49 protein-coding genes and 1 pseudogene (2 of these 50 only partly in view) are annotated in these 57,671 nt (G+C 74.0%); 38 read left to right on the top strand and 12 right to left on the bottom strand.

The window, feature by feature from the left end:
- Positions 1 to 629 carry the 5' portion of a serine hydrolase gene (locus HKK73_RS13000; protein WP_171468160.1) on the bottom strand. Its footprint begins 250 nt before the window's first position, so 629 of the gene's 879 nt are visible here — the first part of the coding sequence; it begins with the start codon at positions 627 to 629; its stop codon lies off the left edge, out of view.
- Positions 630 to 824: 195 nt separating this feature from the next.
- On the opposite strand from HKK73_RS13000, the gene uraD reads away from it, so the two are divergent.
- Genes uraD through pucL form a run of 3 tightly spaced genes read left to right on the top strand, consistent with a single transcriptional unit; the run spans position 825 to position 2,627 of the window.
- Complete coding sequence (gene uraD, locus HKK73_RS12995; protein WP_085387603.1) at positions 825 to 1,322, top strand: 2-oxo-4-hydroxy-4-carboxy-5-ureidoimidazoline decarboxylase; 498 nt, start codon at positions 825 to 827, stop codon at positions 1,320 to 1,322.
- Positions 1,319 to 1,687, top strand: a complete 369-nt coding sequence (gene uraH / locus HKK73_RS12990; RefSeq protein ID WP_021480424.1) for a hydroxyisourate hydrolase — start codon at positions 1,319 to 1,321, stop codon at positions 1,685 to 1,687. Before uraD ends, uraH begins: the two co-directional genes overlap by 4 nt.
- Before the next feature lies 1 nt (position 1,688).
- Entirely contained in the window at positions 1,689 to 2,627 is a 939-nt protein-coding gene (pucL, locus tag HKK73_RS12985; RefSeq protein WP_051028101.1) for a factor-independent urate hydroxylase, read from the top strand.
- Between the two features lie 69 nt (positions 2,628 to 2,696).
- Here the strand turns inward: pucL and HKK73_RS12980 are convergent, their stop codons facing one another.
- Entirely contained in the window at positions 2,697 to 3,509 is an 813-nt protein-coding gene (locus HKK73_RS12980; RefSeq protein WP_051028102.1) for an IclR family transcriptional regulator, read from the bottom strand.
- A 129-nt stretch (positions 3,510 to 3,638) separates the two neighbouring features.
- On the opposite strand from HKK73_RS12980, the gene HKK73_RS12975 reads away from it, so the two are divergent.
- The 8 genes from HKK73_RS12975 (at position 3,639) to allB (ending at position 14,278) form a co-directional block, all read left to right on the top strand.
- On the top strand, positions 3,639 to 5,135 hold the full coding sequence (locus HKK73_RS12975; protein WP_171468159.1) for an NAD-dependent malic enzyme: 1,497 nt from the start codon (positions 3,639 to 3,641) through the stop codon (positions 5,133 to 5,135).
- A 44-nt stretch (positions 5,136 to 5,179) separates the two neighbouring features.
- The gene (gene aceB / locus HKK73_RS12970; RefSeq protein WP_171468158.1) at positions 5,180 to 6,826 is read left to right on the top strand and encodes a malate synthase A; all 1,647 of its coding nucleotides are present in this window, start codon (positions 5,180 to 5,182) and stop codon (positions 6,824 to 6,826) included.
- Positions 6,826 to 8,175, top strand: coding sequence for an aldolase/citrate lyase family protein (locus tag HKK73_RS12965; RefSeq protein ID WP_171468157.1), 1,350 nt, complete (start codon positions 6,826 to 6,828; stop codon positions 8,173 to 8,175). The genes aceB and HKK73_RS12965 overlap by 1 nt, the downstream gene beginning before the upstream one ends.
- A gap of 78 nt (positions 8,176 to 8,253) precedes the next feature.
- Entirely contained in the window at positions 8,254 to 9,084 is an 831-nt protein-coding gene (locus tag HKK73_RS12960; RefSeq protein WP_171468156.1) for a bifunctional allantoicase/(S)-ureidoglycine aminohydrolase, read from the top strand.
- Between the two features lie 211 nt (positions 9,085 to 9,295).
- On the top strand, positions 9,296 to 10,102 hold the full coding sequence (locus tag HKK73_RS12955; RefSeq protein WP_034652231.1) for a hydroxypyruvate isomerase family protein: 807 nt from the start codon (positions 9,296 to 9,298) through the stop codon (positions 10,100 to 10,102).
- A gap of 64 nt (positions 10,103 to 10,166) precedes the next feature.
- Positions 10,167 to 11,051, top strand: a complete 885-nt coding sequence (locus HKK73_RS12950) for a 2-hydroxy-3-oxopropionate reductase (protein WP_085387608.1) — start codon at positions 10,167 to 10,169, stop codon at positions 11,049 to 11,051.
- Between the two features lie 44 nt (positions 11,052 to 11,095).
- Positions 11,096 to 12,871, top strand: a complete 1,776-nt coding sequence (gene gcl, locus HKK73_RS12945; protein ID WP_021481125.1) for a glyoxylate carboligase — start codon at positions 11,096 to 11,098, stop codon at positions 12,869 to 12,871.
- A 27-nt stretch (positions 12,872 to 12,898) separates the two neighbouring features.
- The gene (allB, locus tag HKK73_RS12940; RefSeq protein ID WP_253705640.1) at positions 12,899 to 14,278 is read left to right on the top strand and encodes an allantoinase AllB; all 1,380 of its coding nucleotides are present in this window, start codon (positions 12,899 to 12,901) and stop codon (positions 14,276 to 14,278) included.
- 291 nt (positions 14,279 to 14,569) lie between these two features.
- On the opposite strand, the gene HKK73_RS12935 is transcribed toward allB, so the two are convergent.
- The 3 genes from HKK73_RS12935 to HKK73_RS12925 form a co-directional block, all read right to left on the bottom strand.
- Entirely contained in the window at positions 14,570 to 15,058 is a 489-nt protein-coding gene (locus HKK73_RS12935) for an SRPBCC family protein (RefSeq protein WP_034652234.1), read from the bottom strand.
- On the bottom strand, positions 15,055 to 15,423 hold the full coding sequence (locus HKK73_RS12930) for a helix-turn-helix transcriptional regulator (RefSeq protein ID WP_043654229.1): 369 nt from the start codon (positions 15,421 to 15,423) through the stop codon (positions 15,055 to 15,057). Before HKK73_RS12930 ends, HKK73_RS12935 begins: the two co-directional genes overlap by 4 nt.
- Positions 15,424 to 15,535: 112 nt before the next feature.
- Entirely contained in the window at positions 15,536 to 16,915 is a 1,380-nt protein-coding gene (locus tag HKK73_RS12925) for a deoxyribodipyrimidine photo-lyase (protein WP_034652238.1), read from the bottom strand.
- Positions 16,916 to 16,966: 51 nt separating this feature from the next.
- Between HKK73_RS12925 and HKK73_RS12920 the strand changes: the two genes are divergently transcribed.
- Entirely contained in the window at positions 16,967 to 18,598 is a 1,632-nt protein-coding gene (locus tag HKK73_RS12920) for a peptide MFS transporter (protein ID WP_081600138.1), read from the top strand.
- A gap of 86 nt (positions 18,599 to 18,684) precedes the next feature.
- Here the strand turns inward: HKK73_RS12920 and HKK73_RS12915 are convergent, their stop codons facing one another.
- Entirely contained in the window at positions 18,685 to 19,269 is a 585-nt protein-coding gene (locus HKK73_RS12915; RefSeq protein WP_171468155.1) for a DoxX family protein, read from the bottom strand.
- 318 nt (positions 19,270 to 19,587) lie between these two features.
- On the opposite strand from HKK73_RS12915, the gene ilvD (HKK73_RS12910) reads away from it, so the two are divergent.
- Positions 19,588 to 21,450: a dihydroxy-acid dehydratase gene (gene ilvD, locus HKK73_RS12910; RefSeq protein ID WP_021482360.1), complete on the top strand. Its 1,863-nt coding sequence runs from the start codon at positions 19,588 to 19,590 to the stop codon at positions 21,448 to 21,450.
- A gap of 78 nt (positions 21,451 to 21,528) precedes the next feature.
- Here ilvD (HKK73_RS12910) and HKK73_RS12905 read toward each other — a convergent pair whose 3' ends face one another.
- Positions 21,529 to 22,089: a hypothetical protein gene (locus HKK73_RS12905; protein WP_171468154.1), complete on the bottom strand. Its 561-nt coding sequence runs from the start codon at positions 22,087 to 22,089 to the stop codon at positions 21,529 to 21,531.
- Positions 22,090 to 22,223: 134 nt separating this feature from the next.
- Between HKK73_RS12905 and ilvD (HKK73_RS12900) the strand changes: the two genes are divergently transcribed.
- Entirely contained in the window at positions 22,224 to 23,942 is a 1,719-nt protein-coding gene (gene ilvD / locus HKK73_RS12900) for a dihydroxy-acid dehydratase (RefSeq protein ID WP_021482630.1), read from the top strand.
- Between the two features lie 80 nt (positions 23,943 to 24,022).
- The gene (locus HKK73_RS12895; protein ID WP_043656695.1) at positions 24,023 to 24,697 is read left to right on the top strand and encodes a 4a-hydroxytetrahydrobiopterin dehydratase; all 675 of its coding nucleotides are present in this window, start codon (positions 24,023 to 24,025) and stop codon (positions 24,695 to 24,697) included.
- 49 nt (positions 24,698 to 24,746) lie between these two features.
- Here the strand turns inward: HKK73_RS12895 and HKK73_RS12890 are convergent, their stop codons facing one another.
- Positions 24,747 to 26,111, bottom strand: coding sequence for a cytochrome P450 (locus tag HKK73_RS12890; RefSeq protein ID WP_253705639.1), 1,365 nt, complete (start codon positions 26,109 to 26,111; stop codon positions 24,747 to 24,749).
- 128 nt (positions 26,112 to 26,239) lie between these two features.
- Here HKK73_RS12890 and HKK73_RS12885 point away from each other — a divergent pair, with 128 nt between their 5' ends.
- The 13 genes and pseudogenes from HKK73_RS12885 to HKK73_RS12830 all read left to right on the top strand — a co-directional run bounded on the left by HKK73_RS12885 (position 26,240) and on the right by HKK73_RS12830 (position 40,441).
- On the top strand, positions 26,240 to 27,334 hold the full coding sequence (locus tag HKK73_RS12885) for a 3-oxoacyl-ACP synthase III family protein (protein WP_253705638.1): 1,095 nt from the start codon (positions 26,240 to 26,242) through the stop codon (positions 27,332 to 27,334).
- Positions 27,331 to 27,843, top strand: a complete 513-nt coding sequence (locus HKK73_RS12880; RefSeq protein ID WP_034652246.1) for a diadenosine tetraphosphate hydrolase — start codon at positions 27,331 to 27,333, stop codon at positions 27,841 to 27,843. Before HKK73_RS12885 ends, HKK73_RS12880 begins: the two co-directional genes overlap by 4 nt.
- Positions 27,840 to 28,631: a glycosyltransferase family 2 protein gene (locus HKK73_RS12875; protein ID WP_253705637.1), complete on the top strand. Its 792-nt coding sequence runs from the start codon at positions 27,840 to 27,842 to the stop codon at positions 28,629 to 28,631. The genes HKK73_RS12880 and HKK73_RS12875 overlap by 4 nt, the downstream gene beginning before the upstream one ends.
- Positions 28,628 to 29,917 carry a cytochrome P450 gene (locus tag HKK73_RS12870; RefSeq protein ID WP_216607989.1) on the top strand — a complete coding sequence of 430 codons (1,290 nt, stop codon included), beginning with the start codon at positions 28,628 to 28,630 and terminating at the stop codon, positions 29,915 to 29,917. The genes HKK73_RS12875 and HKK73_RS12870 overlap by 4 nt, the downstream gene beginning before the upstream one ends.
- On the top strand, positions 29,914 to 31,743 hold the full coding sequence (locus HKK73_RS12865) for a class I adenylate-forming enzyme family protein (RefSeq protein ID WP_216607988.1): 1,830 nt from the start codon (positions 29,914 to 29,916) through the stop codon (positions 31,741 to 31,743). Before HKK73_RS12870 ends, HKK73_RS12865 begins: the two co-directional genes overlap by 4 nt.
- Positions 31,740 to 32,720, top strand: coding sequence for an NAD(P)-dependent oxidoreductase (locus tag HKK73_RS12860; RefSeq protein ID WP_171468153.1), 981 nt, complete (start codon positions 31,740 to 31,742; stop codon positions 32,718 to 32,720). The genes HKK73_RS12865 and HKK73_RS12860 overlap by 4 nt, the downstream gene beginning before the upstream one ends.
- A 47-nt stretch (positions 32,721 to 32,767) precedes the next feature.
- Positions 32,768 to 33,124 carry a hypothetical protein gene (locus HKK73_RS19150; RefSeq protein ID WP_253705636.1) on the top strand — a complete coding sequence of 119 codons (357 nt, stop codon included), beginning with the start codon at positions 32,768 to 32,770 and terminating at the stop codon, positions 33,122 to 33,124.
- Between the two features lie 30 nt (positions 33,125 to 33,154).
- A pseudogene (locus tag HKK73_RS19145) lies at positions 33,155 to 33,814 on the top strand (DUF4037 domain-containing protein); the annotation flags it as partial.
- A gap of 19 nt (positions 33,815 to 33,833) precedes the next feature.
- Positions 33,834 to 35,702: an alpha-glucosidase gene (locus HKK73_RS12850; protein WP_171468152.1), complete on the top strand. Its 1,869-nt coding sequence runs from the start codon at positions 33,834 to 33,836 to the stop codon at positions 35,700 to 35,702.
- Between the two features lie 376 nt (positions 35,703 to 36,078).
- Positions 36,079 to 37,992 carry an acetolactate synthase large subunit gene (locus tag HKK73_RS12845; protein WP_034654410.1) on the top strand — a complete coding sequence of 638 codons (1,914 nt, stop codon included), beginning with the start codon at positions 36,079 to 36,081 and terminating at the stop codon, positions 37,990 to 37,992.
- A 98-nt stretch (positions 37,993 to 38,090) separates the two neighbouring features.
- Positions 38,091 to 38,615, top strand: a complete 525-nt coding sequence (gene ilvN / locus HKK73_RS12840; RefSeq protein ID WP_171468151.1) for an acetolactate synthase small subunit — start codon at positions 38,091 to 38,093, stop codon at positions 38,613 to 38,615.
- A gap of 114 nt (positions 38,616 to 38,729) precedes the next feature.
- Positions 38,730 to 39,755 (top strand): ketol-acid reductoisomerase, encoded by a 1,026-nt coding sequence (gene ilvC / locus HKK73_RS12835; protein WP_021481959.1) that lies wholly within the window; start codon positions 38,730 to 38,732, stop codon positions 39,753 to 39,755.
- Positions 39,756 to 39,901: 146 nt separating this feature from the next.
- Entirely contained in the window at positions 39,902 to 40,441 is a 540-nt protein-coding gene (locus HKK73_RS12830) for an ASCH domain-containing protein (RefSeq protein WP_043654067.1), read from the top strand.
- 73 nt (positions 40,442 to 40,514) lie between these two features.
- Here the strand turns inward: HKK73_RS12830 and HKK73_RS12825 are convergent, their stop codons facing one another.
- Positions 40,515 to 41,735, bottom strand: a complete 1,221-nt coding sequence (locus HKK73_RS12825; RefSeq protein ID WP_051028086.1) for an ROK family transcriptional regulator — start codon at positions 41,733 to 41,735, stop codon at positions 40,515 to 40,517.
- A 132-nt stretch (positions 41,736 to 41,867) separates the two neighbouring features.
- Here HKK73_RS12825 and HKK73_RS12820 point away from each other — a divergent pair, with 132 nt between their 5' ends.
- Entirely contained in the window at positions 41,868 to 42,911 is a 1,044-nt protein-coding gene (locus HKK73_RS12820; RefSeq protein WP_034654425.1) for a 3-isopropylmalate dehydrogenase, read from the top strand.
- A gap of 207 nt (positions 42,912 to 43,118) precedes the next feature.
- Entirely contained in the window at positions 43,119 to 44,252 is a 1,134-nt protein-coding gene (locus HKK73_RS12815) for a branched-chain amino acid aminotransferase (RefSeq protein WP_034654423.1), read from the top strand.
- Between the two features lie 110 nt (positions 44,253 to 44,362).
- Here HKK73_RS12815 and HKK73_RS12810 read toward each other — a convergent pair whose 3' ends face one another.
- Complete coding sequence (locus HKK73_RS12810) at positions 44,363 to 44,956, bottom strand: hypothetical protein (RefSeq protein WP_051028087.1); 594 nt, start codon at positions 44,954 to 44,956, stop codon at positions 44,363 to 44,365.
- A 336-nt stretch (positions 44,957 to 45,292) separates the two neighbouring features.
- Between HKK73_RS12810 and cimA the strand changes: the two genes are divergently transcribed.
- The 8 genes from cimA (at position 45,293) to HKK73_RS12770 (ending at position 55,633) form a co-directional block, all read left to right on the top strand.
- Positions 45,293 to 46,951: a citramalate synthase gene (cimA, locus tag HKK73_RS12805; protein ID WP_171468150.1), complete on the top strand. Its 1,659-nt coding sequence runs from the start codon at positions 45,293 to 45,295 to the stop codon at positions 46,949 to 46,951.
- Between the two features lie 35 nt (positions 46,952 to 46,986).
- The gene (locus HKK73_RS12800) at positions 46,987 to 48,036 is read left to right on the top strand and encodes a biotin/lipoate A/B protein ligase family protein (protein ID WP_144722639.1); all 1,050 of its coding nucleotides are present in this window, start codon (positions 46,987 to 46,989) and stop codon (positions 48,034 to 48,036) included.
- Positions 48,037 to 48,333: 297 nt separating this feature from the next.
- Entirely contained in the window at positions 48,334 to 49,641 is a 1,308-nt protein-coding gene (locus HKK73_RS12795) for a sugar ABC transporter substrate-binding protein (protein ID WP_034654404.1), read from the top strand.
- Positions 49,642 to 49,751: 110 nt separating this feature from the next.
- Positions 49,752 to 50,756 (top strand): carbohydrate ABC transporter permease, encoded by a 1,005-nt coding sequence (locus tag HKK73_RS12790; protein WP_085387622.1) that lies wholly within the window; start codon positions 49,752 to 49,754, stop codon positions 50,754 to 50,756.
- A 56-nt stretch (positions 50,757 to 50,812) separates the two neighbouring features.
- Positions 50,813 to 51,649 (top strand): carbohydrate ABC transporter permease, encoded by an 837-nt coding sequence (locus tag HKK73_RS12785; protein WP_371810625.1) that lies wholly within the window; start codon positions 50,813 to 50,815, stop codon positions 51,647 to 51,649.
- Positions 51,646 to 53,346, top strand: coding sequence for a glycoside hydrolase family 3 N-terminal domain-containing protein (locus tag HKK73_RS12780; protein ID WP_171468149.1), 1,701 nt, complete (start codon positions 51,646 to 51,648; stop codon positions 53,344 to 53,346). Before HKK73_RS12785 ends, HKK73_RS12780 begins: the two co-directional genes overlap by 4 nt.
- Positions 53,343 to 54,644 (top strand): anhydro-N-acetylmuramic acid kinase, encoded by a 1,302-nt coding sequence (locus HKK73_RS12775; protein ID WP_171468148.1) that lies wholly within the window; start codon positions 53,343 to 53,345, stop codon positions 54,642 to 54,644. The genes HKK73_RS12780 and HKK73_RS12775 overlap by 4 nt, the downstream gene beginning before the upstream one ends.
- On the top strand, positions 54,641 to 55,633 hold the full coding sequence (locus tag HKK73_RS12770) for an N-acetylmuramic acid 6-phosphate etherase (RefSeq protein WP_083711907.1): 993 nt from the start codon (positions 54,641 to 54,643) through the stop codon (positions 55,631 to 55,633). Before HKK73_RS12775 ends, HKK73_RS12770 begins: the two co-directional genes overlap by 4 nt.
- Before the next feature lie 81 nt (positions 55,634 to 55,714).
- Here HKK73_RS12770 and HKK73_RS12765 read toward each other — a convergent pair whose 3' ends face one another.
- On the bottom strand, positions 55,715 to 56,485 hold the full coding sequence (locus HKK73_RS12765; protein WP_171468147.1) for a YggS family pyridoxal phosphate-dependent enzyme: 771 nt from the start codon (positions 56,483 to 56,485) through the stop codon (positions 55,715 to 55,717).
- 9 nt (positions 56,486 to 56,494) lie between these two features.
- A protein-coding gene (locus tag HKK73_RS12760; RefSeq protein WP_081600202.1) for a recombinase family protein crosses the window boundary here: on the bottom strand, positions 56,495 to 57,671 show its 3' portion. 527 nt of this gene lie beyond the right edge of the window; the window shows 1,177 of its 1,704 coding nt (coding positions 528–1,704); its start codon lies off the right edge, out of view; the stop codon is at positions 56,495 to 56,497.

The raw sequence follows: 57,671 nt of genomic DNA, 5'->3' as shown, positions 1-57,671 counted from the left end.
TCGCGCAGCACGGCGGTCCCGAGGCGCGCGAGGTCGGTCGGGAGGAGGCACAGCCCGTTGCCCGCGTGGCTGTAGCCGTTCCGGTCCGCGTAGAAGCGCCAGCGGCGGATGCCCGACGGGCGGAAGAGGTGCTCCTCCGCCAGCTGCTCGACGCTGCGACCCGTGCGCCGGTGGAGCACCGCACCGAGCAGGTGCGAGGACCCCGTGGAGTACCACATCGTGCGTCCGGGCTCGTCGACCAGCGGCCGCTCCACGACGGCGCGCAGCAGGTCCTTGCTCGCGGTGAGCGGCGGGGCCGAGCCGCGCCAGACGCCGAACTCCGGCCACTCGAGCCCCGACGTCATCCCCAGCAGGTGCTCGACGGTGATGGCGCGCTTGCGCTCGTCGTCGACCGGCACGTGCGGCAGGTGCGCCAGCGCCGAGGACGACAGGTCGACGTCGACGAAGCCCGCGAGGATGCCGGTGACGCTCTTCGTCACCGAGTTCAGCTTGGCGAGGCGGTCCGCTCCGTCGTGGCGGCGGAACCACGTGCGCTCGGTGGTCCCCGCGTGCACGACGACGAGCGCGTGCACGCCGGCGGTGCGCAGCCGCCGCTCCCAGCGCCGGCCGGTCCAGAGGTCGTCGATCATGGGGCAGGAACGTAGCGGCTCCGGCTCGCGGCGGACGACAGGACTACCGACGCGCGGCCGGACCGCACCGTGGTTGACATCACCCGACCCACGACGTACATTCATAAGACGGAAACAAACTTCCGAGATGTGGAATCCACTCCGAAGGTTGGGCGGTCGAGCCGCCCGGCCCGGTCGTCGAGAGGGAACGCAGCGATGACGCTGGACGAGTTCAACCGGTGGTCGCCGGACGAGGCGCGGGACGCGCTCCTCGCGTGCGCCCACGTGGACCGCTGGGCCGAGGAGGTCGCGGCCGGTCGCCCGTACGCGACCGTGGAGGACGCCGTCGAGGCGGCGCTCACCACCGCCGACCCGTGGACGGACGACGAGGTCGACTCCGCGCTGGCGCGCCACCCCCGGATCGGCGAGCGTGCCGAGGGGGAGGCCGCGGACGCGAGCATGTCGCGCTCCGAGCAGGCCGGGGTCGACACCTCCGACGACGACGTGACGCGCCGGCTCGCCGAGGGGAACCGCGCGTACGAGCAGCGGTTCGGCCACGTGTTCCTCGTCCGGGCCGCCGGGCGCAGCGCCGAGGAGATCCTCGAGCAGCTCACCGAGCGGCTGGGCAACGACGCCGAGACCGAGCGGGCGAACGCCGCCCGCAACCTGCGCGAGATCGCCGCGCTGCGGCTGAAGGGAATGCTGACGGCATGAGCACCCACGCCAGCCACATCACCACGCACGTACTCGACGCGGCCAGCGGTAGGCCCGCCGAGGGGATCACCGTCCGCCTGGAGGCGGCTCCGGAGATCGCGGAGGGGACGACGGGGCAGGGCTGGTCCCTGGTGGCGTCCTCCCGCACGAACGACGACGGTCGCGTGCCCCAGCTCGGGCCCGAGACCCTCGTCCCCGGTACGTACCGGCTCGTGTTCGACACGGCCGAGTACTTCGACCGGCGAGACACCGTGTCCTTCTACCCGGAGGTCGTCATCGTCTTCCGGGTGGCGAGCGCTGAGCAGCACTACCACGTCCCCGTCCTGCTCAGCCCGTTCGCCTACTCGACCTATCGAGGGAGCTGACATGAGCACCACCACGACTGCCGAGCAGTCGGCGGCCACGCAGAGCAGCGGGGCCATCGTCCTGGGCGACAACCAGTGGGGCAAGGCGGAGGTGCGCCTCGTGCGCGTCGACCGCTCCACGCCCCGGCACGAGATCACGGACGTCAACGTCTCCTCACAGCTGAGGGGCGGGCAGGAGGCCACGCACCGCGAGGGGGACAACTCCCGGTGCGTCGCGACGGACACGCAGAAGAACACGATCTACGCGTTCGCCCGTGACGGCGTCGGCGCGATCGAGGACTTCGCCATCCGCCTCGGGCAGCACTTCGTCGAGGACTTCGAGTGGATCGAGGGCGGGCGCTGGGAGATCGAGCAGTACTCCTGGAACCGCATCGAGACCTCGGCCGGCGAGCACGACCACGCGTTCGTCCGCAACAACCAGGAGACGCGCACCACGGTCGTGCAGCGCGACGGCGACGAGGTCTTCGTCGTCTCGGGCCTCACGGACCTCGTCGTCCTCAAGTCGACGGGCTCGGAGTTCCACGGGTTCCCGCGCGACCGCTACACGACGCTCGTCGAGACGGACGACCGCATCCTCGCGACGTCGGTCACCTCGCGCTGGCGCTACACGACCACCGACGTCGACTTCGACGCGGTGTACGCGAAGGTCCGCGCGATCCAGCTCGAGGCGTTCGCGACGACGCACTCGCTCGCGCTCCAGCAGACACTCTTCGCGATGGGCAAGGCCGTCCTGGAGGCCGTCCCGGAGATCGCGGAGATCAAGTTCTCGATGCCGAACAAGCACCACTTCCTCGTGGACCTGGCGCCGTTCGGCCTCGACAACCCGAACGAGGTCTTCTACGCGGCCGACCGCCCGTACGGCCTCATCGAGGCGACCGTCCTGCGTGAGGACGTCCCGGCCGAGCCGCGCGCCTGGGCGACCGTCACCGGGTTCTGCTGAGCCGACATGACGGACGGACGCGCCCTGCCGGGCCGCGGAGTACCCGCGGCCGGGCAGGGTGCGCCCATCTCAGGGCGCCGCGGTGATGAGCTCGCGCGTGAGCTCGCTCGCGACGCGGTGCAGCACCGGGACCGCGTGCTCGCCGAACTCGTACGTCACGCGGGCCGCGGGCCCGGAGACGGACAGCGCGGTGGGGGTCGGGGCGTCGGGCACCGCGACGGCGAAGCAGCGCACGCCGAGCTCCTGCTCGCCGTCGTCGATCGCGTACCCGCGCTCGCGGGTCGCGGCGAGCTCCGCGAGGAGCGCGTCGACGTCGGTGATCGACTGGTCCGTCGCGGGCGGCATGCCGACGCGGCCCATGATCTCGCGCACCGTCTGGTCGGGGAGCTGGGCGAGGACCGCCTTGCCGACGCCCGTGCAGTGCGTGTAGACGCGCCGTCCGACCTCGGTGAACATGCGCATCGAGTGGCTCGACGACGCCTGGGCGACGTAGACCGCCATGTCGCGGTCGATCATCGCGAGGTTCGCCGACTCGCCGAGGTCGTGGGCGAGGCGCTCCAGGTAGGGGCGCGCGCCGGCGCCGAGCTGGCGGCCCGCCGACTCGCCGAGCCGGATGAGGCGCGGGCCGAGGGTGTACCGCCGCGACGGCGTCTGGCGCACGTAGCCCTGGGCGAGCAGCGTGCGCAGCAGGCGGTGGATCGTGGGCAGGGGGAGCCCCGCGTGCTGCGCGAGCTCGCTCAGGCCGGACTCGCCGCCGAAGTCGGCGAGCAGCTCGAGCAGCTCGATCGCGCGGTCCACAGACTGCACGCCCCCGGCCGGCTTCGCCGGCCGCGTGCCCGGGGCGCTCTCCGTCGGCTCCGTCGCCGCCGAGGTCTCGGCCATCTCACCATCTCCTGTCCACCAGGTGCCGCCCGACGGCGGGCGCACCTCGCCTGAGCAGTGCGGGAACCTCCCGCGCTCCCTTCCGCATCACGGAAGACACGCATCAGCATACGAGAAGAAGGAACGAACATGACGTCCGAGACGAAGGCCCCGGAGACGCAGGCCGCGACGGCGAAGAACGCCGCGACCAGCCCGAGCTACTCCATCACGCTGCGCGTCGAGGCCCCCAGCGGTCACCGCACCGCGAGCGACCTCGTCGCGGCCGTGAGCGCGACGGGTGCCGCGATCACGGGCGTCGACGTCTCGGAGTCGGGCGCCGACCGCCTCGTCGTCGACATCACGGCCGACACCGTCGACGCCGCGCACGTGGAGCAGATCCGGGACGCGCTGAGCGCGCTCGACGGCCTCACCGTGCGCCACGTGAGCGACGCGACGTTCCTCATGCACCTCGGCGGCAAGCTCGAGGTCAACCCCAAGGTGCCGCTGCGCCACCGCGCCGACCTGGCCCGCGCCTACACGCCAGGCGTGGCGCGCGTGTGCCTCGCCATCGCGGAGCGGCCCGAGGACGCGCGCCGTCTGACGGTCAAGCGCAACACGGTCGCGGTCGTGACCGACGGCACCGCCGTCCTCGGGCTGGGCGACATCGGTCCCGCCGCGGCCCTCCCCGTCATGGAGGGCAAGGCCGCGCTGTTCAAGCAGTTCGCGGGCGTCGACGCGTGGCCGGTGTGCCTCGACACGACCGACACCGAGGAGATCATCCGCACGGTGAAGGCCATCGCGCCCGTGTACGGCGGCATCAACCTCGAGGACATCTCCGCGCCGCGCTGCTTCGAGATCGAGCGCCGCCTGCGCGAGGAGCTCGACATCCCCGTGTTCCACGACGACCAGCACGGCACGGCGATCGTCGTGCTCGCGGCGCTGACGAATGCGCTGCGCGTGGTGGGCAAGGCCATCGAGGACGTGCGCATCGTCGTCTCCGGCGTCGGCGCGGCGGGCAACGCGATCATCGCGCTGCTCCAGGGCCAGGGCGCGGGCAACATCGTCGCGTTCGACCGCCAGGGCGCGATCCACCCCGGCGCGAGCCTCACCGACGAGCACCGCCGCCGCCTGGCGGAGACGACCAACCCCGACGGCTTCACGGGCACGCTGCGCGAGGGCCTGGCCGGGGCCGACGTCTTCATCGGCGTCTCCGGGCCGAACATCCTCACGGGCGACGACATGGCCACCATGGCCGACGACGCGATCGTCTTCGCGCTGGCGAACCCCACGCCGGAGGTCGACCCGATCGCCGCGGCGCAGCACGCGACGGTCGTCGCCACGGGCCGGAGCGACTACCCGAACCAGATCAACAACGTGCTCGCCTTCCCGGGCCTCTTCCGCGGCCTGCTGGACGTCGGCGCGAGCGAGATCACCGACGAGATGCTGCGCGCCGCGGCCGTCGCGATCGCCGACGCCGTCGCGCCCGAGGAGCTCAGCGCGAGCTACATCGTCCCGAGCGTCTTCGAGCCGGCCGTCTCCACGGCCGTCGCGCGCGCCGTCGCCGAGGTCGCGGAGCGCGACCGCGCGGGCCAGGCTCAGGAGAGCAGCACGTCGGGCCACCACGTCGGGTCGGCAGCCCGGTCCTGACGCACCCTCGTCAGCCCGGCCCGCCCCGCAGAAAGGACACCACCATGACCACCACCACGGCCGTCGCCGTCCACGGACCCGCCGTCGAGCGGTCCGACGAGATCCTCACGCCGGACGCGCTCGACTTCGTCGCCGACCTGCAGCGCCGGTTCGGCGCCCGCCGCGACGAGCTGCTCGCCGCCCGGGCCGCGCGGCGCGAGCAGGTCGCCCGCACGGGTCGCCTCGACTTCCTGCCCGAGACCGCCGACGTGCGCGCGGGGGACTGGACGGTCGCCGGCGCGCCCGTCGACCTCCAGGACCGCCGCGTCGAGATCACCGGGCCCCCGACGCCCAAGATGGCGATCAACGCCCTCAACTCGGGCGCGAAGGTCTGGCTCGCCGACCTCGAGGACGCGTCGACGCCGCACTGGAGCAACGTCGTCGGCAGCCAGGCCGCCCTGCACGACGCGACGCGCCGCACGCTCGCGTTCACGTCGCCCGAGGGCAAGCAGTACGCGCTGCGCCCCGAGACCGACGGCGACCCGCTCGCCGTCATGGTCGTGCGGCCCCGCGGCTGGCACTTCGACGAGGTGCACCTCACCGTGGACGGGGCGCCCGCCGTCGGCGCGCTCGTGGACTTCGGGCTGCACTTCTTCCACAACGCCGCGGAGCTCGTCGCGCGCGGGTCCGGGCCGTACTACTACCTGCCGAAGATGGAGTCCCACCTCGAGGCGCGCCTGTGGGACGAGGTCTTCACGCACGCGGAGCAGGCGCTGGGAATCCCGCACGGGACGATCCGGGCGACGGTCCTCATCGAGACGATCCCGGCCGCGTTCGAGATGGACGAGATCCTCTACGAGCTGCGCGACCACGCGTCCGGGCTCAACGCGGGCCGCTGGGACTACCTGTTCTCCGTGATCAAGTACTTCCGCGACTCCGGGCCGTCGTTCACGCTGCCCGACCGCGGGTCCATCACGATGACCGCGCCGTTCATGCGCGCGTACACCGAGCTCCTGGTGCAGACGTGCCACCGGCGCGGCGCGTTCGCGATGGGCGGCATGGCGGCCGTCATCCCGAACCGCCGCGAGCCCGAGGTCACCGCCCAGGCGTTCGAGAAGGTGCGTGCCGACAAGCAGCGCGAGGCCGGCGACGGCTTCGACGGGTCGTGGGTCGCGCACCCGGACCTCGTGCCGGTGTGCCGCGAGGTGTTCGACGGGGTGCTCGGCGAGCGACCCAACCAGCTCGACCGGCAGCGCCCCGACGTCCACGTCACGGCCGACCAGCTCCTCGACGTGGCGTCCGCGCAGGGGGACGTCACCGAGGCGGGGCTGCGCAACAACCTCTACGTGTCCGTCGCGTACGTCGCGGCGTGGCTCGCGGGCAACGGCGCGGTCGCGATCCACAACCTCATGGAGGACGCCGCGACCGCGGAGATCTCGCGCTCGCAGGTGTGGCAGTGGGTGCGCTCGGGCGCGTCGTTCACCGCGGGCGAGAGCGCGGGCACGACCGTCACCGCGGACCTGGTCCGCACGCTCCTGCGCGAGGAGACCGCGCGGCTGCGGGACGACGTCGGGCACGAGGCCTACGACGCCGGGCCGTACGACCGGGCGGCGGCGCTCGTCGAGGACATCGCGCTCAACGAGCACTACGTCGACTTCCTCACGCTGCCCGCGTACGAGGACGTCGTCGCGCACGAGCAGGACGCGTCCTGATGCCGGCCGGTCCCGAGGCGGGCTCGGTCCGCGGCTTCAGCGAGGAGGGCGTCGCGGCGCTGCACGCGTCGCTCGACGGGCTGCTCGCGCCCTGGGACGCGGAGCTCGCGGCCCGCTACCCGGGCGACGACGGCTCGCGCCAGCCCGTGCACACCGTCTACGTGCCGGGCGACCGGTACGCGGCGGGCCTCGCGCCGGAGTGGGCGGCCCAGGCGCGCGAGGCGGTCGACGGCGCGGGCGGCGTCCGTCGCCTCGTGGACCTGCTGGGCGTCGGGGAGGGAGCCGGGGGCGACCTCGCGGACGCCGTCGCGGAGCGCGTGAGCGCGAAGCTCGCGGTCGAGGCGATCGAGGACCTCCGGATCGACTTCGAGGACGGGTTCGGCGACCGCGGCGACGCGGCGGAGGACGCCGCGGTGATCGCGGCGGCGCGCGAGCTCGTCCGGGCCGAGGCGCAGGGCACCGCGACGCCGTTCGCGGGCATCCGCATCAAGTGCCTCGAGGAGGCGACGCGCCGACGCGGCGTGCGCACCCTCGCGCTGTTCGTCGCGGAGCTCGTCGCGGGTCGCGCCGCGGCCGGCGAGGCCCGCGGCCTGCCGGACGGGTTCGTCGTGACGCTCGCCAAGGTCACCGCGCCGCAGCAGGTCGAGGCGATGGCGCGCGCGTGCGAGCACGTCGAGGACGCGAACGGCCTCGAGCCGGGCACCCTGCGGTTCGAGGTCCAGGTCGAGACGCCGCAGGCGCTGCTCGCGGCCGACGGCACGGCGACGGTCGCCCGCCTCGTGCACGCCGCGCCGGGTCGTGTCACGGCGCTGCACTACGGCACGTACGACTACTCGGCGTCGCTCGGCATCGCCGCTGCGTACCAGTCGATGGAGCACCCCGCGGCCGACCACGCGAAGTCGGTCATGCAGCTCGCCGTCGCGGGCACGGGCGTGCGCCTGTCGGACGGGTCGACGAACGTCCTGCCCGTCGGCGACCCCCAGCCCGTCGACGCGGCGTGGCGGCTGCACGGGCGGCTCGTGCGCCGCTCGCTCGAGCGCGGGTACTACCAGGGCTGGGACCTGCACCCCGCGCAGCTCCCGAGCCGGTTCGCCGCGACGTACGCGTTCTACCGCGAGGGCGCGGCGTCGGCGCTCGCGCGCCTCGCGGCGTACGTCGGGTTCGTGCCCGACGCCGGGGGCGTCCTCGACGAGCCGGCGACGGCCAAGGCGATGGCCTGGTTCCTCGGACGCGGCGTCGACTGCGGCGCGCTCACCGAGACCGAGGTCCGCACCGCGACCGGCCTCGACCGCCCCGGGCTCGACGCGGTCCGCGTCTCCGGGCGCGCGCCGCAGCCCGTCGCGGGCTGAGCGCCCGCCCTCCCATCCTTCCCGCCGGCCGCCGTGGCACCGCCACCGGCACGGCCACGACCTTCGAGGAGTGACCCCATGACCCAGACCACCCCCTACTACACCCCGCAGGGTGGCCTGCCCGGCCAGACCGAGCTGCTCACCGACCGCGCGATCGTCACCGAGGCGTACACGGTGATCCCGCGCGGCGTGCTGCGCGACATCGTCACGAGCAACCTGCCCGGCTGGGACAAGACCCGGCTGTGGGTGCTCGCCCGGCCGATCGAGGGCTTCGCGACGACGTTCGCGCAGTACGTCATGGAGGTCTCGCCCGGCGGCGGGTCGGACCAGGGCGAGGACGAGGAGACCGTGCAGTCCGTCGTCTTCGTCACCGAGGGCACGCTCGTGCTCACGCTCGCCGGGGTCGAGCACGTGCTCGACCCCGGCGGGTACGCGTACCTGGCGGCGGGGGAGCGGTGGGCGCTGCACAACCGCTCGGACGCCAAGGCCGCGTTCCAGTGGATCCGCAAGGTGTACGAGCCGATCCCGGGCCACACCGCGACGTCGTTCGTCACGCGCGAGCAGGACGTCGAGCCGCGTGCGATGCCGGACACGGACGGCGTGTGGGTGACGACGCGGTTCGTCGACCCCGACGACCTCGCGCACGACATGCACGTCAACATCGTGACGTTCCAGCCCGGCGGGTCCATCCCGTTCGCGGAGACGCACATCATGGAGCACGGCCTCTACGTGCTCGAGGGCAAGGCGGTCTACCGCCTCAACGGCGACTGGGTCGAGGTCCAGGAGGGCGACTTCATGTGGCTCCGGGCGTTCTGCCCGCAGGCCTGCTACGCGGGCGGCCCCAAGCCGTTCCGCTACCTGCTCTACAAGGACGTGAACCGGCAGGTCAAGCTCGACCGTCGCCGCTGACGGCCGTCGGTCGCTCGTCGGCGATGACCCGCGAAGGGCCCGGTCCCCCTGGAGGGGCCGGGCCCTTCGTCGTCCGTGCGCTCCGGGCCGACGGCGGTGGCGCTGTTGACGCCCGGTGACGGGCATGCCTACACTTCCATACAGCAGAAGAAAAGTTCCGGAGAATGGAATCGCAAGGTCGCGAGACGCGGACGGACCCAGGGAGACGACGATGAGCCCCGCACCGACGTACACCGTCAACTGCTCGATCCTGCTCACGGACCTGCCGCTGCTCGAGCGGCCGGCCGCCGCCGCGGCGGCGGGGTTCCGGGGCGTCGAGTTCTGGTGGCCGTTCGCGTCGCCCACGCCCGCCCGCGACGAGGTGGACGCGTTCGTCGGCGCGATCGAGACGGCGGGCGTGCAGCTCACGGGCCTGAACTTCGACGCCGGGAACATGCCCGGCGGCGACCGCGGCCTCGTGTCGTGGCCCGCGCGCTCCGCCGACCTGCGCGCGAACCTCGACGTCGTCACCGCGATCGGGGAGCGCACCGGCTGCCGCGCGTTCAACGCGCTCTACGGCAACCGCCAGGAGGGTGAGACGCCCGAGGCGCAGGACGAGCTCGGCGCCGAGAACCTCGCGCTCGCGGCGCGGGCCGTCGGGCGCATCGGCGGCACGGTGCTCGTCGAGCCCGTGAGCGGCGCGCCGGCCTACCCGCTGAAGACCGCGGCCGACGCGGTGCGCGTCATCGACCGGGTCGCCGCCGACCACGGCGAGACGAACCTGGGTCTCCTTTTCGACGTCTACCACCTGGCCGTCAACGGCGACGACGTCGACGCGGCCCTGTCGACCTACCGCGGCCGCATCGCGCACGTGCAGGTCGCGGACGCGCCCGGTCGTGGCGAGCCCGGCACGGGCGACCTGCCGATCGAGCGCTGGACCAAGGACCTGCGCGCCGGCGGCTACGACGGCTGGATCGGCCTCGAGTACAAGACCGCGGCCGCCGACCCGTTCGCGTGGCTTCCCGCCGCCGAGCGCTGACGCGACCCCCGGCCGTCCGCCGGCCGCCCCGACCCCCGACCTGAACCACCCAGAGGAGCACACCATGGCCTCCATCGCCTTCATCGGACTCGGCATCATGGGCAGCCCCATGGCCGTCCACCTGCAGAACGCCGGGCACGACGTCGCGGGCTACAACCGGAGCCCCGAGAAGACCGCGCCGCTCGTCGAGGCGGGCGGTCGCGCGGCCGGGTCGGTCGCCGACGCGGTCTCGGGCGCCGACGTCGTCGCGATCATGGTCCCGGACTCGCCCGACGTGGAGGCGGTGCTCACCGGCGACGACGGCGTCCTCGCGAACGCGAAGCCCGGCGCGCTCGTCGTCGACTTCTCCTCGATCCGCCCGGACGTCACGGTCGCGCTCGCGCAGCAGGCGAAGGACGCGGGCCTGCGGATCGTCGACGCCCCCGTCTCGGGCGGCGAGCCGGGCGCGATCAACGCCGCGCTGTCGATCATGGTCGGCGGCACGCCCGAGGACTTCGAGGCAGCCAAGCCGTTCCTCGACGTCGTCGGCAAGACGGTCGTGCACGTGGGCCCGAACGGCTCCGGCCAGACGGTCAAGGCCGCGAACCAGCTCATCGTCGCCGCGAACATCCAGGCTCTCGCCGAGGCGGTCGTCTTCCTCGAGGCCTACGGCGTCGACACCGATGCCGCGATCGAGGTCCTGGGCGGCGGCCTCGCGGGCTCGGCGGTGCTGAACCAGAAGGCGCGCAAGATGCTCGACCGCGACTTCGGCCCCGGCTTCCGGATCGAGCTCCACCACAAGGACCTCGGCATCGTCACCGCCGCGGCCCGCGAGGCGGGCGTCGTCGCGCCGCTCGGCGGCCTCGTCGCCCAGCTCATGGCCTCCGCCCGCGCGAACGGCGACGGCGGTCTCGACCACTCCGGCCTGTTCCGCGGCGTCGAGCGCCTGTCCGGCCGCGACGGCTCCTGACCTTCCCCCTGACGACGACGTCACCTCCAGCAAGGAGAGAAACCATGCCTCGTATGCGTGCGGTGGACGCCGCAGTGGCGATCCTCGAGATCGAGGGCGCGACCCAGGCCTTCGGCCTGCCCGGCGCCGCCATCAACCCCTTCTACTCCGCGATGCGCGCGCACGGCGGCATCGACCACGTGCTCGCCCGCCACGTCGAGGGCGCGTCGCACATGGCCGACGGCTACTCCCGCGCGAAGCCGGGGAACATCGGCATCTGCATCGGCACGTCGGGCCCCGCGGGCACCGACATGATCACCGGCCTCTACGCCGCGTGGGCCGACTCGATCCCGATGCTCTGCATCACGGGCCAGGCGCCGGTCGCCAAGCTCGACAAGGAGGACTTCCAGGCCGTCGACATCGCGAGCATCGCCGCTCCGGTGACGAAGATGGCCAAGACCGTCCTCGAGGCCGGGCAGGTGCCGCAGGTCTTCCAGCAGGCGTTCCACCTCATGCGCTCGGGCCGCCCGGGCCCGGTGCTCGTCGACCTGCCGATCGACGTGCAGCTCACGGAGATCGAGTTCGACCCGGCGACCTACGAGCCGCTGCCCGTGCACCGCCCGACGGCGACGCGCGCCCAGGCCGAGAAGGCGATCGACCTGCTGCTCGCGGCGGAGCGTCCCCTGCTGGTCGCGGGCGGCGGCATCGTCAACGCGGGCGGCGAGGACCTGCTCGTCGAGCTCGCCGAGACGCTCGGCGTCCCCGTGATCCCGACGCTCATGGGCTGGGGCGTCATCCCGGACGACCACGCGCTCATGGCCGGCATGGCCGGTCTCCAGACGTCGCACCGCTACGGCAACGCGAACCTGCTCGCGTCCGACTTCGTGCTCGGCATCGGCAACCGCTGGGCCAACCGCCACACGGGCGGCCTCGACACGTACCGCGCGGGCCGCACGTTCGTCCACGTCGACATCGAGCCGACGCAGATCGGTCGCGTGTTCGCGCCCGACTACGGCATCGTGTCGGACGCGAAGGCGGCCCTCGAGCTGTTCGTCGAGGTCGCCCGCGAGCGCCGCGACGCCGGCCGTGCACGCGACTACGCGGGCTGGGCGGCCGAGTGCGCCGAGCGCAAGCGGACGCTGCAGCGCAAGACGCACTTCACCGAGATCCCGATCAAGCCGCAGCGCGTGTACGAGGAGATGAACAAGGCCTTCGGCCCGGAGACGCGCTACGTCACGACCATCGGGCTCTCGCAGATCGCCGGTGCGCAGTTCCTCCACGTGTACAAGCCGCGGCACTGGATCAACGCGGGCCAGGCCGGGCCCCTCGGCTGGACGGGGCCGGCGGCGCTCGGCGTCGCGAAGGCCGTGCCGGACGAGCCGGTCGTCGCGCTCTCGGGCGACTACGACTTCCAGTTCATGATCGAGGAGCTCGCGGTCGGCGCGCAGTTCAACCTGCCGTACGTGCACGTCGTCGTGAACAACTCCTACCTGGGCCTGATCCGCCAGGCGCAGCGGGCCTTCGACATGGACTACCACGTCCAGCTCTCGTTCGAGAACGTCAACTCGCCCGAGCTGGGCGGCTACGGCGTCGACCACGTCAAGGTGGCCGAGGGCCTGGGCTGCAAGGCGATCCGCGTGACCGACCCCGAGGGGCTCGGCGAGGCGTTCGCGAAGGCGCAGGCCATGGCGGCGGAGTTCCGCGTGCCGGTCGTGGTCGAGGTCATCCTCGAGCGCGTCACGAACATCGCCATGGGCGTCGAGATCACGGGCGTCAACGAGTTCGAGGACCTCGCGATCTCGGCCGAGGACGCCCCCACCGCCACCGCGCTGCTCGACTGAGCGCGCCGCACCCAGGAAGCAGGAGACATGACGGAGGGCGCGATGGGCACGGGTGAGGTGAGCGGTCGCGAGCACGAGTACGACCTCGTCGTGCGCGGCGAGCGCGTGCTCGTCGCCGGCGGGGAGCACCCGCGCGAGGTGGGCGTCGTCGGGGGAGTGGTCCGCGCGATCGAGCCGCTCGGCGCCGGGCTCGACGGCGAGCGCGTCGTCGAGCTGGGGCCGCACCAGGTGCTGGTGCCCGGGCTCGTCGACACGCACGTGCACGTGAACGAGCCGGGGCGCACCGAGTGGGAGGGGTTCGCGTCCGCGACGCGGGCCGCCGCCGCGGGCGGGGTGACGACGATCGTCGACATGCCGCTCAACTCGATCCCGCCGACGGTCGACGTCGAGGCGCTCGAGACCAAGCAGAAGGTCGCGCGCGACCAGGCGTTCGTCGACGTCGGGTTCTGGGGCGGCGCCGTGCCCGGCAACGCGGACGAGCTGCGGCCCCTGTGGGACGCGGGCGTGTTCGGGTTCAAGTGCTTCCTGCTGCACTCGGGGGTCGAGGAGTTCGGGTATCTCGAGCCCGACGAGCTGGAGGCCGACCTGCGCCTGCTCGCCGACTTCGACGGGCTCATGCTCGTGCACGCCGAGGACTCGCGCGCGATCGAGCGGGCACCCACCCCGCACGGTGACCACTACGACACGTTCCTCGCGTCCCGCCCGCGCGGTGCGGAGAACGTCGCGATCGCGGCGGTGATCGAGGCGGCGCGCTGGACCGGGGCGCGCGCGCACGTGCTGCACCTGTCGAGCTCGGACGCGCTGCCGATGATCCGGAGCGCGAAGCGCGAGGGCGTGCGCCTCACGGTCGAGACGTGCCCGCACTACTTGGCGCTCGCGGCCGAGGAGATCCCCGACGGCGCGACGCAGTTCAAGTGCTGCCCGCCCATCCGGGAGATCGACAACCGCGAGCTGCTCTGGGAGGGGCTGCTCGACGGCACGATCGACTGCATCGTCTCGGACCACTCGCCGAGCACGCCCGACCTCAAGGAGCTCGACACGGGCGACTTCGGGACGGCGTGGGGCGGCGTGTCGTCGCTCCAGCTCGGGCTCGCGATCGTGTGGACCGAGGCGCGGACGCGCGGCGTGCCGTTCGCGCGCGTCGTCGAGTGGATGTCGGCTCGCCCGGCGGCCGTCGCGGGCCTGCGGCGCAAGGGCTCGATCGCGCTCGGCTTCGACGCGGACCTCGCGGTGGTCGAGCCGGACACGGCGTTCGTCGTCGACCCGAAGGCCCTGCACCACAAGAACCCCATCACGCCGTACGCCGACCGCGCGCTCTCGGGCGCCGTCGTCGCGACGTACCTGCGGGGCGAGGAGATCACCCTCGACCGCCCCACGGGCCGCCTGCTCTCGCGCGGCGACGCGTGAGGGGCTGAGACTCCCGTGCCCGGCCGCGGGGGCCGGGCACGGGGAACCACCTGACCCGCGCACGACGAGGGGCGGCACCGCTGGTGGGTGCCGCCCCTCGTCGCGCGCGAGGTAGAGCCCGGGTCAGCCGAGGTAGAGCCGTGGTCGCCCGGGGTAGAGCCGTGGTCGTGACCACGGCTCTACCCCGGCGGACCAGGGCTCTACCTCGGCGGACCAGGGCTCTACCTCGGCGGACCAGGGCTCTACCTCGGCGGACCAGGGCTCTACCTCGGCGGGGTGGAGGGCGTGGGGTCAGGACTGCGCGAGGAGCTCGTCGAGCTGCTCATAGCCCTCGCGCACGCCGACCTCCATGCCGCTCGCGACGAAGCCGTCGCGGCCCTCGAACGAGTCGACGAGCGACGTCGCGGTGAGCCGGCTGCGGCCGTCGGGCAGGTCCTCGAACACGAGGCGGTCGAGCGAGACGCCGTCGGGGAAGCCCTCGAACGTGAACGTCTGGACGATGAGCTCGTCCGGGCGCACCTCGTGGACGCTGCCGAAGAACGCGTACTCGCTGCCGTCCGGGTCGACCTGGACGTACCGGTACGCGCCGCCCGTGCGCACGTCCCAGAGCTCGTTGCGCTGGGTGAGGTAGCGCGGGCCGTTCCAGCGCGCGAAGAGCTCCGGGTCGAGGTGGGCGCGGAAGACCTTCGCCGCGGGCGCGTCGAACTCGCGCACGATGCGGACGATCGGGAGGTCCGTGGGGACGACGATCTCGGTCTCGTGGGTGCCGGTGGTGGTCATGGTGCTGCTCCTGTCGTCGGGTCGTTCTCGGTGGTGCCGGGTCGGTCGGGCAGGTCGCGCAGGACGTCGTCGAGGCGCCGGTAGCGGTCCTCGGCCTCGCGCCGGTAGCGCTCGATCCACTTCGTCATGAGGTCCAGCACCTCCGCCTCGAGGTGCACGGGGGCGCGCCGGGCGTCCGTCGTGCGGGTCACCAGGCCGGAGTCCTCGAGCACGCGCAGGTGCTTGGACACCGCCTGGACGGACATGTCGTACGGCCGGGCGAGCTCGCCGACGCTGGCGTCTCCCGACGCGAGCCGGGCCACCATGTCGCGGCGCGTGGGGTCGGCGAGCGCCGAGAACACGCGGGAGAGCGGGTCGGCCGTCACGGGACCTCCTCGTGGGGCGCCGGGGTGCGGCGTCCGGTCATCAACTCATCGGTTGACAACGACGCTACGCCGCACTCGGAGAGTCGTCAACCCTTTGGTTGAGAAAGAGGCGTCAGACGCGCCGGGCCCGCTCGAAGTCGTCGAGCGAGACCTTCCGCTCGACGGCGTGGTCGACGATCCGCTCGGGGTACCCGGCCGGCAGCTCGCGCAGCGTCCACGGCTCGTGGACCGCCCGGCCCTCGACCTCCCGCAGCTCCGGCACCCACCGGCGCACGTACGAGCCGTCGGGGTCGAACTTCTTCGCCTGGGTGACGGGGTTGAAAATGCGGAAGTACGGCGCGGCGTCGCGGCCCGTCCCGGCGACCCACTGCCAGTTCAGCTGGTTCTGCGAGACGTCGCCGTCCGCGAGGTGCGCCATGAAGTGCTCCGCGCCGCGCTGCCACCGCACGTGCAGGTCCTTGACGAGGAACGACGCCACGACCATCCGCACGCGGTTGTGCATCCACCCCTCGCCGAGGAGCTGGCGCATCCCGGCGTCGACGAGCGGGTAGCCCGTGCGGCCCTCGGCCCACGCGGCGAGGTACGCGTCCTCGGCGGCACCCTCCGCCCACGCGTCCTCGGGCACGACGTCCCGGAGCGACCGCTGCGCGGCCCCCGGGTGGTGGAACAGGACGTCCGCGTGGAACTCGCGCCAGGCGAGCTCGGAGCGGTAGGCGAGCGCGTCGTCGGACGGCGCGGAGCCGTCGTGCAGGGCGCTCCGCACGTCGGCGAGGAGCGTGCGCGGGTGCAGCTCGCCCCACTTCAGCGGCACCGACATGCCCGACGTCGCGGGCCGGTCCGGGCGGTCGCGCTCGGTCGCGTAGCCCGCGAGGTGGTCCGCGAGGAAGTCGCGCCAGCGCCGTCGCGCCGCGGCCTCGCCCGCTGCGGGGAGCCGGGCGTCGGTACCGGGGTCGGCGGGGACGCCGTCCGACCGGAGCGTGGCCCACGGCACGTCGCGCGGCCTCGGCGCCGGGTCGCGCCAGCCGTGCTCGACCCACGCGTCGCGGAACGGCGTGAAGACCTGGAACGGGGTCCCGGTGCGCGTGCGCAGGCGCCCCGGCGCGACGGCGTAGGGCGAGCCGGTGCGCACGAGGTGCGCGTCGGCGTCGGGCAGCGCCTCCTCGACCGCGACGTCGCGGGCGACGCCGTAGGGCTCGAACGACGCCGCGACGTGCACCTCGCGCGCCTCGACCTCGCGCGCGACGGCGGGCACGACGGCGCGCGGGTCGCCGTGCCGGACGACGAGCCGGCCGCCCGTCGCCTCGTCGAGCGCGGCGAGGCTGCGCGCGAGGTAGGCGCGGCGCGGGTCGCCCGCGGCGCCCCACAGGCGGGGATCGAGCACGTAGAGCGCGACGACCTCGTCGTCCGCGTCCCGGGCGGCCTGCACCGCCGCGACGAGGGCCGGGTTGTCGGCGAGGCGGAGGTCGCGGCGGCACCACCAGAGCGTCGGCATCCGGCCACGCTAACGGTCGCAGGCGGTGCACGCCGGTGGGAGCATCGCAGGATGGGTGGTGACGACCGACGAGAGCAGGACGACGCGCGACGCCGCGCCCTCGAACGCGAGGCGCGCACCGAGCCGGAGGCCGGGGCGCCGCCCCTCGGGCCGGGTACCGCGGCCGGTGTAGGGGCCGCCGAGGGCCCCGCGGCGGGGGCCATCGTCGGGGACCACGCGTTCTTCGGGCACCCGCGCGGGCTGCTGACGCTCTTCACCACCGAGCTGTGGGAGCGGTTCAGCTACTACGGGATGCGCGCGATCCTGCTGTTCTACCTCACGGACACCGTGGCGAACGGCGGCCTGGGCATCGGGGAGACGACGGGCCTCGCGCTCGTGTCGATCTACGGCACCAGCGTGTACCTGCTGTCCGTCGTGGGCGGCTGGCTCGCGGACCGCGTGATCGGGTCCCGGCGCTCCGTCCTGTACGGCGGCATCATCATCGCGGCCGGGCACGTGAGCCTCACGGTCCCCGGCGCGGGCTTCTCGATGGTGGGCATCGCGCTCGTCGCGCTCGGCACCGGCCTGCTCAAGCCGAACGTGTCGTCGATGGTCGGCGAGCTGTACGCGCGCGACGACCCGCGCCGCGACTCGGGCTTCTCGATCTTCTACATGGGCATCAACCTCGGCTCGTTCGTCGCGCCGTTCCTCGTGGGCGCCGCGCGCGCCTGGGGCGGGTACCACGCGGGCTTCGCCGTCGCGGCGGTGGGCATGGCGGTCGCGCTCGTGTTCTTCGTCGCGGGCCGGCGCTACCTCGGCGAGGCGGGGGCGCACGTGCCCAACCCCGTCCGCCCCGAGGAGCGCGCGAAGATCGCGCGGATCTTCCTCCTCATCGCGGGCGGCGTGGTGCTCGTCGGTCTGGTCGCCGTCCTCGTCGCCGGCGGGTTCGAGATCTCGACCTTCATCGACACGATGTCCTACCTGGCGTTCCTCGCGCCGATCGCCTACTTCATCGTCATGTACCGCTCGCCGCGCGTGACGGACGCCGAGCGGCCGCGCGTCATCGCGTACATCCCGCTGTTCGTCGCGGCGATGCTCTTCTGGATGATCTTCGAGCAGGCGGCCACGACGCTCTCGGCGTTCGCGAAGGACCGCACCGACCTGACGTTCTTCGGCGTGGGCATCAGCCCCGAGTTCTTCCAGTCGGTGAACCCGCTGTCGATCATCGTCCTCGCGCCCGTGTTCGCGTGGATCTGGCTTAAGACGGGCGACCGCCCGACGACGGCCAACAAGTTCGCGATCGGCCTCACCCTCGCGTCGGTGTCGTTCCTCTTCCTCGCGGCCGCGTCGGCCGTCGTCGGCGACGGCAAGGCGCCGTCGTGGGTGCTCGTGCTCGTCTACGTGATCCAGACGCTCGGCGAGCTGTGCCTGTCGCCGGTCGGCCTCGCCGCGACGACCCTGCTCGCGCCGAAGGCGTTCCGGTCCCAGGCGATGGCCCTGTGGTTCCTCGCGCCCGCCGCCGGGCAGGCCATCACCGCGCAGGTCGTGCAGGTCACCGAGGGTGCCTCCGACACCGCGTACTTCGGCGGCATCGGCGCCATCACCCTCGTGTTCGCGCTCGCGCTGTTCGCGCTCGCGCCGTGGGTCACGCGGCACATCCGCCACGCCGACGAGCTCGAGGGCGCGCACACCGCCGGGGCCTGAGGGCGGCGTCGGACGACGGAGCGGGGCCGCGACGTCGCGGCCCCGCTCCGGTCCTGCACCCGTGGTGGTGCCAGTCCCGCGGCGCGTCAGCGCAGCCAGGCCGCCCGGCGCACGAGGGGGAGGGCCGCCCAGCGTCGGCCGAGGCCCCACGTGTCGCCCGCGAGCGTCGTCGCGAGGACGGCGAGTAGCAGGATCACGAGGACGTGGTCGTCGACGACCGGGTTGTTCGAACCGGCCGCGAGCGGCCACTGCGAGAGCCACAGCATCGCGAACAGGACCGTGCCGCTCACCGCGGCGACCCGCAGGCCGATCCCCAGCAGGAGCGCGAGGCCGACGCCCAGCAGCCCGAGCATGAAGAGCCAGTCGGTGACGGGGCTCGCCATCGCGGCGAACGTGCTCGCGAGCGGGCCCTGGGCGCCGTTCTCGAGGTAGCCCTGCGTGGGTGCGCCCCCCGCGAGCCACGCGCGCTCGCGCGGGGTCGCGTACCCGAGGCCGACGAGCTTGTCGGTGAACGGCCACAGGAAGACGACGGCCGTGCCGATCCGCGTGAGCGCGAGGGCGTGGCGGGCCGACGAGCGCGTGACGACGTCGTCCTGGGTGACGGGGCCGGTGGTGCGCGCTGCGGCCCCCGGGGTGGCGCCGGGCGGCGCGGACGTGGTGGACGTGGACATGGAGGTGCCCCCTCGGGGAGAAGTGGTCGGGTCGGGGCCGGCGAGGACCCACCCCGACCCGAGCGGTGTGCCGCTCCCCGTCGAGGCGTCGCGGTGGTCGTCCGGCCGTGACGTGCTCGCCCACGGTGGCAGGGGTACGGGAGGCGGTTCAACCCTTACGTCCGGATCGCGTGGACATCCCGTAGGTCCCTCGGGGCTACGTACGTAGGCCGCACGACCACGAGACGGACGCCTCGGCCGGACCGCCCCGACGAGGCGTAATGTGACCCGGCGGCCGGAGGATCGGTCGCAGCACCCCGTCGAAGGAGCTGACCCGGAATGAGCCGCCCCCTGCGCTCTCGGACGTCCACCCACGGCCGCAACATGGCCGGCGCCCGCGCCCTCTGGCGCGCGACCGGCATGGGCGCGGAGGACTTCGGCAAGCCGATCATCGCGATCGCCAACTCGTACACGCAGTTCGTCCCCGGCCACGTACACCTCAAGGACATGGGCGACCTCGTCGCGTCCGCGATCCGCGAGGCCGGCGGCGTCTCCAAGGAGTTCAACACGATCGCCGTGGACGACGGCATCGCCATGGGCCACGGCGGCATGCTCTACTCGCTCCCGAGCCGTGACCTCATCGCCGACTCGGTCGAGTACATGGTCAACGCGCACTGCGCCGACGCCCTCGTGTGCATCTCTAACTGCGACAAGATCACGCCCGGCATGCTCAACGCCGCGCTGCGGCTCAACATCCCGGTGATCTTCGTGTCCGGCGGGCCCATGGAGGCCGGCAAGGCGGTCGTCGCCGACGGCGTCGCGAAGACCCCGCTCAACCTCGTCAACGCGATCAACTACTCGGCCGACGACGCGGTGTCCGACGCCGCGCTCGCCCAGGTCGAGGAGAACGCGTGCCCCACGTGCGGGTCGTGCTCCGGCATGTTCACCGCGAACTCGATGAACTGCCTCACCGAGGCGCTCGGCCTGTCGCTCCCCGGCAACGGCTCGACCCTCGCGACGCACGCCGCGCGCAAGGAGCTCTTCCTCGAGGCCGGCCGCACGATCGTCGGGCTCGCGAAGCGCTACTACGAGGACGAGGACGACTCCGTCGCGCCCCGCTCGATCGCGACCAAGGCCGCGTTCTCGAACGCCATGGCGCTCGACGTCGCGATGGGCGGCTCGACGAACACCGTGCTGCACATCCTCGCCGCCGCGCAGGAGGGGGGCGTCGACTTCGACCTCACCGACATCGAGCGCATCAGCCGCCAGGTGCCGTGCCTGTCCAAGGTCGCGCCGAACCACCCGAACTTCCACATGGAGGACGTGCACCGCGCCGGCGGCATCCCCGCCCTCCTGGGCGAGCTCGACCGCGCGGGCCTGCTCGACCACGACGTCACGAGCGTCCACACGCCGACGCTGCGCGAGTGGCTCGACGACTGGGACGTCCGGGGCGGCAAGGCGACCGAGCGGGCCGTCGAGCTGTTCCACGCGGCGCCCGGGGGAGTGCGCACCACGCAGGCGTTCTCGACGTCGAACCGCTGGGAGTCGCTCGACACCGACGCGGCCGAGGGCTGCATCCGCGACCTCGAGCACGCGTACACCGTCGAGGGCGGGCTCGCCGTGCTGCGCGGCAACCTCGCCGAGGACGGCGCCGTGTTCAAGACCGCCGGCGTCGACCCGGACGTCTTCCACTTCGTCGGCACGGCGCTCGTCTGCGAGTCGCAGGACGAGGCCGTCGAGAAGATCCTCACCAAGCAGGTCCAGCCCGGGCACGTCGTCGTCGTGCGCTACGAGGGCCCCGCGGGCGGCCCCGGCATGCAGGAGATGCTGTACCCGACGTCGTTCATCAAGGGCCGCGGCCTCGGCAAGGTCACCGCGCTCATCACCGACGGCCGCTTCTCCGGCGGGTCGTCGGGCATCTCCGTCGGCCACGTCTCGCCCGAGGCCGCCGCGGGCGGCGTCATCGGCCTCGTCGAGGACGGCGACGAGATCGAGATCGACGTCGACACGCGCCTCATCCGCCTCAACGTGCCCGACGACGTGCTCGCCGAGCGCCGCGCCAAGATGGAGGCGCGCGAGAACCCGTGGCAGCCGGTCGACCGCGACCGCTACGTCTCGCCCGCCCTCCAGGCCTATGCCGCCATGGCGACGTCCGCCGACCGCGGCGCCGTCCGCGACGTGTCGCTCATCAAGCGCCGCTGACCCGACGACGACGGGCCCGCACCTCCCGAGGTGCGGGCCCGTCGTCGTGCGCGGGCGCGGAGCCCCACGCGGCGAGGGTCAGCACTCCTCCTCGGACTGCTCGGTGACGACCCACCGCGTGCCCTGCGGCACCATGACGGCGGTCCCGCAGTCGCCGCCGTCGTAGACGACGGACAGCACCGTCGCGTCGGCGCGCTCCTCGCGGACGCCGACCTCGACCTCCGGCACGTCGCCCACGGCCGCGTAGAGACCGGCGGTGGTCGTGGTCATCGACGCGCAGTCCGTGATGCCCGGCCACCCCTGTGCCGTCATCTCGGCGACCATCCGGTCGACGAGCTCCGGTGCGAGGTAGCCGCACGCGACCTCGACGTCGGGCGCGCGGCTCGCGGCCAGCCACGCGCGGAACGACTCCTCGGGCGTCTCGACCTGCCCCTGGGGAGCCTCCTCGGCGCTCGCGGTCTCCGTCGCGGTCGCGGCGTCGTCGGGCGTCCCGGTCGTCGCGTCCGGTGCGGGGGCGGACGTCGCGGAGGTGGGGGAGCCGGGGCTCGTGCCCGACGGCGCGGGAGCCGCGCACGCGGCGGTCGCGGCCAGGGCGAGGACGGGCAGGAGGGCTCGGACGGCTCCGGGGCGTGTGTGCACGGCCCCATGATGCCGTGCGCCTCGCACCGCGGTCGGCCCGTCTCGGGCCTGCCCGGCCGGGCGGGCGTCCGTGCCGCGGCGCGTCCGGCGCGTCCCGCCGCGCCCCGCGCCGGTGCCGTTCCTAGAGTGGGGTCATGACTGGGCACACCTCGGGGTCCGACGCCGGACCCGACCTCAAGCCGCGCTCCCGCCAGGTCACCGACGGCCTGGAGGCGACGGCGTCGCGCGGCATGCTGCGCGCCGTCGGCATGGGCGACGAGGACTTCGCCAAGCCGCAGATCGGCATCGCGAGCTCGTGGAACGAGATCACGCCGTGCAACCTGTCGCTCGACCGGCTCGCGCAGGGCGCGAAGGAGGGCGTGCACGCGGGCGGCGGGTACCCGCTGCAGTTCGGGACGATCTCCGTCTCCGACGGCATCTCCATGGGCCACGAGGGGATGCACTTCTCGCTCGTGAGCCGCGACATCATCGCGGACTCGGTCGAGACGGTCGTCCAGGCGGAGCGCCTCGACGGGACGGTCCTCCTCGCCGGGTGCGACAAGTCCCTGCCGGGGATGCTCATGGCGGCCGCGCGGCTGGACCTGGCGAGCGTGTTCCTGTACGCGGGCTCGATCATGCCCGGCTGGGTCAAGCTCTCCGACGGCACGGAGAAGGACGTCACGCTCATCGACGCGTTCGAGGCGGTCGGCGCGTGCGCGCGCGGGCTCATGAGCCGCGAGGACGTGGACCGCATCGAGCGCGCCATCTGCCCCGGCGAGGGCGCGTGCGGCGGCATGTACACGGCCAACACGATGGCGTCGGTCGCGGAGGCGATGGGCATGTCGCTGCCCGGCTCGGCGGCGCCGCCGTCGGCGGACCGACGCCGGGACGCGTTCGCGCACCGCTCGGGCGAGGCCGTCGTCAACCTGCTGCGGCTCGGCATCACGGCGCGCGACATCATGACGAAGGAGGCGTTCGAGAACGCGATCGCCGTCGTCATGGCGTTCGGCGGGTCCACCAACGCGGTGCTGCACCTGCTCGCCATCGCGCACGAGGCCGAGGTCGACCTCACGCTCGCCGACTTCGACCGCGTCGCGAGCCGCGTGCCGCACCTCGGAGACCTCAAGCCGTTCGGGCGCTACGTGATGAACGACGTCGACCGCATCGGCGGCGTGCCCGTCGTCATGAAGGCCCTGCTCGACGCCGGCCTGCTGCACGGCGACGCGCTCACCGTGACGGGCCGCACGGTCGCGGAGAACCTCGCCGAGATCGACCCGCCAGACCCGGACGGCAAGATCCTGCGCGCGCTCGACGACCCGATCCACCACACCGGGGGCATCACGATCCTGCACGGGTCGCTCGCACCCGAGGGCGCCGTCGTGAAGTCCGCCGGGTTCGACGAGGACGTGTTCGAGGGCACCGCGCGCGTCTTCGAGCGCGAGCGCGCGGCGCTCGACGCCCTGGAGGACGGCACGATCACCGACGGGGACGTCGTCGTCATCCGGTACGAGGGGCCGAAGGGCGGCCCGGGGATGCGCGAGATGCTCGCCATCACAGGCGCGATCAAGGGCGCGGGGCTCGGCAAGACGGTCCTGCTGCTCACGGACGGCCGCTTCTCCGGCGGGACGACCGGCCTGTGCGTGGGGCACGTCGCGCCCGAGGCGGTCGACGGGGGCCCCATCGCGTTCGTGCGCGACGGCGACCCGATCCGGCTCGACGTCGCGAACAAGACGCTCGACCTGCTCGTCGACGCCGACACGCTCGCCGCGCGCCGCGACGGGTGGGCGCCGCTGCCCCCGACGTTCACGCGCGGGGTGCTCGCGAAGTACGCCAAGCTCGTCCAGTCGGCGTCGCGCGGCGCGATCCTCGAGTGACCGCGGAGCGCGCGGGCGTCGGAGGCGCGCACTAGCGTGGTGTCGCACCTCGCCGCAGCGACGCACCCCGGAGGACGGCCATGACCCAGACGGCGGACGACCGCATCACCGCGCGCCAGTTCCACGACAGCGACGGCGTCGAGGACTGGCGGTTCATCCTGAGGACCGTGCAGACGCTGTTCCGCACGGGGTCGTTCACCGCGGGGGTGGAGCTGGTCGACGCGATCGGCGAGCTCGCCGAGGCGGCGAACCACCACCCCGACGTCGACCTGCGGTACGGGTCGGTGACGGTCCGGCTGACCTCGCACGACGTCGGGGGCGTCAGCGAGCGCGACGTGGCCCTCGCCCGGCAGATCTCCGCGGCGGCACGCGAGCTCGACCTCGTCGCGGACCCGACGGCGGTGCAGGACCTCGAGATCGCGGTCGACACCCTCGTCGGGACGGCGGTGCAGCCGTTCTGGCGCGCGGTTCTCGGGTTCGACGAGGGCGCCCCGGAGCTGCCCGCGCCCGAGCTCCGCGACCCGAGCGGGCGCGCCCCGGCGTTCTGGTTCCAGCAGATGGATGCGCCGCGCGAGCAGCGCAACCGCATCCACGTGGACGTGACGGTCCCGCACGACGTCGCGGAGGCGCGCGTCACCGCCGCCATCGCCGCGGGCGGGCACCTCGTGTCCGACCGTCGCGCGCCCGCGTTCTGGGTCCTGGCCGACGCCGAGGGCAACGAGGCGTGCGTGTGCACCTGGCAGGCGCGCGACTGACGCGAGCCGTCGCTCCCGGCCCGACGGCGGCGTGGCCCCCGGCCGGAGGTCAGGCGCGCGCGACGACCAGCTCGTCGTAGCCGGGCACCAGGACCCGCCGCTTGGCGCGGCGCGAGACGACGCGCAGGGGTGCGCCGTCGTCGAACAGCGCGTGCAGGAGCGCGGCGATCTCGGCGCGGGCGAGCGCGGCGCCGAGGCACAGGTGGCGCCCCGCGCCGAACCAGAGCTGGCGCGTCTCGCGCACGTACGGGCGGTCGGCGCGGAACGGGCCGGCCGCCGCGTTCGCCGCCCACGTGAGGATCATGACGCGCTCCTCGGCCCGCAGGGTGCGGCTCGCGACCTCGACGTCGGCCGACACGCCCCGGCCGATCACCGACGCCGGGCTCGTCACGCGCAGACCCTCGCGCACGGCGTTCTCGACGGCGTCCGGCTCCCCGGCGGCCCGCTCGACGGGGTGGGCGCGCTCGTCGGCCAGGAGCCGGAGCAGGCGGTGCTGCTCGCCCGTGTCGATCAGGAGCGCCGTGGTGCGGGCCATCGCGGACGCCGACGTCTCGGTGCCCGCGACCATGAGCAGGCTCGCGAGCCCCGTCGTCTCCTCCAGCCCGAGGCCGAGCTCGCGGCACCGGCCGAGCAGGCGGTCGGCCGGCGCGTGCCGCCACCCGTCCGGGACGCCCTGGGTCAGCTCGGCGACGATCTCCCGCGCCGCGGCGACCTGGCCCGGCGCGAGGTACGTCGAGCCGGCGCTGCCGAGCGCGATCGACGCGAGCCGCTCGCCCGTCGCGAAGGCCGCGAGCGCGTCGTCGTCCGTCGGGACGGCCTCCGGCGTCACGCCGGTGCCGGCGCCCGCCGCTGAGCCCGCCGCTGAGCCCCGTCCTGAGCCCGCCCCGGTGGCCGCCGGGGACGGGATGCCGAGCAGCGAGATCATCATCCGGCCGACGAGCACGCGCGCGAGCCGGCCGACGTCGACCGACCCGCCCGCGGCGAGCGTGCGGCGCGCGTCGTCGAGCGCGAGCGACCACGCGCCGTCGACCAGCGCCGCGGCGCTCGCCTCGGTGAAGAGCTCGCGCGAGCGGGTGCGCAGGTCGTGGTGGCCGGGCCCGTCGAACAGGTCGAGGACCCAGTCGCCGAGGATCTGGGCCCACAGGTGCCCGACCCCGCCCTCGCCGACGATCGTGAAGTGCCGGTGGTCGGTGAGGATGCGGCGACCCACGGTCGGGTCGGCCGTCACCCACCCGAGGCCCGGGACCCGGCGCAGCCCTCCGCCCGGACGCGGCCCGGTGAGCGCGCCGCCCACGAGCAGCACGCCGGCCATCGCGGGGCGCGCGGCGGTGAGGACCTGCAGCTCGTGCCGGGTCGTGGGCAGGGCGCGACGTCGTTCGCGGGCGGGCACGGGGCCGGTCGTGGTCGCAGTCACGGGGTCAGTGTGGCGCACCGGGGAGGCCACGGGGCGGCCGCGCCGCCGTCCGGGGATGGGCACTTCACCCCATCGGAACCTGTGGACGACCGCCGTCCGAGGGGGTCTGCTTGGCTACTGTGTCGCGCGTGCCAGAGAACCCACCCCGCCCGGTCGCCCCCGGGTCCGCTCCCGTGCGTCCCGCGGCGGTGATCGCCGCCGTCGGGGTCCACCTGCCCGAGCGCGTGGTCGACGTGCGCGAGGCGGAGCGCGCGCTCGCGGCGCGCAACCCGGGCGCGGCGCCGCGCGTGCCGATGGTCTCGCGCCTCACGGGCGTGCGGCAGGTCCACGTGCTCCCCGACGACTGGGACGCCTCCGACCTCGCCGTCGCGGCCGCGGAGAAGCTGCTGGCGACCCAGGGCCTCGCGCCCGACGACGTCGACCTGCTGCTCTTCGCGTCGGCGAGCCAGGACATGGTCGAGCCCGCGACGAGCCACATCGTCGCCGCGAAGCTCGGGGTCCGGGCGCCCGTCATGGACGTCAAGAACGCGTGCAACTCCGTGCTCAACGCCATCGAGGTCGCCGAGGCGCTCGTCGCGACGGGCCGGTACGGCACCGTGCTCGTCGCGTGCGGGGAGGCGCCGTCGCGCGCCGTGCGCTGGGACGTCCCCGACCGCGCGACCTACCTGCTCTCCGCCCCGGGCTACACCATGTCCGACGCCGGGGCCGCCGTCCTCGTGCGCCGCGCCACCGCGGCGGAGGCCGACGCGCGCGACGGCTCCGGCGCCCCCGCGCCACGCGGGATCCTCGCGAGCGCGTTCGGCGCCGAGTCGACGCACTGGGACGTCGGCATGCTCCCCGGGGGCGGCACCGCGCACCCCCGCGACCTCGAGCGCACCTACTTCGAGATCGACGGGTCGCGGCTCCGGGACGCGTTCCTCGCGCTCGGGCCGGGGGTCGTCCTCGACGCGCTCGGCCGTGCGGGGCTCACGTGGGACGACGTCGCGCTCGTCGCCGTGCACCAGGTCGCCGTCGCCTACCTCGACGACGTGCACGCCGCGCTCGGCCTGCCGACCGGCCGCACGCTCGTCACCGTCGCCGACCACGGCAACGTCGCCTCCGCGACGCTCCCGCTCCAGCTCGCGACCGCGCTTGAGACGGGTCGGGTCGAGCCGGGCGACGTCGTCGTGCTCGTCGGCCTCGCGGGCGGCATCAGCATCGGCGCGACGGTGGTGCGGCTGTGACGCGCGCGCAGGGTCCGGCCGAGGCGCGCTGGCGCACGGATCGCGTACGGAGCGCGCTCGACGGGACCAACCCGACCCTCCTCGCCCGGCTCGACGCGGCCTTCGCCGTCGTCGGCGACGTCCAGTTCCTTCCCGGGTACTGCGTCGCCCTCACGGACACCCCCGGTGTCGACAGGTTGAGCGACCTGCCGCGTCCCCGCCGTCGGCGGTTCCTCGCGGACACCGAGCTGCTCGCCGAGGCCGTCGAGATCGTGTGCGCCGGGCGCGACACCGCGTTCCTCCGCGTCAACATCGAGATCCTGGGCAACAGGGACGCCTTCCTCCATGCGCACGTGTGGCCGCGGTACGCGTGGGAGCCGGCCGAGGTGGTCGTCCGCCCGGTCTGGGACCACCCGTCGGCACGGTGGGACGACCCGGACACGGCACTGGGCCCGCAGCACGACGAGTTGCGTCGTCAGCTGGCGACGGAGCTGGGACGGTTGCGCGCGCTCGACGGGGGTGACTCGTGAGCACCCGGCGGTTCACGCGAGGAGTGGCGAGCACGCAGCGGCTCGCCGTCGTGGTGCCCGCGCGCGACGAGGCGCACGGGATCGTCGCGACGCTGGAGGCGCTGCGCGACCAGCAGGACACGGACTTCGACCTCGTCGTCGTGGACAACGGGTCGTCGGACGGCACGGGCGACCTGGTGCGCGCGACCGCGGCGGCGTGGGGCATGACGCGGTGGCGCGTCGTCGACGAGCCGCAGAAGGGCACGGGCGCGGCGGCCGACACGGGGATGCGGGCGGCGATCGCGCAGGGCGCGACCCACCTCGCCCGCACCGACGCCGACTGCCTGCCGCTGCCCGACTGGACCCGACGCGTGCGGGCTGCGTTCGCGAGCGGGCACGACCTCGTCGCGGGACGGCTCGTGCCGCGTACCGACGACCGCCCGGTCTCGCGCGTCCAGCAGGGCGTGCTCTCCGCGGCGGTGAGCGTCGCGAGCACGTTCGGGCGCTTCCGCCCCGGCAACCAGGACCCGTCCTACCTCGGGCCCTACGTCATGGCGCCGGGCTGCAACATGGCGATCACCGCGGCGCTGTACGAGGCGGCGGGCGGGTTCCCGCGCACCGCGATCGAGGACGTCCACGAGGACCGGGCGCTCGTCAACGCGGTGCGCCGTCACACGCGGCGGTACGGCGCGCACCGCGACGTCGTCGTGCGGGCCTCCACGCGCCGGGCGCACGCGTGGGGCCTCGTCCGCACACTCGGCTGGTATGCCGACCACCGCTACCGGCCCGAGCTCGTGGACATCCGATGACCGGCACGGCGCTGGCCGCGCCCGCCGGGCTCGCCGCGGCGATGCGTTGGGAGGAGAGGGTCCAGCGCGGGGCGCACCCGCTCGTCTACCCGGCGATCCGGGCCCTGCGGCACCGCGGCCCGGTCGTGCGCGTCCCCGGGATCGGGGTGGTCGTGTCCGACGCCGCGACGGCGCGCGCCGTGCTGCTCGACAGCGAGCACTTCTCCAAGGTGGGCCCGGGGTCGCCGTCGGACCTGTGGACGCCCGTGCTCGGCCCGTCCGTGCTCCTCAACATGGAGGGGGCCGACCACGCGCGCCTGCGCCGGGCGCTGTCGGGTCTCTTCACGCCCCGAGCGGTGCGCGACCTCGTCGCGGTGAGCGTGCCCGACGTCCTCGCGGGCCTCGCTCCGCGGCTGCTCGCGGGCGAACGAGTCGACCTCGTGGCGGAGACGGCGACCATGGCCGGGACGGTCGTCTGCGCGATGACCGGGCTGCCCCCGACGGACGCCGCCGTCCGCGAGGCGATGACGGCCGCGCAGTCCGTGGTCGGGCTCGTGCGCCTGCACCGGCGCAGCCTCACCGCCGGCCAGGTGCGGCACGCGCGCGCCGTCCTCGCACGGCTGTCCGCACCGGCGCGCGACGCGTACCGCGCGGGGGACCCCGCGACCGTCCCCGGGCGCATGCGCGAGCTCGGGCTCTCGGAGGACGAGGCATTGGGCGCCGTCGGCGCGTTCGTCCTCACGGGCACCGAGACCATCCAGTCGTTCGTGCCGCGCCTCGTCGCGCTCGCCGCCGACACCGGCTGGCTCGACCAGCTCCTCGCGGCCGACCCCGGCGCCGGGCCGGAGGCCGCCGCGCTGCGCGGCCGCGTCGTCGAGGAGGCGCTGCGCGTCACGGCACCGACCCCCGCGATGCTGCGCTCGGTGCGCGCCGACGCGACCGTGGGCGACGTCCGCGTCCGCGCGGGCGACCGGGTCGTGATCGCGACGATCTCCTGCTGCAAGGACGCCGGCCCCTTCGACCCGGACGCCCCCGTCGACCCGGCGGTGCGGCACCTGTGGTTCGGCGCCGGACCGCACTTCTGCCTCGGGATGCCGCTCGCAACGGCCCAGGTCGATGCCGTCCTGGACGCCCTGCGCCCGGTCGCCGCAGCGGGTCGGAGCCTCCAGGTCACCGACCGCGCCGTCGCCCGCGGGGTGCTCATCCCGGCGTACCGCTCGCTCGTCGTGCGGGCGGTCGGCGGCGAGGTGCGCGCGCCGGGTCCGGTCGCCGAGTCGGCCGCGTCGTCGGCGGGGGAGGCGGCGTGACCGTGCCCGACGCCGTCCCCCGCCACCTGCTCGCCCCGATCCTCGCCCGCGGGGCCGCCGGGCACGCGTCCGCCGACGCGGTCGCGCTCCGGCGCTGGACGCGGCCGGGCCGCCGCGGTGCGCGCGTGCGCGAGGAGGTCACGTACGCCGACCTCGCGCGGCGCGTCGAGGCGACCGCGACGGCGCTCGCGGCCGACGGCCTCGCGCCGGGCGACCGCGCCCTGTTCTCGGTGCGGCCCCGGCCGGAGGGCGTCGTGCTCGCGTTCGGGGTGGTCCGGGCGGGCGGGACCGTCGTCTTCGTCGACCCCGGCTCGACGCCGGAGCTCTTCGCCGCGCGCGTGGGTGCGGCCGGGCCGTCGCTAGCGACGACCGAGTCGCTCCTCTACGCCGTCTCGCGCGGGCCGCTGCGCCGTCTGGCCCGGTCGCGGGGCCTGCTCCTGCCCGACTACGCGAGCCTCCCGCTGCGGCACGTGCACGCCGGCCCGTGGCTCCCCGGGGTGCCGCGGGGCTCGCGCGCCGCCCGCCGCCTCGCCGCGAGCCCGGTCGACCGCGCGTCGCTGCCGCCGCTCGACCCGGACCGTGAGGCGCTCACCGTCTTCACGTCCGGCACGACGGCGCAGCCGAAGGCCGTCGTGCACACGGCCGGGTCGCTGCTCGCCGGATGCGACCTTCTGCGCGACGTGTTCGAGCTCTCCCCGGGCGACGTCGTGCACACCGACCAGATGCTGCTCGGCGTCCCGGCGCTGCTCGCGGGTGCCACCTGGTCCGTGCCGGCCGACCCGCCGAGCCGCGACATCACGACCTTCGCGCGCCAGCTCGACGGCGCCGCAGGCACGTACCTCGTGCCCGCGGACGTCACGGCGCTGCTCGACGCGATCGAGGCCGGGGCGGTGCCCGCGCACGGGCCGCGCGTCGCGCTCGTCGGCGGCGCTCCCGTGACCCGCGCGCTCCTGGAGCGCGCGACGCGCGTGCTGCCCGGCACGCGGTGGGTCGCGGTGTACGGGATGACGGAGATCCTGCCGGTCGCGGTGGTCGAGGCCCGCGAGAAGCTCGCGTACGGGGGCGACGGCGACCTCGTCGGCGTCCCGCTGCCCGGCACGGTCGCGCGGCTCGACCCGGTCGAGGACGAGGAACCCGAGGACGGCCGCGACGACGTCGTCGGGGAGCTCGTGCTGTCCGGGCCGTCGCTCATGGCGGGCTACCTGCACGACCTCGACGCCCCCGCCCGGGGCGCAGGCGAACGGGCCGCGGAGCACCGCACCGGCGACCTCGCGCGCCTCGACGACGCGGGGCGGCTCGTCCTCGTCGGCCGCACGCGGGACATGATCATCCGCGGCACGACGAACATCTACCCCGGCCTCTACGAGCCGCGCGTCGCGGCGCTCGACGGCGTCGGCGAGGCGCTGCTCGTGGGGGTGCCCCAGGTGGACGGCGACGAGCGGGTCGCGCTCGTCGTCACCTCGGCGTCGGAAGACTCTCGGCCGGACGCGGGCGCCGGGACCGATCCTCGGCCCGACGCCGGTGCGGCGGTGCATCTGGACCCGCACCACCCGCTCGTGGACCGGGTGCGCGCCGCGCTGCCGAGCGTTCTCGACCACGACGCGCTGCCCGACGTCGTGCTGCACGCCGACCGCGTGCCGCTCGCCGGTCGCTCGCGCAAGCCCGACCGGGCCGCGCTCTCGCGCGCCGCCGCGCAGTTGGTGGCCGCCGCGCCGCTCGGGAGCGCCGCGCCGACCGTGCCCGCCGCTCCGGCCGGACCCGTCGAGCCGGTGGTAGCCGCCGCGTCGACCGCCGTCGGCCGAGACACCCCCGGCACCCGCGCGTGAGGGTTGTCGTCACCGGGGCGTCGGGGTTCGTCGGGGGAGCGGTCGCGCGCGGGCTGGTCGCCGACGGCCATGAGGTCTGGACGTCCTCCCGCCGCGACCCGGCGGTCGACGGCGCCCGGCACCTCCCCTGGGACCTCACCACCGGTCCGCTCGCCGACCCGCCCCCGGTGGACGCCGTCGTGCACGCGGGCGCCGCCGTGTCCGACTGGTGCGCGCTCGACGTCGCGCGCGCCACGAACGTCGCCGGGACGCTCGCGGTCCGCGACACGTTCCCCGGCGCGCGGTTCGTGCACGTCTCGTCCGGCAGCGTGTACGACCCGTACCGCCCGAGCGTCCGCGCCCGCGAGCACGAGGCGCCGGTCGCCCGGTACCTCGACGCCTACGGCTCGACGAAGGCGGAGGCCGAGCGCGCGCTGGCCCGCGACGTCGCGCGCCACCCCGACCGAGGCGCTGTCGTCGTGCTGCGCCCGCACGCCGTCTACGGGCCGGGCGACACGACGCTCCTGCCGCGCGTCGAGGCCGCCGTACGGCGCGGACGCCTCGTCCTGCCGGGCGGCGGGCGCGTGCTCCAGTCCCTGACCCACGTGGACACGCTGCTCGCCGCGGTGCGCGCCGCCGTCGTGCTGCCCGACGAGACGGTCCGGGCGCAATGCGGCGGGGGAGGGCCCTCCCCGGGGTGGCTCGTCGCGAACGTCGCCGACGCCGAGCCGGTGGTGCTGCGCGACGCGCTCGTCGACGCGCTGCGCCGCCGCGGTACCGCCGTGCGGGTCGTCGCCGTCCCGGTGCGCCCCGCCTGGGCGCTCGCGGGCGCGGTCGAGACGGTCGCCCGGCGGCTGCGCCGCCCCGAGCCGCCACGCCTGACCCGGTACGCGCTGAGCCACCTCGCGATGGAACGCACCTACGACCTCGCGGTCCTGCGCGACGTGCTGGGCGTCGACCCGGCTCTCACGAGCTTCGTCGGGGCCGAGCGGTGGTAGCGGCGAAAGCCCTGGGTATCGTGACGCCGACCCGCTAGGTTGCCCGGGTGGAGACCGGGACCGACCTCGCGCGGCGCTACTACGACGAGGTCGTCGGGCCGATCCTGCTCGGCCGCTGGCCCGGGCTGCCGCACGCGGCGGGACGCCTCGGGAGCGGGTCCGACGTCCTCGGGCTCGACGACGCGACGTCGCGCGACCACGACTGGGGTCTGCGCCTGACGTTGCTGGTCGACGAGCCGATGGTCGACGAGGTCGACGCGCTGCTCGGCGCGGCGCTGCCCGACACGTTCGCCGGGCACCCGACCCGGTTCCCGACCACGTGGAGCCCGCACGGTCCGCACCAGGTCGAGGTCGCGTCGCCGTCGGGCTTCGTCACGTCGCGCCTCGGCGTCGACGCGACGTGACCGCTCGCCGTCGACGACTGGCTCACGCTCACCGGTCAGGCGGTCCTCGAGGTGACGGCCGGGCCGGTGTTCGTGGACACCGGCGGCCAGGTCACCGCGGCGCGCGAGCGCCTCGCCTGGTATCCCGACGACCTGTGGCGGTACGCGGTCGCCGTCGACTGGGCGCGGATCGGGCAGGAGCTGCCGTTCGTCGGCCGGACGGCGGAGCGCGGCGACGACCTCGGGTCGCGCGTCGTCGCCGCCCGGCTCGTGCGCGCAGCGATGCACCTCGGCTTCCTGCTCGAGCGGCACTGGACGCCGTACGCGAAGTGGTTCGGGACGACGTTCGCCGCGCTCCCGCGTGCCGCCGCCGCCGCGCCCGACCTCGCGGAGGCGCTCGCGGCCGACGACTGGCGGGCGCGCGAGGCGGCGCTGTGCCGAGGGCTGGAGACCCTGCACGACCTCCAGGGCGAGGTGGGCCTCCCGACCGTGACCGACGTCGTCGTCCCGTTCTTCGACCGGCCCTTCCGGGGGCTCGGGCCGGTGGCCGACGTGGTGACGTCCGCGATCCAGGACCCGGTGGTGCAGGCGCTGCCACCGGGCGTCGGGACCGTCGAGCAGTGGGTCGACGACGTCGACGTCCTCACGGACCCCGCCCGTCGCGTCGCCGCGGCGCGCGGCGTCGGGCAGGCTGGGACCAGGACCCCCTGACCTGAGAGGAAGCCGTGCGATGACCTCGTCCGCACCCACCCCGGACCCCCTGCCCCGCGGCGGGTGGCCCGGCGCCGAGACGCCCGGTGACGCCCCCTGGTGGACGCGCTCGGTCGTCTACCAGGTGTACCCGCGCTCGTTCCAGGACACCGACGGCGACGGCATCGGGGACCTCCCGGGGATCACGCGACGCCTCGACCACCTGGAGCGCCTGGGCGTCGACGTCGTGTGGCTGTCCCCGGTGTACCGGTCGCCGCAGGCGGACAACGGCTACGACATCAGCGACTACGAGGACGTCGACCCGCTGTTCGGGTCGCTCGCGGACCTCGACGCCCTGATCGAGGGGCTGCACGCGCGCGGGATGAAGCTCGTCATGGACCTCGTCGTCAACCACACGAGCGACGAGCACCCGTGGTTCGTCGAGTCGCGCTCGTCGGCGCAGAGCCCGCGGCGCGACTGGTACTGGTGGCGGCCCGCGCGCGAGGGCATGGAGCCCGGCGCCCCGGGCGCCGAGCCGACGAACTGGCGCTCGTTCTTCGGGGGCAGCGCGTGGCGGTTCGACGAGGCCTCGGGCGAGTACTACCTGCACCTGTTCGACACCAAGCAGCCGGACCTCAACTGGGAGAACCCCGACGTCCGCGAGGCGGTCTACGCGATGATGCGGCGGTGGCTCGACCGCGGGGTCGACGGCTTCCGCATGGACGTCATCAACCTCATCTCCAAGGACGTCGCGCCCGACGGCTCGCTGCCCGACGGCGAGGTGCACTGGGGCACGTACGGGGACGGGAGCCCGCACTACACGGACGGCCCGCGCGTGCACGAGTTCCTCGCCGAGATGCACCGCGAGGTGTTCGCGCCCTACCTCGCCCGGGGCCGGGAGATCCTCACGGTGGGGGAGACGCCGGGCGTGACGGTCGAGCACGGCGTGCGGTACACCGACCCGGACCGTCGCGAGGTCGACATGGTGTTCCAGTTCGAGCACATGGGCATCGACCACGGCGCGACCCGCTACGACCCGGTCCGGTGGGACCTCGCCGACCTCAAGGCGACCCTCGGCCGGTGGCAGGCGGGCCTCGCCCACCGGGGCTGGAACGCCCTCTACTGGGACAACCACGACCAGCCGCGCGTCGTCTCGCGGTTCGGCGACGACTCCCCGGAGCACCGCGTCGCCTCGGCGAAGGCGCTCGCCCTCCTGCTGCACCTGCACCGCGGCACGCCCTACGTCTACCAGGGCGAGGAGCTCGCCATGACGAACGCGCCGTTCACGCGGATCGAGCAGTACCAGGACGTCGAGTCGCTCGGGTACTTCCGCGAACTCACCGGTCGCACGGGCGCCCCGCGCCTGCGGACCGACGGGGAGATGCTCGCCGTGCTCGCGCACGCGAGCCGCGACCACGCCCGCACGCCCGTGCAGTGGGACGCGAGCGCGAACGCCGGCTTCACGACGGGGACGCCGTGGCTCGAGGTCAACCCGAACCACACGACGATCAACGCGGAGGCCGCCTGGGCCGACGAGGACTCCGTGCTGCACTTCTACCGGCGGCTCGTCGCGCTGCGCCGGGAGGAGCCGGTCGTCGCGCTCGGCGACTTCCGCATGCTGCTGCCCGACCACGAGGCGGTCTACGCGTTCACGCGCGCCCTCGACGCGCCCGGGCCCGACGGCACGACCGTCCGGGACGAGCTGCTCGTGCTCGTCAACGTCGGTGGCGTGCCGCAGGACGTCCCGGCCGGGACGCTCACGGGCTGGGAGGAGGCGTCGGTCCTCGTGACCACGCACCCCGGGCGGGCCGACGACGGCACCCGGCCGGGCGCCGTCGGGCACCTGGAGCCGTGGGAGGGACGGGTGCTCCGGCGCACCGGGCCGCGCCCCGCACGTCCCAGTGCGTGAGACGGCCGCCTCGACACGTGACATCACCGGGACATGGGCGTACAGTCCCAGACGTGCAGACGATCCTCCTTGTAGTACTTCCTGAGCGCGCCGGCTGAGGCCACGCCACCAGGCTTCGTCAGCGCGCTCACCCCTCGTCCAGCCCGGCATCCCGGGTCCGAGGGGTTTTTTGTTGCCACCACAACGCCATCAGCACGGCAGACAGACCGCGGCAGGCCTACCCGGCCACCGCGAGCGCCGCACCCGCGAGACCCGCGAGGACCGGCACCCGCACACCGCGACCAGCACGACCGCACCACCACGGTCGGCTCCGGCTCCCGGCGGAGCGCCCCACGGGGCGCCCGCCGGGCCGAGGCCACGACACGCAGGAGACACCATGGCCCAGGGTCCCACCCCGGCACCTCCGCGACAGGGCGCCCCGGCGCCCGCCGCCGCGGCGCCGAAGCCCGCCCCGACACCCGCGTCGGTCGCCCCGCGCGGCGACGTCCGGCGCGCAGCCACGGCTCGCCCGGCCGGCGCCTCGAACGGCGCCCCGACGGGCGAGGAGATGACGGGCGCGCAGTCGATCGTCCGCTCGCTCGAGGAGGCCGGTGCCGAGGTCGTCTTCGGCATCCCGGGTGGTGCGATCCTCCCGACGTACGACCCGCTCATGGACTCCCAGCGCCTGCGCCACATCCTCGTGCGCCACGAGCAGGGCGGCGGCCACGCGGCGCAGGGCTACGCCCACGCGACCGGCCGCGTCGGCGTCACCATGGCGACGTCGGGCCCGGGCGCGACGAACCTCGTCACCCCGATCGCCGACGCGAACATGGACTCGATCCCGCTCGTCGCGATCACCGGCCAGGTCGCCGAGTCGATGATCGGCACCGACGGCTTCCAGGAGGCGGACATCGTCGGCATCACGATGCCGATCACCAAGCACTCCTACCTGGTCACCGACCCGGACGACATCCCGCGCACCATCGCCGAGGCGTTCCACATCGCCTCGACCGGCCGCCCGGGCCCGGTGCTCGTCGACATCGCGAAGTCGGCGATGCAGTCCCGCACCACGTTCTCCTGGCCGCAGGACGTGCAGCTCCCGGGCTACCACCCGGTGACGAAGCCGCACAGCAAGCAGATCAAGGAGGCCGCGCGCCTGCTCGCGACGGCCCGGCGCCCGGTCCTGTACGTGGGCGGCGGCGTGATCCGCGCGAACGCGTCGGCCGAGCTGCGCCGCCTCGTCGACCTGTCGGGCGCGCCCGTCGTGACGACGCTCATGGCCCGCGGCGCGGTGCCCGACACGCACCCCCAGAACCTCGGTATGCCCGGCATGCACGGCACCGTCCCGGCCGTGGCGGCGCTGCAGAAGGCCGACCTCGTCGTGTCGCTCGGCGCCCGCTTCGACGATCGCGTCACCGGCGCGCTGTCGAGCTTCGCCCCGCACGCGCAGGTGGTGCACGCCGACATCGACCCCGCGGAGATCGGCAAGAACCGTGACGTGGACGTGCCGATCGTCGGCGACCTCAAGGAGGTCATCACCGACCTGCTGCCGGAGCTCGAGCGTGAGCACGAGGCCAAGGGCAAGCCGGACGTCGAGGCCTGGTGGCGCCAGATCGACGACTGGCGCGAGACGTACCCGCTCGGCTACACGGAGCCCGACGACGGCCACCTCGCCCCGCAGCACGTCATCTCCCGCCTGGGCGAGATCTCGGGCCCCGAGTCGATCTACGTCGCGGGCGTCGGGCAGCACCAGATGTGGGCGGCCCAGTTCATCCGCTACGAGCACCCGCGGACGTGGCTCAACTCCGGCGGCCTCGGCACCATGGGCTTCTCGATCCCGGCGGCCATGGGCGCGAAGGTCGGCCGCCCCGACGCCACGGTGTGGGCGATCGACGGCGACGGCTGCTTCCAGATGACCAACCAGGAGCTCGCCACCTGCACGATCAACGAGATCCCCATCAAGGTCGCGCTGATCAACAACAGCTCGCTCGGCATGGTGCGCCAGTGGCAGACGCTGTTCTACGACCAGCGCTACTCGAACACGGACCTGCACACCGGCCACGGCACGGCGCGCGTGCCCGACTTCGTCAAGCTCGCCGACGCGTACGGGTGCGAGGGCATCCGCGTCGAGTCGATGGGCGAGGTGGACGCCGCGATCAAGCGCGCGATGGAGATCGACGACCGCCCGGTCGTCATCGACTTCAACGTCTCGCGCGACGCGATGGTGTGGCCGATGGTCGCCGCCGGCGTGAGCAACGACGACATCCAGTACGCGCGGGGCATCTCGCCCGCCTGGGACCGGGAGGACTGAGCGAAATGCAGCGGAGGTTGAGGGCCGCAGCGAAGCAAGGCACTCGGCTGCAGCGCAATGCAGCCTCGATCCGACCCCTGTCCCTGGAGGACTGACCGATGTCCCGCCACACCCTCTCCGTGCTCGTCGAGAACAAGCCCGGCGTGCTGACGCGCGTCGCGGGCCTGTTCGCCCGCCGTGCCTTCAACATCCACTCCCTCGCCGTCGGCCCCACCGAGCACGAGGAGATCTCGCGCATCACCGTGGTCGTCGAGGTGGAGGAGCGCCCGCTCGAGCAGGTGACGAAGCAGCTCAACAAGCTGGTCAACGTCATCAAGATCGTCGAGCTCGACTCGTCCGCGTCGGTGCAGCGCGAGCTCCTGCTCGTCAAGGTGCGTGCCGACGGCGCCCACCGCACCGGCGTCCTCGAGGTCGTCAACCTGTTCCGCGCGAAGGTGGTCGACGTCGTCCCCGACGCCGTGACCATCGAGGCGACGGGCACGGGGGAGAAGCTCGACGCGCTGCTCGGGGCCCTCGAGCCCTACGGCGTGCGCGAGATCGTGAAGTCGGGGACCGTCGCCGTCGGGCGCGGTTCCCGCTCCATCACGGACCGTGCGCTGGAACGAGTCGTCCGCTCCGCCTGACCATCGCCTACCCTCGCACCGAGACCCCCGTGGGCGTCGGCGCGCACCGGTCGCCGTTCCGCGCGACACCGCAACAGACCCCTGCACCGCAACGAAGAACCGAGGAGATCCATCGTGGCTGAGCTGTTCTACGACGACGACGCCGACCTGTCCATCATCCAGAGCAAGAAGGTCGCGATCGTCGGCTACGGGAGCCAGGGCCACGCGCACGCCCAGAACCTGCGCGACTCGGGCGTCGAGGTCGTCGTCGCCCTGCGCGAGGGCTCCAAGTCCGTCGCGAAGGCCCAGGACGAGGGCTTCGAGGTCAAGTCCGTGGCGGACGCCGCCGCGTGGGCCGACCTGATCATGATCCTCGCGCCGGACCAGCACCAGCGCTCGATCTACAACGACGAGATCAAGCCGAACCTCGCCACGGGCAAGACGCTCGCGTTCGCGCACGGGTTCAACATCCGCTTCGGCTACATCGAGGCCCCCGAGGGCGTCGACGTCATCCTCGTCGCCCCGAAGGCGCCGGGCCACACGGTGCGCCGCGAGTTCGTCGCGGGCCGTGGCATCCCGGACATCATCGCCGTCGAGAAGGACGCGTCGGGCCAGGCCTGGGACGTCGCGCTGTCGTACGCGAAGGCGATCGGCGGCACCCGCGCGGGCGTCATCAAGACGACGTTCACCGAGGAGACCGAGACCGACCTGTTCGGCGAGCAGGCCGTGCTCTGCGGCGGTGTGTCGCAGCTCGTCCAGTACGGCTTCGAGACGCTGACCGAGGCCGGCTACCAGCCGGAGATCGCGTACTTCGAGGTGCTGCACGAGCTCAAGCTCATCGTCGACCTCATGTGGGAGGGCGGCATCGCCAAGCAGCGCTGGTCCGTCTCCGACACCGCCGAGTACGGCGACTACGTCTCCGGCCCGCGCGTCATCGACGCCCGCGTCAAGGAGAACATGCAGGGCGTCCTCGCCGACATCCAGTCGGGCGCGTTCGCCAAGCGCTTCATCGACGACCAGGACGCCGGCGCGCCGGAGTTCACGGCACTCCGCGAGAAGGCCGCGCAGCACCCGATCGAGAAGGTCGGCAAGGAGCTGCGGTCGCTGTTCGCGTGGAAGCAGCAGGACGCCGACTACACCGAGGGCAGCGCCGCGCGCTGACCACTCCGCTCCACCGGGGGTGGGTGACCGACTCGCGCGTTCCGTGCGAGGGGTCGCCCACCCCTTCGTCGTCCCACCGGTCGCCGTCGCGACCGGCCGGTGAGCGGTGCGGGTGGTGCGCGGCCCCGTGCGCCAGGATGGGGGGCATGACCCGACAGGCGGACGAGGGAGACCCGGTGACGGACGACGTGACGGTGGACGAGCGGGCGGCGGAGATCCTGGCGTTCTGGGAGCTGGCGCGGCCCAGCGCGGGCATGGCGCGGCTCGGCGTCGTCACGGGCACCACGGTGTCCGAGAGCGTGCCGCCTCCCGCGTGGTCGTTCGGGGACAACCCGGCGCTGGCGGACGACCTGCTCATGGCGGTGCTCACGGGGGAGAAGACGGCGACGTCGTCGGCCCTGTGGGAGTACGAGGAGACGGGCGAGGCGGTGCCGCGCGTCGGTGAGCTGTCGATCCTGCTCGACGGCGCGGGCCACCCGCGCGCGCTGATCCGCACGACGTCGGTCGAGGTGGTCGCGTTCGAGGACGTCGACGCGGACTTCGCGCACGCGGAGGGTGAGGACGACCGGTCGCTGGAGTCGTGGCGCGTCGAGCACGAGAAGTACTTCCGTCGCGTCCTGTCGCGCGAGTTCGCGCGGGACATGCCGCTGGTGTGCGAGCGGTTCGAGCTGCGCTACCCGCGCTGAGCGCGGCGAGGATGAGCGGTGGTCGGCCGTGCCACGGTCGGCCGGCCACCGCTCGCGAGGTAGGTGAAGAGGACTACCCCGGGACGGAGGGCGCGACGACCGGGTGGTCCGGTCGTCCCGCGGCGGCGAGCAGGAGGGTGCGCACGTCCTCGGCGACGACGGAGCGCGCGCCGCGCAGGACGGCGAGCTCGGGGACGGCGCTCGCGACGACCGCTCCCGTCCGCTGGTCGGTGCCGCGCAGGACGGCGGCGGTCGCCTCGGCGAGCGGCGCGCCGCACGCGACGCCCGTGGGCCCGCCGAGCACGACGGCGTCGGGCTCGAGGATGGCGACGACGGGCTGGAGGACGATCGCGACGCGGAGCGCGAGGTCCTGCACGAGGTCGTGCACCGCGGTGCTGTCGCGGTGCGCGGCGAGGGCGGCGACGGCGTCGCCGTAGGAGGAGCCCTCCTCGGTGATGCCGGGGACCCCCGCGCGGGCGCAGAGCTCGACGAGGCGGAGACCGCCGACGAGGTCCTGCACGTTGACCGAGTCGTCGATGCCGGCGGCGGGCACGGGGAGGTAGCCGATCTCACCGGCGCCACCCGCGGTGCCGTGGTGCACGCGGCCCTCGAGCCACGCGCCCATGCCGATGCCCTCGCCCAGCCACAGCAGCGCGAAGCTCTCCTCGTCGCGGCCGGCGTCGCGCTCGGCGATCGCGGCGAGGTTGACGTCGTTCTCGACGTGGACGTCGATGCCGAGCGCGTCCTCGAGGTGTGCGCGCAGCCCGCGACGCGGCCAGCCGGGGAGCTCTCCGACGAGGGCGATGTCGCCGGTGCGCGGCGCGACGGCGGCCTGCACGCCGACGACCGCGGTCGCGACACGGGAGACGGGGATGCCGGCGTCGGCGCAGGCCTCGTCGCGCGCGGCGAGGACATCGGCGGCCGCCGAGCGCTCGGGACCGGCGGCGACGGTCGTCTCGCCGAGCGTGCGGCCGAGCGCGTCGACGACGCTGGCGCGCACCCCGCCGGGCACGACGTCGAGCGCGAGTCCCACGACGACGTCCGTCCGGGCGGCGTACTGCGTGGCCTGGGGGCCGCGCGCCCCCTGCACGGAGCCCGTGGGCTCGATGAGCCCCGACTGCTCGAGCCGTGCGACGATCTGCGAGGCGGTCGGTCGCGAGACGCCGGTGCGGTCACCGATCTGGGACCGGGTCAGCGGCCCGACGTCGAGGAGGAGCTCCAGGGCCGCGCGGTCGTTGATGGTGCGCAGGAGCCCCGGGGTACCGGGGACCCTCGACGTGGCGGGCGCGGTCATGGTCGGTCCTTCGACGGGCTTTAGGAAAGTTTACTAATAGTGGACCGCCTGAGCGCGGAACGCAACTCGACGCCCGTCCGAGACGTGAGACCACCGTCCCGAAGGGTGGCGGCGCGGCGTAGGCTCGCCGACATGACGCGCACCATTGATCTGGCAGTCGTGGCCGGCGACGGCATCGGGACCGAGGTCGTCGAGCAGGGGCTCGCCGTGCTCGAGGCCGCCGTGGCCGGCTCGGACGTGAAGGTCTCCACGACGCCGTTCGACCTGGGTGCGCGCCGCTGGCACGCCACGGGGGAGACGCTCACCGACGCGGACCTCGACGCGATCCGCGGGCACGACGCGATCCTCCTGGGCGCGATCGGCGACCCGAGCGTCCCGTCCGGCGTCCTCGAGCGCGGCCTGCTGCTCAAGCTGCGCTTCGCGCTCGACCACTACGTCAACCTCCGCCCGGGCAAGCTGTACCCGGGCGTCACGTCGCCGCTCGCCGACCCTGGCGAGATCGACTTCGTCGTCGTGCGCGAGGGCACCGAGGGCCCGTACGTCGGCAACGGCGGCTCGCTGCGCACCGGCACGCCGCACGAGATCGCGACCGAGGTCTCCCTCAACACGGCGTTCGGCGTCGAGCGGGTCGTGCGCGACGCGTTCGCCCGCGCCCAGGCGCGTCCGCGCAAGCACCTCACGCTCGTGCACAAGCACAACGTCCTCGTGCACGCGGGTCACCTGTGGCGCCGCACGGTGGAGGCCGTCAACGCGGAGTTCCCCGACGTCACGACCGACTACCTGCACGTCGACGCCGCGACGATCTTCCTCACGACGAAGCCCTCGCGCTTCGACGTGATCGTCACCGACAACCTGTTCGGCGACATCCTCACCGACCAGGCCGCCGCGATCACGGGCGGGATCGGCCTCGCCGCGTCCGCGAACATCAACCCCGACCGCACCGCGCCGTCGATGTTCGAGCCCGTGCACGGCTCGGCACCGGACATCGCCGGGCAGGGCAAGGCCGACCCGACCGCCACGGTGCTGTCGGTCGCGCTGCTCCTCGACCACCTGGGCCTCGGCGACGAGGCGCAGCGCGTCGAGGCGGCCGTCGCCGCCGACCTCGCCGAGCGGGGGAGCCGAGTACGCTCGACGGCCGAGGTGGGCCGCGAGCTCGCCGCTCGCGTCGCCGGCTGACACGCCGTCACGGGCCCCTCGCAGGCCCGGGCACCGGTTCGCCGCAGTCCCCGCACCTCGGTCGTCATCGCCCCAGGACCGGATCCCTCCCGTTCTGACCCGGTGGCGCCCCGCGTCGTCGTGCCCTCGCGCGGATCCCCGCACGAGCCGCACCGGCGTGGAAAACTAGGCGGAGACCACCCGGGTCGCCAGGTGAAAGGCCTCATGATGAGCACCCTCGCAGCGCAGCACCAGCCGTCCTCCTCGGCGGAGGACCTCGTCGCCCTGTTCGACGTCCGCCCCACGGACTCCCCGACGCCGCCCGCCGAGCGCGAGGCCGCCATCGCGGCCCCGAAGTTCGGCACCGTCTTCACGGACCACATGGCGCGGATCAGCTGGAACTCGACCGACGGGTGGGTCGACCGCCGCGTCGAGAGGTACGGCCCGCTCCTCCTGGACCCGGCGACCGCCGTCCTGCACTACGCGCAGGAGATCTTCGAGGGCATGAAGGCGTACCGCCACGCCGACGGGTCGGTGTGGACGTTCCGGCCCGAGGCCAACGCCGCGCGCTTCGCCCGCTCGGCGCACCGCCTCGCGCTGCCCGCGCTGTCGGTGGACGACTTCGTCGGCTCGATCACCGCGCTCGTGCGCACGGACGTGGACTGGGTCCCGTCGGGCGAGGAGGCGAGCCTCTACCTGCGCCCGTTCATGTACGCCTCGGAGGCGTTCCTCGGCGTGCGCCCGTCGCTCGAGGCGGAGTACCTCGTCATCGCGTCGCCCGTCGGCCCGTACTTCTCGGGCGGCGTGAAGCCCGTGTCCATCTGGGTGGACCGCGAGTACAGCCGCGCCGGCGCGGGCGGCACCGGCGACGCGAAGTGCGGCGGCAACTACGCCTCGAGCCTGCTCCCGCAGGTGGTCGCGCAGCAGCACGGGTGCGAGCAGGTGTGCTTCCTCGACTCCGCGACGCGCACGTTCCTCGAGGAGCTCGGCGGCATGAACGTGTTCGTCGTCAAGGCGGACGGCTCGGTCGAGACGCCGGAGCTCAGCGGCTCGATCCTCGAGGGCGTGACGCGCTCGTCGATCATCCGCCTCCTCACCGACCGCGGGCACGAGGTCGTCGAGCGCCGCATCCCGCTGACCGACGTCCTCGCCGGGATCCGGGACGGCTCCGTGACGGAGGTCTTCGCGTGCGGCACGGCCGCCGTGATCACGCCGATCGGCCGGCTCGCCGGCTCGGACTTCGACCACACGATCGGCACCGGCGAGGCGGGCTCGCTGACCATGACGATCCGCACCGAGCTCACGGACATCCAGACCGGTCGCGCCGCCGACCGCCACGGCTGGCTGCGCCGGCTCGCCTGAGCGTCGGCTCGCCCGAGCCGGCCGGCACGACACGGGGCGCCCCTCCCGCGGGAGGGGCGCCCCGTCGTCGTCCGGCGTGCGGCGCGGCTGGTGCGCCCGGGTGATCCAGGTCAGACGACGGGCGCGGGCCGCGCGACGATCGTCCGCCCCGCGACGCCCGCGAGCAGCGACCATACCGCGACGCCGATGAGCAGGTTGATGAGCCCGGACAGCGCCGCCGCGGTGACGTCGCTCGACCACGCGAACGGCAGGACGGCGATCGCCACCACGACGAGCGCCATGATCCAGCCGAAGAACGCGCGCGGCCGGGGCGTGCTGAGGATGAGCAGGTGCAGCACCCCGGCGGCGAGCAGCGCGAGGATCGCGCCGTCGATCGCCCACGCCGCCTGGCGCGACCCCGTGGCGAAGAGGTCGGGCGGCGGGACGAGGGTGATCGCGAAGATGCGCTCGAAGATGATCACGCCGAGCAGCCCGATGAGGGCGGCGACGAGCGCGGTCGCGGCGGCGCCCGCCCAGAACCGGCCGGCCTCGACCGTGAGGCGCGGGTCCGCCGGGCTCACCGGGGTGCGGGGCTCGGGGAACTGGGCCTGCGGGTCCGTCGGGCGGATCGCCGGGGGAGGGGACTGCGGGGGGACCGGCGGCTGGCCGTAGCGCCGCGTCGGAGGGTTCTGCGGGTCGTAACCGCCCGGGGTCGGGTCGCTCATCGTCACTCCTCGCTCGGTCGCCGTCGCGCCGACGGGCGGCGGGCGGCTCAGTGGATGGACGCTCTGGTCCATCCTGGCGGAACCTGTGGCACCATGTGCCCTGTGACACACCTCGTCTCCCAGCTCATTATCGAGTAGCGCGCCCGGTAGCACCCACCGGACGCGCAGACCTCCCGCACCCTCGGGGGGTTTTTTTGTTGCTGGGCACCACCTCCGCCCGGCGGCACGGACGCCGGGCCCACCGCCTCACGAGGGCCCCCGCCCGGCGTCGGGAGACGCACCGCAGGGGCGGGCGCAGCGACGCCCGCGACACGACGAACGGCAGGAAGAGGCACCATGACCTCGGCGACGACCCCCGTGACCGGCCCCCACGAGCCCCGGGTCTTCCACGTCTACGACACGACCCTGCGCGACGGCGCGCAGCAGGAGGGCATGAACCTCTCCGTCGCCGACAAGCTCGCCATCGCCCCGCTGCTCGACGAGCTCGGCGTCGGCTTCATCGAGGGCGGCTGGCCGGGCGCCGTGCCCAAGGACACCGAGTTCTTCCGTCGCGCGGCGAAGGAGCTCGACCTGCGGCGGGCGGTGCTCGCGGCGTTCGGCGCGACGCGCAAGGCCGGGCTGCGCGCGTGGGACGACCCGCAGGTGCGGGCGCTCGTCGACTCCGAGGCGCCGGTGGTCACGCTGGTCGCGAAGTCCGACGTGCGGCACGTCGAGCGCGCGCTGCGCACGACGCCCGACGAGGGCCTCGCGATGATCACCGACACGGTGGCGTTCCTCGTGGGCGAGGGGCGCCGGGTCGTCGTCGACGCCGAGCACTTCTTCGACGGCTACCGGTACGACGCCGCGTTCACGCGCGCGGCCGTGCAGGCCGCGTTCGAGGCGGGCGCCGAGGTCGTCGCGCTGTGCGACACGAACGGCGGCATGCTCCCCACGTGGGTCGCCGATACCGTCGCGGAGCTGCGCGACGCCGTCGGGCTCCCGCACGGGCGCGACGCGCTGCCGGGGGACGCGCTGCTCGGGATGCACGCGCACAACGACTCGGGCTGCGCCGTCGCGAACACGCTCGCCGCCGTCGAGGCGGGCGCCGCGCACGTGCAGGGCACGGTGAACGGGTACGGGGAGCGCACGGGCAACGTCGACCTGCTCACGGTCGTGGCGAACCTCGAGCTCAAGCACGGGGTGCGCACGCTCACGGGCGAGGGCCTGGAGGAGGCGACGCGCATCTCGCACGCGATCAGCGAGATCACGAACATCTCCCCGTACGCGCGCCAGCCGTACGTGGGGGCGAGCGCGTTCGCGCACAAGGCGGGCCTGCACGCGAGCGCCATCAAGGTCGACCCGGACCTGTACCAGCACATCGACCCGACGGCGGTGGGCAACGACATCCGCATGCTCGTCTCCGACATGGCGGGCCGGGCGTCGATCGAGCTCAAGGGCCGCGAGCTCGGGTTCGACCTGTCGGGCCAGGGTGACCTCCTCACCCGCGTGACGAACCGCGTCAAGGACGACGAGGCGCGCGGCTACACGTACGAGGCCGCCGACGCGTCGTTCGAGCTGCTGCTGCGCGAGGAGATCGCGGGGGAGCGCCCGCCGTACTTCCGGGTCGAGAGCTGGCGCACGATCGTCGAGCGCGCCGGGTCGCGCGGCACCGAGGCGACGGCGGAGGCGACCGTCAAGCTCCACGCCGGGGGTGAGCGCATCGTCTCCACGGGCGAGGGAAACGGTCCCGTCAACGCGCTCGACCACGCGCTGCGGCTCGCGCTCGGGCGCGTCTACCCGGAGATCGAGGTGTTCGAGCTCATCGACTTCAAGGTGCGCATCCTCGACACCGAGCAGGGCACGGACGCCGTCACGCGCGTGCTCATCGAGACGACCGACGGCTCGACGTCGTGGTCGACGGTCGGCGTCGGGCCCAACCTCATCGAGGCGGCCTGGGAGGCGCTCACCGACTCGGCGATCTACGGGCTGGTCCACGCGGGCGTCGAGCCGCGCTGAGCCGGAGGTGCGCGCGTCGGGCTTAGGGTGGACGCGTGCGTGGTGAGTACAAGGTCCCCGGTGGCAAGCTCGTGGCGGTCGACGTCGAGGTGGAGGCCGGGCGGCTCGCCCGGGTCGCGGTCAGCGGCGACTTCTTCCTCGAGCCGGACGACGCGCTCGAGGACATCGACGGCGCCCTGACGGGCATGCCGGAGACGGCGACGGTCGCGCAGCTCGCGAGCGCCGTCCAGGCCGCGCTCGGCCCCGACGTGACGATGGTCGGGTTCTCGCCCGAGGCGGTCGCGATCGCGGTGCGGCGGGCGCTCGGCCGCGCGACGGGCTGGGGCGACCACACGTTCGAGGTCGTGCACGAGGGCCCGGAGGAGCCGGCGATGCACCTCGCGCTCGACCAGGTGCTCACGGAGGAGCTCGACGAGGGCCGGCGCGGCCCTACGCTGCGGATCTGGGAGTGGGCGTCGCCCGCGGTGATCATCGGCTCGTTCCAGTCGCTGCGCAACGAGGTCGACCCGGAGGGTGCGGAGCGGCACGGGGTGACGGTCGTGCGGCGCATCTCGGGCGGGGGCGCGATGTTCGTCGAGCCCGGGAACACCATCACCTACTCGCTGTACGTGCCGGGGTCGCTCGTCGAAGGGCTCAGCTTCGAGCGCTCGTACGCGTTCCTCGACGACTGGGTGCTGGGCGCCCTCGCCGACCTGGGCGTGGAGGCGACGTACAAGCCGCTCAACGACATCGCGTCGCCGGCCGGCAAGATCGCGGGCGCGGCGCAGAAGCGGCTGCGCGGGGGAGCGGTGCTCCACCACGTGACCATGGCGTACGACATCGACGCCGACAAGATGACCGAGGTGCTGCGCATCGGGCGCGAGAAGCTCTCGGACAAGGGCACCACGAGCGCCAACAAGCGCGTCGACCCGGTGCGCTCGCAGACGGGCATGGCGCGCGAGGACGTCATCGAGGCGTTCAAGGACCACTTCCGCTCGCGGTACCGCACGGTCGAGGGTGCGGTCACCCCCGAGGAGCGCGAGCGCGCGCAGGAGCTCGCGCGGACGAAGTTCTCCACGCCGGAGTGGACCGCGCGCGTCCCGTGACGCGCGGGGTGCTGCGCGGGGACGTGCGCGGCCGGCGCGGGAGTGTGACGCCCGCCCGCGGGCAGGGCCCCGCGGCCTGAGCGGTCGCCAGAGCCGGGCGACGCCCGGCGATTGTTAAGAACGTGCAACATCTGCCGCCGTGGCTTCCGTTCGCGCACGCGTGGCAGTAATCTCCACACATACGTCCACTGATGGAAGTAAGTTTCACACCGCGGGAGCCGACCGGCCGCGCGGGACCGTCAGGACACACGACCCGGCCGTTCCCCCGACGGCCGACCAGAAAGGAAGTGTCACGGCATGCAGCGACGCAGCACGGTGGCCGTCACGGGCACCCTCGTCCTCGCGCTCGGCCTGGCCGCGTGCAGCTCCGGCGGCGGGTCCGGCTCCGAGGGGACCGGTGGCGACGACGCGACCGACTTCTCGGGCGAGACCCTCACCGTCTGGATCATGGAGGGCACCAACCCCGACGCGGACGCGTTCTTCGACGAGGTGACGACCGCGTTCAAGGACGAGACCGGCGCCGACCTCCAGATCGAGTTCCAGCCGTGGGCCAGCGCCCACGACAAGTTCACGACCGCCATCGCCGGCGGCACGACGCCGGACGTCGCCGAGGTGGGCACCACCTGGACGGGCGAGTTCGCGGACGTCGGCGCGCTCGCCGACCTCTCCGACCGCATCGCGGACGCCGGCCTCGAGGACGACCTCGTCCCCGGGCTCGTCGAGTCCGCGACCCTCGACGGCGGCGTCTACGGCATGCCGTGGTACGCGGGCGTGCGCTCGGTCGTCTACCGCGCCGACCTCTTCGAGGCCGCGGGCATCGAGACCCCGACGTCGTGGGACGAGCTCGTCGCCGCGGCGGACGCGCTCAAGGCGGCGAACCCGGAGATCATCCCGTTCCCCGTCGCGGGCGACAGCCAGTACGGCGCCATGCCGTTCGTCTGGGGCGCGGGCGGTGACCTCGCGGTGAAGGACGGCGACACCTGGACGTCGGAGATCAGCTCGCCGGAGTCGGTCGAGGGCCTCGAGTTCTACACCGGCCTCGCGACCGAGCACGGCTTCTCGACCGCCGCCGCGACGACGTGGAAGGAGACGGACCTCCTCGCCGCGTTCGAGCAGGGCCAGGTCGGCATGATGATCTCCGGCAGCTGGACGCCGGGCAAGATCCTCGCCGACGTCCCGGACATGGAGGGCAAGATCGGCGCCTTCCCGATCCCCGGCCAGACCGAGGGCCTGTCCGACTCGTTCCTCGGCGGCTCGCACCTCGGCGTCTTCGAGGCCAGCGAGAAGCAGGACCTCGCGTGGAAGTTCGTCGAGATGATGACGACCGGCGAGTTCGCGCAGGCGTGGGGCGAGCAGTCCGGCTACTTCCCGGGCCAGACGTCGCTCCTCGAGAAGGTCATCGAGGAGGACGACCCGATCGTCGCGCCGTTCGCCCAGCAGATGGTCGAGGCCGGCCGCTCGGTCCCGGTCACGCCGCTCTACGGCCAGATCCAGGGCAAGAAGACGCTGGAGACGATGCTCCAGTCCGTCCTGTCGGGCAGCGCGACCGTCCAGGAGGCCGCCGACACCGCGGCCGCCGACATGGACGAGACGTTCGGCTCCTGACCTGACGCGTCCGGCCGCGGGCAGCCCGCCCGCGGCCGGACGCCGCCTCCGCCGGCACCCGACCGCCGGCGCCCGCACCACGCCCCGCACCCCGCGACAGGACCTCTCCCATGGCAGACCTTCGAGCCGCGCCCGGCGCCTCGCCGGCCCCGGCCGCCCCGGCCGACCGGCCGCCGTCGAGCACCGTGCCGACCGCCGCACGACGGCGCCGCACGGGCCTCGGCCACCGTTCCCCGCTGCGCCCCTGGCTGCTGCTGGCCCCGGGACTCGTCGTCCTCGGCGTCCTGCTCCTGTGGCCGCTCGTGCGCGTCGTGCTGCTCTCGCTGCAGGACTACGGCCTGCGGCAGATCGCGAGCGGCGAGTCGAACTGGATCGGGCTCCAGAACTACGCCGACCTGCTCGGCGACAGCTACCTGTGGACCACGGTCCTGCCCAACACCGTGCTGTTCGCGCTCGCGTGCGTCGTGCTCACGGTCGCGCTCGGGACGGCGGTCGCGCTGTTCCTCAACACGCTCGGCGGGTTCTGGCGGGGCGTCGGCGCGACGGCGATCATGGTCGCCTGGGCGGTCCCGGCGATCACGGGCACGTACGTGTGGGTGTGGATCTTCGACCCGCTGAACGGCCTCGTCGCCTCGGTGCTCGAGGGCGTGGGCGCGATCGAGCCCGGCACGGTCAACTGGTTCACGGAGCGCCTGTCGTTCTACGCCATCGCGACGCTCAACGTGGTGCACCACGGGTTCCCGTTCGTCGCGATCACCGTGCTCGCGGGGCTCATGACGATCCCGCACGAGCTGCACGAGGCCGCCAAGGTCGACGGCGCGACGGCGTGGCGCCGGTTCTGGGCCATCACCGCGCCCATCCTGCGCCCCGTGTTCGCGGTCGTGACGATCCTGTCGACCATCTGGGACTTCAAGGTCTTCACGCAGATCTACCTCATGCCCGGCGGCAACGGCGGGAACAAGGACGTCTTCAACCTCGGCGTGTGGTCGTACATCCAGTCGTTCGCGCAGGGCAAGTACGGCATGGGCGCGGCGATCGCGGTCCTGCTCACGCTCATCCTGCTCGGCATCACGCTCGTGTACATGCGCACCCTGTTCAAGGAGGAGGAGCTGTGAGCGCCGCCGTCGTCGACACCCGCGCCACCCCCGGGCCCGGCGCCCGCACCGAGCAGGTGCTGCGCGCCCGCCGCCGCCGACCTGGCGTCGCGGCGGCCAAGACCCTGGGGATCGTCGCCCTCCTCGTCTTCTCGCTCTTCCCCGCCTACTGGATGTTCTCCTCGGCGATCGACCCGGAGGCCGCGACGCGCGGCGCCCGGCTCCTTCCCGCCGGCGTCACGTGGGACAACTTCGTCACCGTGATCGACGACGGCGGGTTCGGCCACTACCTGCGCAACTCGGTGCTCGTCGCGCTCGGCACGGTGCTCGCGTCGTCGGTCGTGGCGCTGCTCGCCGCCGTCGCGGTGAGCCGGTTCCGCTTCCGGTTCCGCAAGTCGATGCTCGTGCTCATCCTCATGGTGCAGATGGTGCCGCTCGAGGCGCTCGTCATCCCGCTGTTCATCCAGATGCGCAACCTCAACATGCTCAACTCGCTCCTGGGCCTGGCGGTCGTGTACCTCGCGTTCGCGCTGCCCTTCGCGATCTGGACGCTGCGCGGCTTCGTCGCCGCGGTCCCGGTCGAGCTCGAGGAGGCGGCGTTCCTCGACGGCGCGTCGTGGGGGCGCATGTTCTGGAAGGTCCTGGTGCCGCTCGTCGCGCCCGGGGTCGTCGCGACGAGCGTCTTCTCCTTCATCACCGCGTGGAACGAGTTCATCTTCGCGCTGACGTTCCTCCAGCAGTCGAGCAAGTACACCGTGCCGATCGGGCTGCAGAAGTTCTTCGGCGAGAACACGACCGACTGGGGCGCCGTCATGGCCGCGTCGACGATCATCACGCTGCCCGTGCTCGTGTTCTTCGTCCTCGTGCAGCGCAACCTGTCCTCGGGCCTCACCGCCGGGTCGGTGAAGGGATGAGCGGCGCGACGCCCCCGACCGGGGCGCAGCGTGCGACCGACGTGGTGCGCGCCGTGAACGGCGTGCTCCTGCCCGGGTTCACCGGCACGGACGACCTGCCGGCGTGGCTCGTCGACGCGGCGCGCGACGGCCTGGCCGGGGTCGTGCTGTTCGGGCACAACACGCCCGACGTCGCGACCACCGCGCGGCTCACCGCGCGCCTGCGCGGCGCGTCGCCCGACCTCCTCGTCGCGGTCGACGAGGAGGGCGGGGACGTGTCCCGGCTCGAGGCGGCGACCGGCTCGAGCCTGCCCGGCAACGCGGCCCTCGGGCTGGTCGACGACGTCGCGGTCACCGAGGAGGTCGGCGCCGCGCTCGGTCGTCTGCTCACCGCGACGGGCGTCGACCTCGACCTCGCGCCCGACCTCGACGTGAACTCCGACCCCGACAACCCCGTGATCGGCGTGCGCTCGTTCGGCGCGGACCCGGCGCTCGTCGCCCGCCACGGCGCGGCGTTCGTCCGCGGCCTGCACGCGGGCGGCGCGGGTGCGTGCGGCAAGCACTTCCCGGGGCACGGCGCGACGAACGTCGACTCGCACCTCGCCCTCCCGGTCGTGGACGCGAGCCTCGACGAGCTCCGCGCGCGCGACCTGCCGCCGTTCGTCGCGACCATCGCCCCGGACGACGGGTCCGACGACGCGCTGCTCGACGCCGTGATGACGGCGCACGTCGTCGTCCCCGCGCTCGGCGCGCTGCCCGCGACGCTCGAGCCCGCCGTCGGCGCGCTCGTGCGCGAGCTCGGGTTCGACGGCCCGATCGTCACCGACGCGCTCGACATGGGCGCGGTCGCGACGTTCGCGGCGGACGACGCGGGCTCCTCGTCCCGTGCCGACGACGCCGCGCCGCACGGCATCGGCGAGGTCGCGGTCCGCGCGGTGGAAGCCGGCGCCGACCTGCTGTGCCTGGGCACGACCGTCGGGCGCGACGACGAGGTCCTGTTCCGCCAGGCGCAGCGCGCGCTCGTGGACGCCGTCGTGTCCGGCCGGGTCACGGTCGAGCGCCTGCGCGCGTCCGCCGCGCGCACGGCGCGCACCCTCGCCGCGGTGCGCGCGCGCCAGGCCGCGAGCGGGGTCGTCCCCTCGCCGGAGTCCGCGCGCGCCGCGCTCGACGCCCTCGACCAGGTGGGCGCCCGCGTCGCGGCGCGCGCCGTCCGGTTCGCCGGCCCCGCACCGCAGCAGGCGTCCGTGACTGCGGCGCCCGACGTCGTCGACCTGCGCCTGCGGTTCGACCACGCCGCGGGCCGCACCGCGCAGCACGTCCAGCGCGCGCTCGACGACGCGTTCGGCCCCGACGTGCGGCACCTGCGCCCGGCCGACGCCGAGGCGTGGGCGCGCACGCTCGACGCCGTGCGCGCGGCCGACCGCCCGCTCGTCGTCCTCACGCGCGAGCCGGTGCCCGGCTCGGGCGAGCACGCACGGCTCACGGAGCTGCTCGCCGCGCGGCCCGACGCCGCCGTCGTGCACACCGGGTTCCCCGGTGCCGTCGGGGCGTGGTTCGGTGCGGACCGCACGGTCGTGGTCGCGTGCGGGACGGGGCGCGCCAACGCGCGCGCCGCCGTCGCGCTCCTGCAGGGGGCCGCGGGCCCGCGCACGAGCCCGGACCCGGAGACGCGTGGCGCCGACCTGACCGTCGGCGCGGCGGGGGAGGGAGAGCGATGATCGTCCTCGGACTGTCCTCCGGCACGTCGGTCGACGCGATCGACGCGGCCGCGGCCGACCTCACGCTCGGCGACGACGGCGTGCTGCGCATGCGGCCCCTCGGCCACACGGAGTACGCGTGGCCGCGCGCCCTGCGCGAGCGCATCCTCAAGGCGCTGCCGCCCGCCGCCGTCGACGTCGCCGAGGTGGCCCAGCTCGACACCCTCATCGGGCAGGAGCTCGGCCGCGCCGGTCGGCGCGCGATCGACGACGTCGCCGGCGGCGACGTCGACCTCGTCGCGTCCCACGGCCAGACGATCTACCACTGGGTCGTCGGGGCGCGGGCCCGCGGCACGCTCCAGCTCGGCAACGCCGCGTGGGTCGCCGAGCACGTCAAGCGCCCGGTCATCAGCGACTTCCGCGTGGCCGACGTCGCGGCCGGCGGCCACGGCGCGCCGCTCGTCAGCGTGCTCGACGCGCTCTGGCTCGGGCGCGAGGACGCGGGCGCCGACGCGGCCGCGGACGCCGGGCTCACCGCAGCCCTCAACATCGGGGGGATCGCGAACGTGTCCCTCGTGGGGCGCGTCGACGACCCGGTCACCGGCTGGGACACGGGCCCCGGCAACTGCCTGCTCGACGTCGCGGCCGCGGCGCTCACCGACGGCCGTCTCGCGTACGACAAGGACGGCGAGCTCGCCGCGCAGGGCACGGTCGACCCGGTGGCGCTCGCCGCCCTGCTCGACGACCCGTACTTCGCCGCGCCGGCCCCGAAGTCGACGGGCCGCGAGCTCTTCGACACGACGTACACGGCCCGCCGGCTCGCGTCCGTGCGCCCGGGGCTCACCGGCCCCGACCTCGTCGCGACGCTCACCGAGCTCACCGCGGTCAGTGTCGCCGACGCGCTCGCGGGCCGCGACGTGCGCCGCGTCGTCGCGTCCGGCGGGGGAGCACGCAACCCCGTGCTCCTCGACCGGCTGCGCGCGGCGCTCGCCGAGCGCGTGCCGCACGCGTGCGAGGTCGTGACGTCCGAGGCGCTCGGCCTGCCGGTCGACGCGAAGGAGGCGTACCTCTTCGCGCTCCTCGGCTTCCTGTCGGCCCACGGACTGCCGGGCACCGCCGCCGGCGAGCACCGCCGTCGGGCGACGGGGGCCCGCCGCGCGGTCGTCCTCGGCTCGCTCACCCCGCCCACGCCGCTGCCGTGGCCCGCCGCGAGCGGCCCGGTGCGCCGTCTGGCGCTCGCCAACACCCCGCACGGCCTGCACCCGGGCCCGCGCACCCAGGGTCCGCTGCCGGACCCGACGAAGGGAACCTCCCGATGACCGACCCGACCGTCGCCACGAGCGGCACTCCGAGCGGGGCTGCGAGCACCACCTCGAGCCCCGACGAGTGGCAGGAGCTGGTGCGCCTCGCCTCGCCGACCGAGGAGCGCAACCCGCGCACGACCGACGTCGACCTGCTCCCGACGGCGGACGTCGTCCGGCTCATCACCGAGGAGGACGCCGTCGTCGCGGACGCGGTGCGGGCCCAGCGCGGCCGCATCGCGCAGGCCGTCGACCTCGCCGTGGAGGCGCTGCGCTCCGGCGGCCGCGTGCACTACGTGGGGTCGGGCACGTCGGGCCGCCTCGGCGTGCTCGACGCCGTCGAGCTCCTGCCGACGTACGGCGTGGGCGAGGAGTGGTTCGTCGCGCACCTCGCCGGCGGCGTGGGCGCGATGATGCTGGCCGTCGAGGGGGCGGAGGACGACGTGGCGCTCGGGCGCGCCGACGTCGACGCGGTCGGCCCGCGCGACGTCGTCGTCGGGCTCGCGGCGAGCGGCCGCACCCCGTACGTGCGCGGGGCACTCGACGTCGCGCGCGAGCGCGGGGCGCGCACGGTGCTCGTCTCGGCCAACCCCGACGCGCCGCTCGCGGCCGGGGTGGACGTCGCGATCCTCGTCGACACGGGCCCCGAGGTCGTCACGGGCTCCACGCGCATGAAGGCGGCGACGGCCCAGAAGCTCGTGCTCAACACGTTCTCGACCGCGACGATGATCCGCCTCGGCAAGACGTACTCGAACCTCATGATCGACGTGCGCCCGACCAACCAGAAGCTGCGCGCACGCATCGTCCGGATGCTCGTGCAGGCGACCGGGCTGGGCTCGGCGGAGTGCGAGGACGTGCTGCGCGCGGCCGACGGCGAGGTGCACGTCGCGCTCGTGATGCTCCTCGCGGGCGTCGAGGCCGACGCCGCGCGCGAGGCGCTGGCCGGCGACGGCGTGGCCGGCGTCCGCGGCGCGCTCGCCCGGCTGGGCGCACTCCCCGCGCGATGACCACCCTGCCGAGGGAGAGGCCGGGTACCGCGAGGTAGAGCCGTGGTCGCGACCAGGCCTCTACCTCGGTCTACCTGGCCTCTACCTCGGCGTGCCGGGGCTCTCCCTCGGCGGGGTGGGGCGGGGGCCGAAGACGGCGGTGCCGACGCGGACGATCGTCGCGCCCTCGGCGACCGCGAGCTCCAGGTCGCCGCTCATGCCCATGGACAGCGCGCGGGCGTCCGCGGTCCCGGGCGCGCCCGACCCCACGACGGCGTCGCGCACCGCGCGCAGGCGCGCGAAGCCCGCGCGCACCACGGCCTCGTCGGGCGAGTTCGCGCCGATCGTCATGAAGCCCGCGAGCCGCAGCCCGTCGAGCGCGGCGACCGTCGTCGCGAGGGCGGGCGCGTCGTCGGGCCGCACGCCCGACTTCGACTCCTCGCCCGAGACGTTGACCTGCACCAGGACGTCGAGCACGCGGCCGTCGCGCGCGCAGCGCGCCGCGAGCGCCTCGGCGAGCGCGAGCGAGTCCACGCTCTCGACCCCGGTCGCGGTAGCGAGGACCTGGTTCACCTTGTTGCGCTGGAGATGGCCGATCATGTGGACCTCGACCCGCCCCGCGGCGACGAGGTCGGCGAGGTCGGGCGCCTTCGCGACGAGCTCCTGCACGCGGTTCTCGCCGATGAGGTCCGCGCCCGCCTCGACCACCGCGCGGACCGCGTCGGCAGGCTGGGTCTTCGTCGCCACGAGCAGCCGCACGTCCGACGCCGCACGCCCGGCCGCGCGCGCGGCGTCGTCCACCCGGGTCCGCACCCGGGCGAGGTTCTGCGCGATCTGCGCGGGCAGCACGGACGACGGCTCGGGGAGGGGCATGCGGCCAGTCTAGGTAGTCACTCCTCGTGCATCGCCAAGCGACTGGATCGAGCCCTCCTCCCTCCACGCGCCGAGAGAGATGGTGAGTATGGGTAGCTGTCGAGAGGCCGCTACGTCCGCACACAGCGCTCCGCCGAGTGCATGGCAGACGTTCTCCCATGTCCCGTCCCGCGTCCAGTCGGCGAAGTGGTGGGACGCGGTGCTCGTCGAGCCGTAGGCGGCGCGCAGCGTCGGCCAGGAGGCGCCCGTGCGGACCTTGGCAAAGATCGCGTCAACGCTCCTGCGGGCGCGGTCTCCTCGCCCTCGGGAGAACAGAGGAGCGATGGCCCCCCACTCCTCATCCGACAGATCCCGGGGCAATACGCCGATTCCGTGCTCTCTGTGCCACACCTCGGCGGCACACGGGGCTCCTCCGCGACGGGCTTCGCGGTCCTCGAGGACCGCCACGGTGGCGTCCAGTACGTTCAACGCGACGTGGCGGAGCTCGGGCCGCTTGACCGCGCGCAAGGACCCGAGCGTCCCGTCGTCAGCTGCAAGACTCGACACGTGCTCAACAAGGTCGTCGGCACCACGAGCTTCCACCATGTCGCAGACTGAGAGCCAGACGTGGTCTTCCACGAGGTCGGCATCGAGTGACGCGCATGCGCACGGAGGAACGTCGGCCTGGTAGCGGCCCCTGCAGCGATATCCACGGTAGCCCCAGGAGAGTGTGCTCGAGTCGGCGCCCGTGTACGTCCTGCCGCACGGAGAGGTCATCCTCCCGGAGAGTGGGTACGCCGAGCGCCTTCGCGACGGGGTTGTTCGACGAAAGCGTGCTACGAGCGCGTCCGCGTCGCTCTCGCTGACGATTCTCGGTAGAGAGATCCTGACGCTCTCGCCCCAGAGCGGCTCGCCGTCCCGTCCACGGAGAGCATGCCGCCCCCGGAAGTGGATGACGGCGTCGATGGTCGCGGTGGAGAGGACCCTGCTCCGCAGGTTGCCCTCGGTCCAGGGGCGTCCCGAACGGGTTGGTCGACCCTCGATGTTGAGCCTGGCTGCCGCCGCGGCGAACGACACGCCGTCGCGGAGAACGAGGTCGACCGTCTCGGTGATCGTCCGAGCCTCCGACTGGTCGATCTCGAGGTGCGGTGACGAGAGCTGGTCTCTGGCGACGCGGTACCCGAAAGGCGGTCTTCCGCCGATGTGA

The sequence above is a fragment of the Cellulosimicrobium sp. 72-3 genome (assembly GCF_013127315.1).
Lineage (GTDB): Bacteria > Actinomycetota > Actinomycetes > Actinomycetales > Cellulomonadaceae > Cellulosimicrobium > Cellulosimicrobium funkei.
Note: the sequence above shows the minus strand (reverse complement) of the source record. Positions and strands in the feature narration are given on the sequence as shown.

Coding starts and splice junctions, on each gene's coding strand:
- HKK73_RS12765 (WP_171468147.1), bottom strand. CDS start 56,485: ATGCCCCTCCCCGAGCCGTCGTCCGTGCTGCCCGCGCAGATCGCGCAG.
- HKK73_RS12850 (WP_171468152.1), top strand. CDS start 33,834: ATGACCTCGTCCGCACCCACCCCGGACCCCCTGCCCCGCGGCGGGTGG.
- ilvD (WP_021482630.1), top strand. CDS start 22,224: ATGACTGGGCACACCTCGGGGTCCGACGCCGGACCCGACCTCAAGCCG.
- HKK73_RS12810 (WP_051028087.1), bottom strand. CDS start 44,956: ATGAGCGACCCGACCCCGGGCGGTTACGACCCGCAGAACCCTCCGACG.
- HKK73_RS12980 (WP_051028102.1), bottom strand. CDS start 3,509: ATGGCCGAGACCTCGGCGGCGACGGAGCCGACGGAGAGCGCCCCGGGC.
- HKK73_RS12920 (WP_081600138.1), top strand. CDS start 16,967: ATGGGTGGTGACGACCGACGAGAGCAGGACGACGCGCGACGCCGCGCC.
- ilvD (WP_021482360.1), top strand. CDS start 19,588: ATGAGCCGCCCCCTGCGCTCTCGGACGTCCACCCACGGCCGCAACATG.
- HKK73_RS12820 (WP_034654425.1), top strand. CDS start 41,868: ATGACGCGCACCATTGATCTGGCAGTCGTGGCCGGCGACGGCATCGGG.
- uraH (WP_021480424.1), top strand. CDS start 1,319: ATGAGCACCCACGCCAGCCACATCACCACGCACGTACTCGACGCGGCC.
- HKK73_RS12965 (WP_171468157.1), top strand. CDS start 6,826: ATGCCGGCCGGTCCCGAGGCGGGCTCGGTCCGCGGCTTCAGCGAGGAG.
- ilvN (WP_171468151.1), top strand. CDS start 38,091: ATGTCCCGCCACACCCTCTCCGTGCTCGTCGAGAACAAGCCCGGCGTG.
- HKK73_RS12960 (WP_171468156.1), top strand. CDS start 8,254: ATGACCCAGACCACCCCCTACTACACCCCGCAGGGTGGCCTGCCCGGC.
- allB (WP_253705640.1), top strand. CDS start 12,899: ATGACGGAGGGCGCGATGGGCACGGGTGAGGTGAGCGGTCGCGAGCAC.
- HKK73_RS12795 (WP_034654404.1), top strand. CDS start 48,334: ATGCAGCGACGCAGCACGGTGGCCGTCACGGGCACCCTCGTCCTCGCG.
- HKK73_RS12770 (WP_083711907.1), top strand. CDS start 54,641: ATGACCGACCCGACCGTCGCCACGAGCGGCACTCCGAGCGGGGCTGCG.
- aceB (WP_171468158.1), top strand. CDS start 5,180: ATGACCACCACCACGGCCGTCGCCGTCCACGGACCCGCCGTCGAGCGG.
- HKK73_RS12925 (WP_034652238.1), bottom strand. CDS start 16,915: ATGCCGACGCTCTGGTGGTGCCGCCGCGACCTCCGCCTCGCCGACAAC.
- HKK73_RS12815 (WP_034654423.1), top strand. CDS start 43,119: ATGAGCACCCTCGCAGCGCAGCACCAGCCGTCCTCCTCGGCGGAGGAC.
- HKK73_RS12830 (WP_043654067.1), top strand. CDS start 39,902: ATGACCCGACAGGCGGACGAGGGAGACCCGGTGACGGACGACGTGACG.
- HKK73_RS12975 (WP_171468159.1), top strand. CDS start 3,639: ATGACGTCCGAGACGAAGGCCCCGGAGACGCAGGCCGCGACGGCGAAG.
- HKK73_RS12780 (WP_171468149.1), top strand. CDS start 51,646: ATGAGCGGCGCGACGCCCCCGACCGGGGCGCAGCGTGCGACCGACGTG.
- HKK73_RS12895 (WP_043656695.1), top strand. CDS start 24,023: ATGACCCAGACGGCGGACGACCGCATCACCGCGCGCCAGTTCCACGAC.
- uraD (WP_085387603.1), top strand. CDS start 825: ATGACGCTGGACGAGTTCAACCGGTGGTCGCCGGACGAGGCGCGGGAC.
- HKK73_RS12790 (WP_085387622.1), top strand. CDS start 49,752: ATGGCAGACCTTCGAGCCGCGCCCGGCGCCTCGCCGGCCCCGGCCGCC.
- gcl (WP_021481125.1), top strand. CDS start 11,096: ATGCCTCGTATGCGTGCGGTGGACGCCGCAGTGGCGATCCTCGAGATC.
- HKK73_RS12950 (WP_085387608.1), top strand. CDS start 10,167: ATGGCCTCCATCGCCTTCATCGGACTCGGCATCATGGGCAGCCCCATG.
- HKK73_RS12775 (WP_171468148.1), top strand. CDS start 53,343: ATGATCGTCCTCGGACTGTCCTCCGGCACGTCGGTCGACGCGATCGAC.
- HKK73_RS12955 (WP_034652231.1), top strand. CDS start 9,296: ATGAGCCCCGCACCGACGTACACCGTCAACTGCTCGATCCTGCTCACG.
- HKK73_RS12915 (WP_171468155.1), bottom strand. CDS start 19,269: ATGTCCACGTCCACCACGTCCGCGCCGCCCGGCGCCACCCCGGGGGCC.
- HKK73_RS12845 (WP_034654410.1), top strand. CDS start 36,079: ATGGCCCAGGGTCCCACCCCGGCACCTCCGCGACAGGGCGCCCCGGCG.
- cimA (WP_171468150.1), top strand. CDS start 45,293: ATGACCTCGGCGACGACCCCCGTGACCGGCCCCCACGAGCCCCGGGTC.
- HKK73_RS12870 (WP_216607989.1), top strand. CDS start 28,628: ATGACCGGCACGGCGCTGGCCGCGCCCGCCGGGCTCGCCGCGGCGATG.
- HKK73_RS12825 (WP_051028086.1), bottom strand. CDS start 41,735: ATGACCGCGCCCGCCACGTCGAGGGTCCCCGGTACCCCGGGGCTCCTG.
- pucL (WP_051028101.1), top strand. CDS start 1,689: ATGAGCACCACCACGACTGCCGAGCAGTCGGCGGCCACGCAGAGCAGC.
- HKK73_RS12935 (WP_034652234.1), bottom strand. CDS start 15,058: ATGACCACCACCGGCACCCACGAGACCGAGATCGTCGTCCCCACGGAC.